We start from the raw sequence: 57,671 nt of genomic DNA on the forward strand, positions 1-57,671 counted from the left end.
CCATTAGAGTTTATTACGGCTGTTATTAACAATTTTGGTGGTTTTTACCGAACCGAGTTTTATATACATGAAGCCAAACGTTGCGGAGCAACTATTGAAGTGCCGGATATTAATGAAAGCAATATGCTTACGGGCATTAAGGGCAAAACCATCTGGCTGGGTTGGATTCATATCAAAAGCCTTGAAGTAAAAATTGTTAAAAACATACTCGACGAAAGGAACCAGAAAGGTCGTTTCATGTCTTTTGCTGATTTTGCCCATCGCGTTCCGATTGGCCTTGAACAACTGATTGTGTTAATAAGAGTGGGGGCATTCAGGAATTTCGGCATGACCAAGAAAGAACTGCTGTGGGAAGCCCACCTGCTGTTGCATAATAATTTCAAGCCGTCGGCATATAAAGAGGCACTGTTTGAGTACCTGGAGCCAGAATCCCATCTGCCGGCTTTGTCTTATGACCCCCTGGAAGATATGTATGACGAAATAGAATTTCTTGATTTTACCGTAGGCTCCCCCTTCGATTTATGTGCCGAGCCCGTGGCCGATACCTGCACCATAGATAAACTGCACGAAATGCTGGGCCAGCCTGTTAACATATACGGCTACCTGATAACCTGGAAATCAATACGTGCCAAAAACGGCCAGTTGATGGGCTTTGGTTATTTTTATGATTACTCAGGGAAATTTTTTGATACCGTACATTTTCCTAAAACGGTTAAGAAATACCCGTTGCGTGGTTCTGGTATCTATCATCTTTGTGGTAAAGTGGTAGAAGATTTCGGCTTTTATTCAATAGAAGTAGAGTCTATGCGTAAAGTTGAACTAAAGCCAGACCCCAGAAGTGTATCAGAACCTATCTCTGATGCCTCACTGGCTTTTGTAATCAGCGATTAACTAAGCAACAAAGCGCCGCCAGCCTAAATAAATAAGTACAAAGAGAACCACAAAAATACCCAGTAGCACAGTAATAGGCATATAAGAGAAAACAACAATATGAATTTTCTCTAAAAACCACATGAAAGCCATAGTGGCAAAGAGCATAAACCACAGGCCTGCTATTTTACCGAAACCCGGAATCAGAGCCAATCGCACGTTTTTGCTGATAATGAAAATAGTAATCAGCATCACCACTACAGGTAGAATTTGCATGTACACGTCCATTTCCATCACGTTGCCATGCTGAAATACAAAAAAGTAGATATTGAGTGCAACAGCAAAAACACCGGGTATACTTACCAGATATATCAGCACGGCATACAGGTATTTCCAGGGCGACAGGTGCCCTTCATTTTTGCCTAGCAAGCCCGCCAGAATGGCTGCGGCGGGAATCCCCGTAAAATAAAAGAGCAATAAGCCCGGATGTGCGCCAATTTGCTGAAAAAGCTGCTGTAAGGTCATTTTTTTGTTATTGTTTTAGCAAATGTAAATGGTTTTTTTCAGAGAAAAACAAAAGTAAAGGATGGCCGGATAAAAATCCTGACCAGTGTGTCTGTCAACTTTTATTGTTGTATTCCGGGCAATGTGCATACAGGCTATGTGGTATATACATTTGGGTAATGTAAAATTATTGAGTAGTTTGAATAGATTGTTTAACACCTGAAAATATTCTATTTTTATCAGTAAATTAGTCATATTCAACCCTTTAAACAACACTAGTATGATCAGATGTATATTTTTACTGGCTTTTTTGCTGGTAAGCGCTATGGTATACAGCCAGACCCAAAAACCGCTGAGAATTATTATGATTGGCGCCCACCCCGATGACTGTGATTTGAAATCGGGCGGAACAGGTATTTTATTCTCAAAAATGGGCCATGCCGTTAAATTTGTATCTGTAACCAATGGCGATGCCGGGCATCAGAGCGAGGGTGGGGGCATGCTGGCCAAAAGAAGGCTGGCCGAAGCTAAAGAAGCCGGCAAACGCTTTGGTGTAGAATACGATGTGCTAGACAACCACGATGGTGAACTATTACCCAGCCTCAATGTAAGGCTGCAGATTATCCGTAAAATAAGAGAATGGGAGGCCGATGTGGTAATTGCACCAAGGCCGAATGATTACCACCCCGACCACCGCTATACTGGTGTATTGGTGCAGGATGCCGCCTATATGGTAGGTGTGCCTAATGTGGCGCCTGATGTGCCGCCATTGAAGAAGAATCCGGTATTTTTGTATTTTCAGGATGGTTTCCAGCGCCCAAACCCTTTCAGGCCTGATGTAGCCATTGATATATCTGGCGTGTATGACCAGAAGATTCATGCCCTGGATGCGCACGTGTCGCAGTTTTATGAGTGGCTGCCCTGGATAGGCGGTTTCCTGGATCAGGTTCCACAGGGTAAGGCAGAAAGAAAAGCCTGGCTTACAAAGACCCGTGCCGTAACCATAACCCCCGAAGCCAGAACATCGCTGGAAAAATGGTATGGAAAAGCGCACGCAGCCAATGTAAAACACGCCGAAACTTTTGAGGTATGCGAATATGGCTCCAGACCTACTGATGAAGATTTAAAGAGGCTGTTCCCGATGCTGAAGAATAATTAAAAAAAAGCGGGCTATTCATTTGAGTAGCCCGCTGCATTTATAAAGTCAATGTTAATTTTCAGGTGTTAAGTTCTTTGGTTGCTGTCCTTTGCTGGCGGCTGTGGTACGGTAGCTGGTATTCATAATCTGTACGGCATATTCTTTACGTTTCACCTGGCCGTTCAGGTACTTCTCTATCAGCAACGAGGCTATCGGTGCAGCCGCGCGTGCTCCCCAGATACCATTCTCAACCACTACGGCAATAGCAATTTTAGGATTTACCCTTGGGGCAAATGCAATAAAAAGAGAGTGGTCGCCTCCCTTTTTGTTTTGTGACGTACCTGTTTTGCCGCAAACCTCAATGCCTTCTATGCGCGCCACACGGCCTGTGCCGCTTTCAACCACGGCATACATGCCATTTACCACAGGCTCAAAGTATCGGGCGTCTACACCTGTCTGATGTACTTTTACCAGGTCAGGTTTTACACCTCCTTTGGGTTGCCCCACACCTTTTATCAGGTGAGGTGTTACCCAATATCCCCGATTCGCCAATGCTGCGCACAGGTTAGCCAGTTTCAGTACGTTTACTCCCAGTTCTCCTTCGCCGATACTCAATGAATAAATATTTGAGAATTTCCATTCGTTTTTGCCATACACTTTATCGTAACGCTCAACACTTGGCAAAAGCCCGGCTTTTTCGCCCGGCAGGTCTATACCCAGTTTAATACCGAAACCAAATTTCTCCATCATGGTATGCCATACAGCAAGGCCTTCACGCGCCGATATAAACGGGTTAGATTCGTTATTATTACCAATTATTTTCTTGAAAACATTAAAGAAATAAGGGTTACATGAGCTTTGAATGGCATTATGCAGGTTGGCGGTATGCAATGCAGAGTGCCCATGACAGGCCATTGGAGACGGGTAACCCGTAAATGACGTAGTAGGTGTAATGACGCCCTCCTGCAATGCAACGGCTGCCTGCACCAGCTTGAACGTTGAACCCGGGCGATAGAACGAGTTAGTTACCCGGTTGATTAGCGGCTTATCGGGGTTTTTTGACAGCTCTCTGAATTTTGTAGAAAAAAGTTTACCCGACAGCTCGTTGGGGTCATAGGTAGGGTAAGAGCCCAGCGTCAGAATTTCGCCGGTATTGGGTTCAATAGCCACCACACCCCCCACCTTGTTCTGGAAAAGGCTGTCGGCAAACTGTTGTAAGCCCATGTCAACCGTTGAGTGCAAGTCTTTACCAATTACTGCCAGTGTATCAAAGCTGCCACCGCCATACGCCCCTTTCTCTTCTCCTTTTACGTTAACAAGCGTAAAGCGCGTGCCTTTCTGGCCGCGTAAGTCAAGCTCATATTCTTTCTCCAGCCCTGTAAGGCCTATGTAATCTCCTTTGCGGTAGTATTTATTATCTCCCTGGGCTTCGTATTGCGTTTTTGATAACTCACCTATATACCCAAGTGCATTGGCCATAGTAGCCGCCGGATAAGTGCGGAAAAACGACTGCTCAAAATTAAAGCCAGAGAAATTCACCATGGCGTCGGCCACTTTTGCGTAGTCTTCTTTTGATAATTGTCTGATAAAGATTGAGGCTTTGTTGACCGAATATTCTTTGGCCACACGCATGGTGCTGTCAAAGAATTTTCGGGTAATGCCAAACAGGTTGCAAAAGGTAAGCGTATCCATGGGCTTCACCTTGCGTGGTGTTACATACATATCATATACCTCTACATTGGCTACCAGTAGTTTTCCGTTGCGGTCATATATTTGCCCGCGTAACGGTATCTGTATGTTTTTTCTGATGGCATTGCTAGAACCCAGCGAACGGTAGCGGTCGTCAATAACCTGTAAATAAAGTAATCTTGAGATGTAAATCAGAAGAACTGTAAAAAATATAAAAAGTATGGTTGTTTTACGATTTTCGAGCATTCGTATTGTAATTGTTTAAAGCACAATACGAAATTAGCTAAGTTTTGGTTAATATTCTTGCCTGGATGCAGAATATTTTTCTGGCTTGCAGAAAGCCTGAACCGCCACTATTGTAGTTGGGGTATGCTATTTACCCGGCTGTGTGTGCAAATTTAAGTTATATGTTGAAGTGCACAAGTTATAAAGTATAAAAGCAGAGAGAAGCAGCCCGTTTCAGTTAAAGGACATTAATTACCGGGTTTTTTGTGTGGATACCCTGCTTCTCTGCTAATGCTTTTTTATGGATGGGATGGGATTCAATCATATTAATTATTTGGTGTCTGACAGGGCTATTAAGTTGAGGTATGTGGGTTTCTGATAGCCCATTTTGGCAATAGTTACTTTCACTTTTTTAATGGCTTGTTTTTTATTGGAAGCCGGCAGAAAATCGTGCATCTTGAAGTCGATACCTTCAGCCATAAATTCATAAATTTTCATACTCAAATCTAATTTAGCGGTTTGCATTTTTCTGGATATTTTAGAATTAATAGATATTTTAAAAATGATTTTAATAATCAGCCAGCCTTAACGAGGTCCTTACTATCGATATAATCACAACTTCATGTTTAACTTAATGGTATTTACATCGCTCTGAATGCTCTGTAAAACCGAGAAAAGTAAATCTGAAGGTTGTGTGTCGGCAGGGTTTATGCTGCAGACAAACTCCCATATTTCGAAAACTTCTTTAAATGGTAATTTATATGGTGCGTAATACGTATTATCAGAGTGTAACATTAAGTACCCGTCGGCTTTGTTAAACCGGTGAATTCTTTTATAAACCAGGCCATCGTTTTGTGTAAGTATCACATAGGTTTTACCGTCTTTTATATCGGCGAGGTTTTCCAGGTATTTACCTATCACAAAAGCACCTTTTTCAAGCGGGGGCATAGAGTCTCCTACAATCGGGAAACCCCTGTATTTACCGTTGGCAATGTAAGGCAGAGATATGCGGGGCAGATTCTGTATAAAGCCGGGGTCGTTATAGCCGCTCAGGTAACCTGCCGAGGCTTTTACCGGTACCAGCTCAATCATATCATTGCCTTGTTCATCAACCATAATCGGAAACAACACCCGTTTGCCGCCTATTTCCATCAGGCTTTGAGGGTCGGTTACAGTAGTCAGGTCAATTGTTATCAATGCATCTATTGACACGCCAAAAAACTTTGCTATATTTGTCAGACCATCAATGGTTGGAGAAGATTTGCCCTCTTCCCATGACCCCAGCGTGGTTCTGGGTACATTGAGCGTTTCTGCCAATGCACCCTGGCTTAATTCTTTCAGCTTACGTAAATGAGCTATATTGAGTGAAAGCAAAGTTTTGTTTGTACCTGTCTTCATGTTCTGCCGATATTTTCGGATTATTGTGCCGAAATCTTCGGCAATAATAAATACTATTTTTTTATCTTCCAAATAGTATTGGAAAAAATTTTATTTTTATTGGAAATTTTTCTGATAATGTCCTTAGATGATTCTATGGCTTTAAAATAGCATCGTATATATATAGCGTTGCGGCTTTATAGTCGTCAGGGCAGAAGTAGGCTCTGATGCCTTTAGATGTTGATTCAACCCAGAAGGGGTTTTGGGTCATGGGGGCGCCTGTGGGCGACCATAATCTGACTGGTACCTGATGCACCGGGCGATGGTCTTTCAGGCTAATAAGGTCAAAACCGCCTAAACGGATTGTGTGCCCATTATGGCTGTAACGCTGCAAGCCTGAGCAAATAGTCAGGTTCTGGCCCACATAGTGGCAGTCCTGGTAGTCGATATAAAATGACGGGTTAGCTATGCGTAGTTTTTCCGGCGATTCGCCTGTGTTTTTTACTTTGCCTCTACGTGTGAGTTTCCATTCATAGAAATTTCTTGAGCCCCAGCTAATGCCAGACAGCGTGTGGCTGCCGGTGTTATGCACAATGCCCCCGATATGGTCTTTAAAGCGCATTACTTCGGTTGCCTTCAGGGTAGCCGGGTTAACCTTATAGATGATAGACTGGCTGTTCGGGCGGTATTCGGCCACGGGTACCCAGATATACTCGCCGTCATAATCGATACCACCGGGATGATACATGGTGCCTTCGCCCAAAGTGATGCCGTCAATTAATTTACCGGTGGAGTCTATCTTGAACAAGTGGCCTGTTACATTGCCAGTACTTCCGTTTACAGGTGATGCTTTTACTTCAACTGAACTCAGATAAAAGAACTCGCCGACTTTGACCATCCCCTGTGGGTGATAGGCAGAAAACTGCAAAGGTATAGCCACCACCTGTTGCCATTGGGTGTCGTTTTTTAATTTTTTTATATCGGTAATGAGGTTTTGCGCCAGCGAGCAAGCAGGGCATAACAGCGCAATGGCAATCAGTATGTAACGCATAGCAATAAATGATAGTTGAATGCTAATTGGGCAGAAATATAAAAGGGGAAACCGAAATTTCCCCCAATTGTATCATTAAATTATAGTTACCTGTGGTTAAAATAATGCCAGTTGCCCGTCACTATCATCAGTATTTTCAGTGGCGTCGGCCTCTGTTTGTGCATTGGTTTCTTCGGCCACTTCCTGCTTCACTTCCACCTCTTCTGGTTTTGGCTCAAGCATTTGTACATCCAGTATTTCAAATACGTTCAGTTTCTGACCAATGGCTTTCCAGCCTCTTACTTCAACAAACTCATCTACCAGAATGGTCTGGCTCTCGGCAGGCGATTTTTTATCTGCCTTGGTTTTAACCTGTATCCTCGGGTGCTTGTCGACACTTACCGCCAGCATACTCGAGTTTTTGGTGTCTGTAATAAACAAGAATTTCTTATCTATGGTTGTGGTTTCAATCTTGAAGCGCTTAATGTAATAGGTTTTATGCTCGCCATCAAAATACAGACAAGAGATGATGCGCTCTGGCGAGAATTTTACCACTTCGGCAATTTCTTTTGGTTCGTACCGATTAGTCAATTCAAAGTTGGTCAATTCATACTGTCCGTCTTTATAAAGTACAAGTATGCGGTCTTCCGAACCAAAATTGCCCAGATATAATCCGTGCTCGTCGCGATTCAGCTTGCCTATTACGGCATCAAACCAGATGTCTACACCACCAAGGGTTGATTTTCCGGCCGATTTCATGATAATTTTTCTGACCGGAAACTTGGTAAGCACATTGCCCATCGAATTCCGGTTCTTGATGGCCAGAGCCGAGAAATCCCACTCAAATTGTTTCTTTTTAGCAGTTGAGTTGGCCGTCAGGTTTACGGTTACAATTTCTGCTTCGCCGTTGTCATTGGCTGTAAAGTATAGAATTTTCGATTTCGGATTCCCCATCGTCAGGTCATATTCCTTGTCGCGCGTAATGCCCGACACAAAGAAACGCTTGGCATAAGAGGTGCCCGACTTGGCATCTACATAAACTACATTGTAGATTTTTCGTTCATCATTTTTGCGGAACACCGAGCAATAGATGATGTCTTTACCTACAAAGACTTTATCCTGAATTTTGGTGATAATATACTTGCCGTCTCGTTTGAAAGCAATGATGTCGTCAATATCTGAGCAGTCCATTACATACTCATCTTTTTTGAGTCCATAACCTATAAAGCCGCCTTCGCGGTCTATATATAGTTTCTGATTATTGGCGGCTACTACTGTGGCCTGTACGGCATCAAATTGTCTGATTTCAGTTTTACGCTCACGACCTTTTCCGTATTTACGAAGAATTTCTTTGTAGAAATCAATGGTATAGCGCACCAGATTCTGCAGGTTGTCTTCTACTTCTGCCAATTCCTGCTCCAGGCGACGCATCAGTTCATCGGCCTTGAATGAGTCATATTTAGAGATACGCTTGATTTTGATTTCACACAAACGCAGGATGTCTTCCTCTACAATTTCGCGATAAAAATCTTTCTTAAACGGTTCAAGTCCTCTATCAATTGTTTCTATAACGGCTTCAAAGGTTTCGCACTCTTCAATGTCGCGGTATATTCGGTTTTCAATGAATATTTTCTCTAACGAGCTGTATAATAATTTCTCTTTCAGTTCATGCTTCCTTATTTCTAACTCGCGTTTCAGCAGGTGCATGGTTTGCTGTGTAGCCAGACGCAGAATCTCACTAACGGTTACAAAATGAGGTTTTTCCTCAATAATAACGCAGGCATTGGGCGAAATGGAAACCTCGCACTCTGTAAAGGCATACAGGGCGTCAATCGTAATGTCCGGCGATGTATTCGGTGCCAGATGCACAATGATTGATACTTCTTTGGCGGTGTTATCCTCTACCTTCTTTATTTTTATTTTGCCGGTATCGTTGGCTTTGATGATAGAGTCAATGAGCGACGTAGTAGTTGTACCATAAGGTATTTCATTAATAATTAAGGTCTTTTTATCGGCCTCTGAAATCTTGGCTCTTACTTTTACCTTACCACCGCGCAAACCGTCATTGTAGTTGGTTATGTCTATCATACCACCCGTCAGAAAATCAGGGTATATCTGAAACGGCTCTTTTCTGAGAAACGCCATGGCGGCCTCGCACACTTCTACAAAATTATGTGGCAGTATTTTGGTAGAAAGACCTACCGCAATACCTTCTACGCCCTGCACCAGTAGCAAAGGGAATTTAGATGGCAGGTTGATTGGCTCACGTTTCCGGCCGTCATAAGACATCTGCCATTCGGTGGTATCTTCATTGAAGAGTACATCGTTGGCAAATTTAGATAGCCTTACCTCAATATAACGCGGAGCAGCAGCGCCGTCGCCGGTGCGGATATCACCCCAGTTACCCTGGGTGTCTAGCAGAAGGTTTTTTTGGCCTAAAGAAACAATGGCATCACCGATGGAGGCGTCTCCATGAGGGTGAAACTGCATGGTAGAGCCAATTACGTTTGCCACTTTGTTGAAGCGGCCATCGTCCATTTCTTTCAGGGCGTGCATTACGCGGCGTTGGACGGGCTTAAGCCCGTCTTCAATGGCCGGTACGGCTCGCTCCAGAATTACATAAGAAGCATAGTCGAGAAACCAGCTCTCGAACATGTCATCGATAACTTCTTTTTGGTGAAGCGGATCATATTCCGGATTTTCGTCATTCATGGGAATCAATTCAGAAAGCATTATTTTAATGCAAATATAGCAAAATATTGCCTATCAATAAGCAAAAAAGGACTTACGGTGCGTAAATCCTTTTTTGGGTAATGGTACGAAATGTCTTTTTATCAGGCTGCTTCAAAATTTTCGCTTACCTTTTTCCAGTTCACTACATTCCAGAAAGCGTTAATATAATCGGCACGCTTATTCTGGTATTTAAGATAATAGGCATGCTCCCAAACATCAATGGCCAATACAGGTGTGCCCTTGTCTGGAGCTACGTCCATCAGCGGATTATCCTGATTAGGCGTTGAGGTAATCTTTAGTTTTTTATTGGCATCTACAATTAACCAGGCCCAGCCCGAACCAAAACGGGTGGTAGCTGCTTTGGCAAATTCTTCTTTGAATTTGTCGAAACTGCCAAAAGAGCTGTTAATAGCAGCCGCTAGTTTACCGGTAGGAGCGCCACCAGCATTCGGGCCGAGAATCTGCCAGAAAAAGGTATGGTTCCAGTGTCCGCCACCATTGTTTCTTACAGCTACCGGATGCTTGCTTATATCTTTCAATATATCAGTAAGGGCTGTTTTTTCAAGCGGGGTGCCTGCAATAGCCTTATTCAGGTTGTCTACATAAGCCTTATGGTGGCGGTCATGGTGAATCTCCATGGTTAGCTTATCTATATGGGGTTCAAGCTCATCGTTGGCATAAGGAAGCGGCGCCAGGGTGTACATGCCTTCAAAGCTGACAGGTTTTGCAAAAACATCACCCATTTTTAATAAAAAGGAGCTTCCGACGATTGCTTTGATGAAATCTTTTCTGTTCATGGTTTATGCAGGGATTTATGGTAAAAGAATCTTTTTTGAATTTCGGTTCGTAAATATAAAAACTTAAATCTTATTAACTTCATTAAAAAATGTTTCCAGTTTAAACAAATCTAGACTACCGTTTGTTCTCACGCCACTGCACAAATCTAAACCATAAGGCTGCACACGGTCAATGGCTGCTCTTACGTTGGTGGCGTTCAGCCCACCTGCCAGAAATACCGGTACCCGCGACTGCTCTACGATTTTCCGGCTCAAATCCCAGTTGTGTACACGGCCGGTGCCACCTAATTCTTTTACTGACAGGTTCGGATTGCCGGAGTCTAACAGAAGCGCATCTACGCTTTCGGCAATAGCCAGTGCCTCATCAATCGTGCTTTCATCAATTACATGTATTACCTGCACAATTTTTACTGCAGGTATCTCAACCCTGAAGTCTTCATAAGTGCCATCTTCAAGGGCATCTACTATCTGTACTACATTACTATTGACGGCTCTCTGGTGTTCAATAATGGCTTTACTGCCGGTGCGGCTGGTTAATAAAAACGAGGCTATCGGTGGCGGGATTGTGGACACAATTTCCCGGATTAAGTCGTCCGGAATAGGGCCGGGGCCGCTGGGCATTTTAGCCACAAGGCCTAGTGCCGACGCTCCGAAACTGATGGCCTCCTGTGCCTCCTGAACAGAACTGATGCAGCATATTTTAACACGAGGTATCAGGCTGGTCTTAGGCAGGGCTAATGGGGTTCCGGGGGTTGTCATGCTTGTAATTACATTAATGTGAAACTCGGGCATTCATTTTATTCATAAGCTATGCGGCTCAGAATACTTCTGCCCAGGGTTACTTCGTCGGTATATTCCAGGTCACCGCCAATGGGTATGCCCCGCGCAATGGTGCTGATTTTAATCGGAAATGCCCTTAGTTTTTTCTGCAGATAAAAAGCGGTAGTATCGCCCTCCATAGTCGGGCTTAGAGCCAGAATCACCTCTTGCACCTTTTCTGTTTCATCTGTCTGTTCTAATCTTTTCAAGAGAGAGTCTATGTGCAGGTCGTTGGGTCCTATGCCCATCATGGGCGATATAATGCCCCCCAGCACATGATACAAACCTCTGTATTGGGCTGTGTTTTCAACAGCCAGCACGTCGCGGGTGTCTTCCACCACGCAAATTATCTGGCGGTCGCGGCGTGTTGAGCTGCAAATCTGGCAAAGTTCCTGGTCTGATATGTTGTGGCACTGGCGGCAATAGGTTGTTTGCGTACGCATGGCAACCAGTGCGTCGGCCAGTAACTGTGTTTGCGCTTCTTCTCTTTTCAGTAAATGCAAAACCAGTCTCAAGGCAGATTTTTTTCCAATACCGGGAAGCTTTGAGATTTCAACGACAGCGTCTTCTATTAATTTTGAGGGGAAATTCAATGCAATAAAGCCTTTTGTTGTAACGAATAAGATTGTACCGGATTTAATGTTGGGTAAAATACTTTATTTCAGCATTACTTCGGCCGAAATCTCTCTTCTGCAAATTTCATTTCTCATAGCAACCAACTCTTCAAAATCACCGGATTTTACGGCACATTGCCCTTTATAGTGTATAATAAGTGTGCATTGCTCGGCCTGCTCGGGCGAATGATGACATACATCAATTAAAGTTTCTATCACGTGGTCGAAGGTATTAAAATCGTCATTAAACACAACCAGCTCCCATAGTTTAATACTTGCAATATCCTCTACAACTTCCTCAATGATTTCAACCTCCGGATTCGGTAATGGTGTCATTTCTAAAAACTTTACTAAATTTAATGAAACACTTTGAATATTGATGAACAATCAACAGCTAAACAAATATATCTGCCGGAAATGCTCAGATTCCGGCTATTTTTATGCTAATATAATTCATTCTTTGAAAAGAGCAGTTTTGTTATGGCAAAAAAAGTTTTGATATTTGAAGCAAATTGACACAAACAGAAAACCCCAGTACAATGAGTTCTACGCTTGCCCTGACCATTCTTGTTATTTATTTTCTGGTTCTGATAATCATTTCTGTCTACACAGCCAAGGGGGCCGACACCAATACTTTTTTTACCGCCAACCGGCAATCGCCATGGTACTTAGTTGCCTTTGGTATGATAGGAACATCAATTTCGGGCGTAACGTTCGTTTCTGTACCCGGTGCGGTAGGTAAAATCCAGTTTTCTTACTTTCAGGTTGTGCTGGGTTATGCGGTGGGTTATTGGGTAATTGCCACCATACTGATGCCCATGTATTATAAGCTAAACCTGATTTCTATCTACGGCTATCTCGAAAAACGCTTTGGGTTCTGGTCATACAAAACCGGCTCTGCATTCTTTCTGCTTTCGCGCACCGTTGGTTCAGCAGTGCGCATGTATGTGGCCGTGCAGGTATTGCAACTGGCTATTTTTGAAGACCTGGGCGTGCCTTTTGAACTGACAGTGGTAATAGCCATGAGCCTTATTTTTGTATATACATTTAAGGGTGGCGTAAAAACCATTATTATAACCGATACTTTGCAGACTTTCTTTCTGTTGGCTGCTCTGGTAATGACTATCTATCTGATAGCCAAACAACTGAACCTGAGCGGAAGTGAATTGCTGACAACCATTACCGATAGCCCTTATTCTAAAATATTTGAATGGGACTGGGCCAATAAACACCACTTTGTAAAAGATTTTTTATCTGGTGCGTTTATTGCCATGACCATGACAGGCCTGGACCAGGATCTGATGCAGAAAAACCTTACCTGCAAAAGCATTGGCGAGGCTCAAAAGAATATGTTCTGGTTTTATGTGGTGCTGGTGTTTGTTAATCTTTTGTTCCTGAGCCTGGGGGTACTATTGTATTTCTACTCAGAGAAAATGGGCTTGCCTATACCTGCCAAAACCGACGATCTGTATCCTTCATTGGCTCTGGGTAACCACTTCGGTACTTTTGCTGCTGTAACCTTTCTGCTGGGTATTACGGCTGCCACCTATGCCAGTTCAGACTCTGCACTTACTGCCCTTACCACTTCTTTTTGTGTTGATTTTCTAAAATTTGAAACCCGAACAGAAAAAGAAAGACAAAGGTTAAAACACTGGGTGCACATTGGGTTCACGGTTGTGTTTATTATTGTGATAGTGGTGTTCAAGGCTTTGAACAGTCAGGAGGTTATTTCGGCTGTGTTTAATATTGCAGGCTATACTTATGGGCCGCTGCTAGGGCTATTTGCTTTCGGCTTGTATATGAAGCGCCCCGTGATAGATAAAATTGTGCCGTTTGTATGTGTGGCATCTCCGGTTCTGACTTACGTTTTTGAAGAAATCAGCATGAATGTATTTTCGTTTGAGTTCGGCTTCTCAAAGCTGATGCTGAATGGATTGATAACCTTTGTGGGCCTTTTTATATTTTCGCGGAAATAACGACTTGGATAGATATAAAACGAAGAAAGCTGCAAATGTCTGCAGCTTTCTTCGTTTTGGCTTAGTGATTAATCTTTACATCTGCCGCATTTTTTTCGTGCTTGTGTTTAAACAATACCGCAAACAGAAGGGCAACTATTAACGAATAGATAGCAAAGGTAAGCCATATACCGGGCCAGGTTTTGGTGCCATCGGCCAGTGTGAAATACTTCTGAATAATAAACCCACTAATTAAACTGCCGGAAATTGCGCCAAAGCCATTTACCATCATCATAAATAAACCTTGTGCGCTGGCGCGTATTTTGGGGCTTGTGTAGGTTTCAATAAATAAAGACCCCGAGATATTGAAGAAGTCGAAGGCCATACCGTATACAATACAAGACAGAATAATCATCCACAGGCCATTGCCCGGATTCCCATAAGCCAGCAAACCAAAGCGCAATACCCAGGCAAACATACTGAAGAGCATTACCTGCTTAATACCGAATCTTTTAAGAAAGAACGGAATAGCCAGAATGAATAATGTCTCTGAAATCTGCGAGATTGACATAATAATAGCCGGGTACTTAACGGCTATGGCGTCTTTATATTCGGTAACCCCTGCAAAGTCATGCAGGAAGGTGTCGCCATAAGCGTTAGTTAATTGCAAGGAGGCTCCCAGAAACATAGAGAATATAAAGAACATGGCAATTTTTACGTCTTTAAATAAAAAGAAGGCGTTAAGACCCAATGTTTCGGCAAATGTTTTTTTATCTGATTCTGCTGCCAGCGGGGGGCAATTGGGTAGGGTAAAAGAATAAACTGCCAGCAATAAGGCTGCCCCGGCAGCTATGTAAAACTGATTGTGCGATGTTTCGTTACCTGTTAAGCTGATAACCCACAAAGCCACTACAAAGCCAACTGTGCCCCAAACACGAATAGGGGGGAAGTCGTTTACGATATCGTTTTGTTTATTGTTCAGAATAGTATAAGCAATAGAGTTGGCCAGTGCAATGGTGGGCATATAAAAAATAACCACCAGCAAAATAGCCCAGAAGAAATCGCCGGGGTTGTTTACTTCAGGTATATAAACCAGCGCAGCAGCCCCTAATAAATGCAGGATACCATATAGTTTTTCGGCGCTAACCCACTTGTCGGCAATGATGCCCGTAAGTGTAGGCATAAAGAGCGAGGCAATACCCATTGTTGAAAAAATGGCTCCGAATTCTGCACCTGACCAGTGTTTATTATTAAACCAGTAGCTCCCGATTGTAATGAGCCAGCAAGCCCATATAAAAAACTGGAGGAAATTCATAATGATTAATCTGAACCTGATACTCATTGTAAACGGGGATAGAATGTTGATTAAAATTAATTTGAAAGTATCTTAATAAAATACAGTAAACCTGCTATTGGCACACAGTTTTTAAAATTTTGATTTATCCTGATGATTCTGCTAAGTAGTAACATATAGTGTTTAGGTGTATTGATTGTCTTAAATACAAAGTTTAGTTATTATTTAACCTGTAAATTTTGTATTAGTAATACTTTTTTACAGTCAGGGTGTGAATTAAACAAATTTTATTGAAATGAACACATTTTAAGAAGAATTTCCATAAAAAAGGGGGCTAATCATTAGCCCCCTGGTAAATTTTAAGCGCCTTCTGATTTTTCGGCAGCTTTGGTGTTGTCTTCTGCGTGCCGGTCTATCAGCTTGTTAATGGGGTCAACGCCGGCTTTTACAGGTTCTTCTTTTACAATGATGGTAAAAGTGTTTTTCTTCTGCGTTATTTTATGTTTTTTCAGGTAAAGCAGCTTTTCTTTTCCGTCTTTGCCTTTACCGTACACACCTACATCAATCCAGTCGTTAATGGCAACCGGCGTTTCGTTACCTGAGCTGTCTGCCCTGAATTTCTCATTGGTTGATATAATTTTTACCTCAAATGTCTTGTTTTTCAGAGGCTTGTACTCTACCTGCTCAACTTTGTTTTCAAACAAAGTGATAGTTTCAAACATATCATGAATAATATTCTTTAACGAATCAGGCGTTTGGTCTTTAAAGTATTTCAATAAATCGTTGCTGGTAGGGTATCTTTTATTCTTAGAGTCAGGGCCCGGATACTGCCATTCGGCAAGGAAGTTTCGTAAAGCCGCATTTACCTTTTCTTCGCCAATGTAATCCTGCAAGGCAAACATCACAACCGACCCTTTCCGGTAATGAATGTATCCCTGGCTTTCTACCATATTAAGTGGTTGTTCTTTTTTGCGTTCGGTTGCCCGGCCTCTCAGGTAGCTGTTTAATTCATATTTCAAAAATTTCTGCATAATTTCTGGCGTTACAGCATGTTTCATTACCATCAATGCCGAGTACTGTGCCTGTGTTTCTGATAACATGGCATTGCCTTTTACGTTGGCTTCAGCTACCTGATGCCCCCACCACTGGTGGCCCAGCTCATGCGCCGTTACGTAAAAAGGCATATCCAGGTCTTCTTCGGGTTTGTCTACTTTCTGAATAAAGCCGATACCCTCAGAGAACGGAACGGTATTGGCAAAAGACTGAGCAAATTCTGAATAACGCGGAAACTCCATAATGCGCATCTGGCGGTACTGATAAGGGCTGAAATGCTTGCTGAAATAATCAAATGATGCCTTCATAGATGCCATCATCTTGTTCAGGTTATATTCATGGCCCTTGTTGTAATATATTTCAAGGTCAACATTCTTCCATTTGTCTTTTTTAAGTTCATATCGGGCCGACACAATAGAATAAAAGTTGCACATAGGCACATCCATTTTGTAATGGAAATACTTACGGTCGTTTTCGTTCCAGGTTTTTTGCAGATACCCAGGTGCAATGGCAGTCTGGTCTTTTTCGGTTCCAATTACCATTTCAAAGCGAATATAGTCGGCATCATCACCAAAAAGGCTCTGCGATAAACCCACCGGATTACTCTGCTCCATCATGCGTTCTTTCTCCGGTAGTTTGTGCTTCCGTCTTGTGTCATCGTCACCTAGTTCGTACTCGCCCGAATACCCGATGGTCGGGAAATAAAGGTTATTAAAAAACGTACCATTATAAACAATATCGGTGTTGCCACCGGTGGCCTCAAAACCTTTGGTTTCATATCTGGTTTTAAACGACATCCTTACTGAATCGCCGGGTGCCAGTGGCTTGTTGAGCGTATAAATAGTATAGCCATACTTGCCATAGGTTTTGTTTTCTTTAGCGCCGCCGTCAAATCGCAGGTAATCGAGCTTCATTTTGTGCGCTTCATCATTTTGTATGTGTACATCGGCCATTGTCTTTGATGTCTTGTTTTTCAACCAGAAATAACCCTCGGCCGTAAAATTCCTCTCCTGCGGGTATATCTCCACCTTCAGGTTTACATCTATTATTTTGGGCTGTGGCAAATGCTCAAATTTCTTTAGTGCTTTTTCGTAAGCTACCCTTTTTTCTTCTCCTTCCTCGCGGGTTTCGTAGGTGTTCAGCTGGTTTGTATTATAAAAAATATAGATACCAGCTGCAACAAATGAAGCCAGTGCAAAAAGCCCGAGCGTAACAACTGAACGGGTTAAGCGCAATCGGCCTACGCGCAACCGGGTTTTCATTACGGCCTCTGACCCACGCACCGAAAACACAACGGCCACTATGAAAAGAAAAGCAACAAAAGCAAACCAGTAAAATTTTAACCATGAAAAACGGGTAATGAAGTGCCCGTATTTGTTCATGTCGGAGTAATCTCGTAAGCTACCGCTACCGAATGAAAACAATGGATGCTGAATACCAGATGCCGCCAGGAAGAACGTAACCAGAAAGAACACGAACATCATGGCAAAGCCCACAAATTTGTTGTGTGCCATAACCTGCACAAAGAACGAGAGCAGCGTATAAAGCACCAGGAAGATCATGGTATTGGTAAAAAGCGATTTGAAATACAGTGAGATTTCGAAATTGAAATATCCATGACTGGCCTGTATGACAATACCTGAAAGAATGAGAATGAGTAGCAGGCCGGTATAAATTATAAGCAAGCCAACAAACTTTGAAAAGAGATTTACCCAGTCGGGTACCGGAGTGGCATCTATAATAAGGTGCATATTGGTTACCCGCTCTTTCCATATAAGCTCGCCTGAATAAAACACCACAATGATAAGGAAGTAAAGGTCAAAATTATTCAGGAGACCAATTACATTGGCTGTTATGGGGTAAGAGCTGGTACCATACATTTCTTCAAAATAGAACGAGCTGATAATCAAATCGGCAAGGCCTATCATAATAATGGCAATGAACGGAATCTCGCGCACAACCATTCGGGTATAAAACAGGGATTCTTTCCAGAGTTGCTTCAAATGAGTTGAAAAGCCACTGAATTGCTGAACAACAGGGATAACCACCGCCTCGGGCCGGATACCTGATTTCTCTTCTTTAACCGCTTTTTTTCTGAACCAGCTGCTACGAACTACATTGTAGCTGAAAGAAAAGTATGTAACAACCAGAATGCATAGGGCTATACCTACCCAAATAAGCCTGTTCCATAATAGAACCCCTTCTAATGGTGCAATAAGGGTGTTTTTTTGAGCGGGTGTCCAATATTCGGTATAAATATTGAATGCCCTGAAACAGAATGGGTCTAGTAAAGCTGCCAGATTTTTGTTCTCAATGTCTCCGAGTAAAGTGTCGGTAATCTGGTAGAGTACAAATAAAACGATGCCCTGCGTATAAATTACTACTGTAGAGCGGCTCAATGCCCCGGCAGCAAAAAAGATAGCGCCCTGTATGAAAATATTAGTAATGCCCCAATAAATAAAAGGTTGTAAATAAGACCAGGCGTTGAAAGGTAACATTGATTTGCCTTTCCAGGAAGGCTCCCAGGGCAAATACTCACCTATGCTGAAACCCAGCATCAGTGCCATCCAGATGGCTGAATAAACAAGTACCATAACCAGAAAAGACCCGAGAAAACGCCCAAAGAGATAATCAAACTTTGACACCGTGGTGCTGAACATCAAAGACTCCATCTTGTGTTCAAAATCCCTTAGCACTGCCACACCCATAATAGCCGAGGCAATGAAGGTCATGAAGAAGGTCATGATGATGGTCATGGTGGCCAGAAAAAACGGAGAGTTCTCTTTGATTTGCCCTCCGGCTACCCCTTCAAAACTAACATATTTAGAGGTGGCGGCAGCAAAGCAGAGTAGAAACAGAATACCAAAATAGATATAAGTGGCAGGCCGGTTTTTTCTGTAAGAAAACTCAAACCTTAGTATTTCGTTAAGCATAAAAATAATCTATGTAAGGTTTAAGCAAATATTTTAGAGAAGTAAACGTCTTCAAGGTCGCCTTCAATGGCTTCAAAATTGCCATCGGGGTTGGTGTCAGCAAAAACATGGATAACAGGATTACCCGCTATGAGTTTTTCTGAAATCACCCTGAAATTGCTTTTGTATTCAGCCAGTTCATTTTTACTGATGCGTTTTTCCCATATTTTGGCTGCAATAGATTTCAGGGCTTCGTCGGGGCTGCCTTTAAAGAGCACTTCACCTTTATTAAATACGGCCATGTCTGAGCAAAGCTCTTTTACATCGTCTACTATATGGGTAGATAATATCACCACCGTGTTTTCGCCCAGTTCTGATAACAGGTTCAGAAAACGGTTTCTCTCTGCCGGATCCAGCCCTGCAGTTGGTTCATCTACAATAATCAGTTTTGGGTTGGCTAATAGTGCCTGCGCAATACCAAAGCGTTGTTTCATACCGCCAGAATACCCACCCAGGTTCTTTTTGCGGGCGTCCCAGAGGTTGGTTTTTTGTAAGAGCGCTTCTACAACTGCTTTGCGCTCGGCTGAATTGGTGATGCCTTTCAACACTGCCAGATGGTTAAGCAGCGTAAGCGCATCCACTTTTGGGTACACGCCAAATTCCTGCGGTAAATACCCCAGTGTTTTACGCACTTCTTCTTTCTGGGTCAGAACATTGATGTTTCCAAGACTTATTTCTCCGCTGTCTGGTTCCTGTAAGGTGGCGATGGTTCGCATGAGTGATGATTTACCTGCGCCATTAGGGCCAAGCAGACCAAACATACCCTGATTGATGGTGAGGTTTACATCTTTCAGGGCATGCACGCCGTTGGAATACGTTTTGTTGAGATTAGAAATAACCAGTTGCATAATGAAGGTGTTATTTAGGTAGAAATTGAACCTAATATTAGGGATAAATAAAGGAGAGAGAAAAAAAATATGACAAAAGGACGATTTTATATATAGGGCTAATCTTTGCCTGTGTACTGGTATTCGTTTTTACTTCCGCTTGTTTACTACTTCTGCGGCAAATTTTAAATATTGTTCCCAGTCATAGGCTGTCATGTGGTGCTTCCCAGACCTGTAATGGTATCTGATATCGCTTCCTACCGGATTGTCAACTTTTGGCTGGGCATCTACCCCCAACCCGTTTTTACCGTAGAGGGCAAAAACAGGTTCGGCATTTTTTAATGCCAGAAATTCGCCATTTGGGTCAGCCCACTGGTCACCTTCTGCGCTTGATACATACACCGCCCGAGGTGCTATAAGGCCAAACAACTGGTGTTGGTCAAACGGAAGCGCATCTATACTGCCAGCATACGTTTTGTATTTACCTGCAAACCAGTGCGGAAAGTTTTTGTTGATTATTTCATGTGTTTCGCCGTACCACCTTCTTTTCAAAGCAGCGCCGCCTTCGCCTGATTCGTTAGAAATAAAGGCAGCAAATCGCTGGTCTTGTGCTGCTGCCCAGAAAGCGGCCTTGCCCAATCTTGAATGGCCAATAACTATGGCTTTTTTGCTGTTTACGTCGTTATCGGTTTCCAGATAGTCAAGCATTCTGCTCAGTTGCCATGCCCAGGCGCCCATCGCGCTCCATTCGGTTTCCTCTGTCATATTCAGGCAGCCTCTCAATCCTGCTTTCCAGCCTTCTGCATGGTCTGGCTCTATGTCTCCATAATAGGCTGTTGCCATAGCAAAACCTTTACTGATAATGGTTTCGGCAGGCCAGGTTTCTACAACTGCTTTGCCTCTCGATGCCAGCGTCGCCCGGTTTTTAAAAACATGCTCTGGGTTTTTCTGAAAATCAACCATCCAGTTCTGAGTAATCAGTACATCCGGGTCATTACCCAATGAGTGGTTTCCTTCAAAATTCAGGCCTATAAAAACAGATGGTTTTCTGATATGCTTCGGGATATAAAGCAATAAATTGATTCCGTTTAATTGAGGGAAATCCTCAAACGTAATCAGTACCTACTTTCTGATGGCTTTGCCTCCAAGTGCATTATTATTTGTTTCAATAATTTTATACTTTACCCTGCTTTTTATTTCTGGCGTAATGCCATACACATTTTCTGCAAACAGCCGAACCAAAGCCGGCCTGTTGGCCTCCCATTGTGCAGCAGAGGTAATTTTTTTGTTATCAATACCTGTCAGAATATCAGGTAGCGTATAGGCAGGTATTCTGGCTTCGTCGTAGTTGACATTCTGGGCAGCTAGCATTTGCGGAATGAAATATAAAATGCAGATAATTTTTTTCATAGCTCATAAAAAATTGAGGCACACTTCTTGTTGAAATGTGCCTCAATTTAAACTAATTTTTCAAATTCTCTACCTCTTCAACCGTTTTTGGTATGGGTTTGCCTAAAACTTTGTAGCCGGTGTCGGTTATCAGGCAGTTGTCTTCTATGCGTACTCCGCCAAAGTCTTTATAGGCTTCCAGTCGGTCGTAATTCACAAAACCGGTAAATTGGTTTTCGGCTTTCCATTTTTCAATCAGCTCGGGTATAAAGTACAGCCCGGGTTCAACGGTAACCACAAAGCCGGCTTCCAGTTCTTTGGCTAGTCTGAGCGATTTCAAGCCCAATTGTGTGCTACGCTCCAGGCCCTCTCTGTAGCCAACAAAGTTTTCGCCAAGGTCTTCCATATCATGTACATCCAGGCCAATGGCGTGGCCCAGGCCATGTGGCATAAAGAGGCCTTGCACGCCAAGCGCGAGCATTTCTTTTGTATCACCTTTTACAATGCCCAGGGCGCTCAGCCCTTCTAAAAGCACTTGGTTGGCAAGCAAATGTACGTCTCTGAAAAGCACACCGGGTTTCAGGGCTTCAATTGCCTTTAATTGCATTTGCAATACCACATTGTATATCTCTTTTTGTTGTTCTGTAAATTTCTTACTTACAGGAATCGTGCGCGTAATGTCTCCGGCATAAAACATACTGTTTTCAGCTCCAGAATCATTCAGGGCCAGTTTACCCTCGGTCATGGTATTGCCATGATAGTGATTATGCAATGTTTGCCCGTTGATACTGAAAATGATTGGGTAGGCCAGGTCTCCGCCGCCCTCCAGTGCTTTCTGGTGTAGTAAGGCTGCTATTTCAAATTCCTTCCGGCCTGCCCGGGTTTCGCGCATGGCGGTTAGGTGCATTTCGCGGGTAATGTTTACGGCCTCTTCCATCTGCACAATTTCTTCAGCAGATTTGTGTGAACGCTGCCCGACAATGGCTTTTATCAGGTCTGTTGATGCCCGCTCTTTGAGTTGCGCCACAGGAATATTCAGCCAGCTGTTTAGTTTGAATTTATTCTCGTATCTGTAAGGCGGGGTGAAGTGTACCTTGCCAGCCTTGCTTAGTTTTTCAGCCAGTTTTGCATAAGCGTCTGTTCTGTAAACACCAACCCTGCGGGCTTGGTCTGCCAGTGTAGGCTGGGGGCCAACCCAGATGATGTCGTCCATGCTGAATTCATCTCCGTAGATGATTTCTTCGCCTGAATCTACATCAATAATTGCTGCCAGATTGGGCAGACTTATGCCAAAATAATAGAGAAAATTACTGTCTTGCCGGTAACGGTACGTATTATCATGGTAGTTCATAGGGGCTTCTTCATTGCCCATAATTAAAATCAGACCGCTTCCAACACTGCGTTTCAGGGTATTGCGTCTTTCTATATATGTTTGCGTAGAGAACATGTGCTTTTGATATTTTAAGGCACGAAATAAGCGAAAATGACTTAAAAAATATAGGTTTCAGTTGATTAATTTGTGCGCAAAAGGCGCATTGTACCAGTGATTAGGTTACGTTTTTCAATGCTGAGTTGATGGACTGGCTTTCAGCCGGGCGTATGTGAGCATTGTTGAGTATTCAAGTGTTGTGTAAACAATTGTGAATCAATGTATTAGGTGATGGGAGTTTTTGTTTTAATTTTTCAAAATATTTTCAGAAAATTTTGAAAATTCAAAATTGTTATTTTACTTTGAGGCAATTAGACTTACGTGCAAAAAAGTTTTACCAAAAAGGATGGCTACAATGGAGTTAAAAGAAGCAAAAGACAAGTTTATCCATACTTGGGGTACTCTTGCCACGCAGTGGGGTATTAACCGCACCATGGCACAGATACACTCTTTGCTTTTACTTGCGCCCAAATCAATGAATGCGGACGAAATAATGTCAGAACTGCAGATTTCAAGAGGAAACGTAAATATGAACTTACGCGACCTGATGGATTGGGGATTGATTTACAAACAGCTGCTGCCCGGAGAAAGAAAAGAGTATTTTATTGCAGAAAAAGATATCTGGAAAGTTGCCAAGCAGATTGCCAAAGAGCGACGCAGGCGGGAAATTACACCGCTGATTGAGGCCATGGAAGAGTTGAAAGAGGGTATAAAACCAGACAGTACTGAAAAAGAAGAGTTTCTTAAGATTGTTAACGATATCAGCACTGTTACGGTTTTTGCAGATAACACGATGAGTTCATTATTAAAAGCTGATGAGAACTGGTTGGTCAGTAATTTCGTCAAAGTTTTTAACAAATAAGATTTTGGCTCAACTGAGCTGTATTTTTTTGGAGTTTTGGGGTTAAGCAGTAATCATCTCTTTGATAGACGATTACTGCTTTTTTTATGTTTTTACTCTACCGTTACCGATTTAGCCAGATTCCTTGGCTGGTCAACATTACGGCCTCTCATTACGGCAATGTAATAAGAAATTAACTGCAGCGGAATAGAGGTTATTAATGGCAGCAGCAGGTCGTTGGTTCTGGGTACTTCTATTACAAAGTCTACCATTTTTGGTATCTGGGTTTCGCCTTCGGTTACGATGGCAATTACACGTCCTTTACGGGCCTTTACTTCCTGAATGTTTGATACTATTTTTTCGTAAGAATTATCTTTGGTGGCAATAAATACCACGGGCATATCTTCATCAATCAAAGCAATAGGGCCATGTTTCATTTCGGCGGCGGGGTATCCTTCTGCATGAATGTAAGAAATCTCTTTCAGTTTCAATGCGCCTTCCAAAGCCACCGGGAAGTTCAGACCTCTGCCCAGGAATATGAAATTAGAGGCAAAGGTAAATAGCTTCGATATGTCTTTTATCTGCTCGGCATTTTTAAGAATCTTCTCTACTTTTGATGGTATGGCATCAAGCCCCAGAAGCAACTCGCGGTATAAATTCTGGCTGATGGTTCCTTTTTTATGGGCTGTTGCTAGGGCTATCAGGCTCAGAACAGTAACCTGCGCCGTAAAAGCCTTGGTGCTGGCTACCCCAATTTCAGGGCCGGCATGGGTATAAACCCCCGCGTGAGTTATACGGGCTATAGACGACCCCACCACATTGCAAACACCAAGAATAATGGCACCTTTTGATTTGGCCAGTTCAAGGGCGGCCAGGGTATCGGCTGTTTCTCCTGATTGAGAAATAGCTATTACAATGTCTCCTTCTTTGATGATTGGGTTGCGGTATCGGAACTCCGATGCGTATTCAACTTCAACGTTTATGCGCGCCAGCTCTTCAAAAAGGTATTCTCCTACCAGGCCTGCATGCCAGGAGGTGCCACAGGCCACTATTACAATGCGGTTGGCACCCGCAATTTTATCCAGATAATCTCTTAAGCCACCTAATTGAAGCGTGGCATTTTCCAGATTGATACGGCCACGCATCGAATCAGCTATTGAGCGCGGCTGCTCAAATATCTCTTTAAGCATGAAGTGGTCATACCCACCTTTTTCAATGGCTTCCAGCTCCAGCTCAACGGTTTCTATATACGGAGATACATCTTCATTGGCGAGGTTTTTAATTATCAGCTCATTATTTTTTACAATAGCTATTTCAAGGTCTTCCAGATAAACCACTTCTTTGGTGTATTCAATAATAGGGGTGGCATCAGATGCAAAGAAGAATTCGTCTTCACCAACACCAATAACCAGTGGGCTACCTTTACGGGCAGCTATCAGTTGGGTTGGGTTTTCTTTATCAATAATTACAATAGCATAGGCACCAACTACCTCACGAAGTGCGATACGTACGGCCTCTTCAAGTGAGCATCCCATATTGGCCTGAATATCTTCAATAAATTTTATCAGCACCTCGGTATCGGTGGCGCTATCAAAACTATAGCCCTTGTTGATAAGGCTTTGCTTAATGGCAGAGTAGTTTTCTATAATACCATTATGTATAATAGCCAGTTTTTTGCTGGTTGAATAATGCGGGTGAGCGTTTACGTCGTTGGGTTCGCCATGTGTAGCCCAACGGGTGTGGCCTATTCCTATGGCGGCATGCAGGTCTTTGCCTTTCAGCTCGTTTTCAAGGTCTGATACCTTACCTTTTTTCTTGTATATATTAAGTTCGTGTCCGTTTAATAAGGCTATGCCGGCGCTGTCATACCCACGGTATTCTAATCTTTTCAGGCCTTTAATAATAATAGGTGCAGCTTCCCGGTGCCCTACATAAGCAACAATTCCACACATGGTTTATTGAAGTTTTAGTTTTCTATAAATAAAGAAGTTTTAAATAGAAAAAGTCCAATATCTGGCTATATATCTAATCAAATTTATGAAAAAAATACAATATAAAAACAAAAAGAGAGGAGATTTTGGTCTCCTCTCTTTTGTCTGAAATAACCTGATGTTACTTCTTGCCTGAATAGTAAACATTCAGTTTTATATTTTTTATAACTACGCGAGACACGTTATTATTGTAGATTCCGATGGTTGAACCAGACGATGTGGTACTTACAAAACTAGGTACCAGAGCAATGCCGTCGGTTGTCTTTTTCTTATTGAGCAGGTCTTGCAGATAAGAGGTAAAGTTAAACTGATAGTTGTTATTGGTAGTGTTGAAGTCTGCAATGTATTGTGTACCAGTGGCAACATCCAGCGCTACGAAGTCTTCAACATTATTCGTCTTTTTCAGACGATTATCTTTGCCAATTTCAACCAGTACAAACTGCGGTGGCACCCTTAAATTTCCGGCAACCTTGTCCATGTCAGGTTCAATAATCAGTTCAGCTTTATTAATAGCCACATTGTTGTTTCCGGCTTTTAGAAGGTTGTTCAGCGTGGGGAACAAAATTTTGGTGGTTATACCAGCGCCAGACTGCATATAAGTAATATTACCTGTTAATTGGGCAGGTACTGAATCAAATTCCTTTATATTTTGCAATACCTTGCCCTGCCTGTTGGTTTTAATTTCGCTGAAACGTTCTCCCAGAAAAGTCAGCGACATGGCCTTGCCAACGGTATCGCCTTGCGCATGGTAATATAGAACCGGTGCACTGCTACCCAGTGCCATAGAAATGCCGTAAACTGTTTGGGCGTTATTGTTGAGCGTAAGAGCAAAACCTTTAATGGCAGCAGTAAATTTGTCAATGTCTGACGACTGGTCTTTCCCGATAATAGAAAAGATTTCGTTACCTATAGAAGCAGGGAGTTTGAAGGAAATCAAACTGTCTTTAGCCGTTGAAGCCGCCGAACGTTTAAATTCTTTGTAAGTTAAGTTTTTGCTGGCAATAGGGGTGGCGTTATAACCCAGTTTATCTTTATTAAGGTATTTTTTACCTTTTACAAAGTCTTCTGTCAGTCGGTGAAGATTAAGTGTAACTGGTTTGGTAGAGTCTCCGTAAGCAAAACCATTGTGCGCAAAATAGACATACATAGAGTCGTATACGGCTTTGTCTTTATCTGCATCCGGGAAAGTCAGTGCGGCATATCCACCTGTATTTCCATCAATCGGAAGAGTTATCTGAGTAAATAAAGTAGCAGAAACGTCTCCAAAAACGGGGTCAGTATAATGGCCCAGCACCGCACCTGATTGTGCAGATGTAACTATTGAGTCAATCATTACGGTGGCTCTGCTTACCGTAAGGGTATCAGTAAAAGTAGTACCAAACTGTCCACCGCCCGATGGGGCGTCTACTGCAATATTAATAGGGTCTTCGCACGACAAAAAGAATGCGGAAAGTAGTAATATGGCTACATTCCGCATTCTAAGTGTGAAATTTCCGCTATTTTTAAGGAACGAGTTCTGTGTAAAGATTAAAGTACGTTTCCGTAACGTCGTCGTCTTCAATGCCTGCTTCAATTTTGTTAGCTGTAATTTCATTCAATAATTTACTTAAATTTTCGTTCATGCCCTCGTTAGCTTTCACTATTGAGTCGGCATATTGACAACCAATTTTAATGAATCCTTCAAAGTCTGCCGAGCGCAGATTGGCTAAAGCCTCATCTGAAACATCCATGGCTTTGGCTTTCTCAAGGATGTCCTCGTCAAACTTGTGCTCAAATGCGTTATTATAAATTGTAAATACTGACTTTGTGTCTTTGAAAACAGGGTCGTTTTTGTAAGTTGTTTTCAGATACAAAGGAATCAGAGCTGTCATCCAGTCGGTGCAATGTACAATGTCAGGAGCCCATCCTAATTTCTTCACAGTTTCCAGAACACCTTTACAGAAAAAGATTGTTCTTTCGTCATTATCATCATAGAAACTTCCCTCTTTATCTAAGAAAACGTATTTCCTGTTGAAATAGTCTTCGTTATCTAAAAAATATACTTGCAATTTTGCACTTGGTATAGAAGCCACTTTAATAATAAGCGGTTTTTCGTCTTCACCCACAGTAATATTGATTCCTGATAACCTTACCACTTCGTGGAGACGGTTTTTACGTTCATTGATTGAACCAAAACGAGGAATCAGGATTCTGATTTCCATGCCTCTTTCTTGCATGGCTTGCGGAAGTTTACGAAGAAATTCTGCTACTTCTGAAATTTGCAGGAAGGGATTTATTTCACTGGCAACGTACAGAATACGAAGTTTACGCATATCGATAAAAAATAATTTATTTGGGAGTGTCTTCCAAAAAAGTATGCAAAGATACGAAAAAAACTAACAATTTGTTATAAAATCTTTTTAAAACAAATCATCGGGCCCTGTAAACTATTAAAAATCTTCTGTTTGCAACCTTGCATTGCCACCTTTCTGCAGGCAATGGCGCCCGGCTTCGGGCAGCCTTTGCTACTAATATTATTAATGCTTGAAATCTATCTGATACACCCTTGGCCACATTTTGCCGGTTACATAAACTTTGTTAACGGTTGAGTCATAGGCAATACCGTTTGTTTCCATTGATTTTGGGTATCGTGTGCGGGCATCAGATGCCAGCGAACCTAAATCCAGTTTTGCTACCACGTTTCCGGTGGCAGGGTCTATCTTTACAATTTCGTTCGTCTGCCATATATTGGCATAAATAAAACCTTTAATATATTCCAGTTCGTTGAGTTGCTCTTTTGCAAATCCGTTTTCTTTTACTGATAAGGTTTTAACAACTGCAAGGCTTTCAGGGTCCAGATAGGTAAGGGTGTAAGTGCCATCGCTCATGATGAGCCACTTACCGTCGGTGGTTAGCCCCCAGCCCTCAGCATTATTGAAACTGAATTCCTTTATTTTTTTAAATGTCTTTAAGTCGTAAACAAAGCCGGTTTTTGACTTGTAGGTAAGCTGATACACCTTGTTGTTCAGAATAGCCATGCCCTCACCAAAGTATTTAGACTTATCCAGGCTTACTTTTTTATCCAGTCGGCCCGTAGTTAAATCAACAATACCAATAACAGAAGAAGTTTCTGGCAGCTCATCAGGTGAACCCGTACTCTCGTAAAGCAGATTATCATGCACCAGCAGCCCTTCTGTGAAAGCTGTGGTGTCGTGCGGAAACGAATTTACTAATTGAAATGGTATGTTAGGTATGGCTGATGTTTCTTCAGAGCTTGATTTACTGGAATCATTGCACGAAAAAAGGATAACAGCAAGAACACAAATACCGGTTAATGTCTTTTTCATGATTTATTGACGGAAACTTTTCCGCAAATCTAAAAAAAGTATTTCAACCCGATACTATGCCCGGCTATTATCCTTTGCTTTTAACTTCTTTTAACTAAAGTGCTTTTTGTACCATTCTGCCGAAAGCAGAATATCATTTCTGGTAAGCTGATGCCCCGTTGGCAGGTTATGATTGCTTACCTCAAATGCTGCATTTTTAAGAATTTCCACGTACTTTAAAGTATCAGCCTGATTAACCGTGGGGTCATTGGTACCATTACTTAAAAAAACCGGGGTGTTCAGGGTGTTTTTAAGGTCTGAACCAATACTCTTAAATGGCTGCATGGGGCGGTAAAGAATAGCACCGGCCAGAAAGTCAGGATATAGCACCAAAGTGCTTCCGGCTATATTAGCGCCGTTAGAATAGCCCAGTGCTACCATCTTATTTACATCAAAACCTTCTTTTTCTGCCAGTTCTTTTAAAAAACTCACCATTTCATGCGTACGGAATGTTAAATCTTTTTCGTCAAATATGCCCATACCCAGTCTTTTGAAGAATCTTGGCATACCGTTTTCAGACACATTGCCTCTTAAACTGAGTATATTAAAACCACTGCCTATTTCTTTGGCAATGGGTAGCAGGTCATGCTCGTTGCCGCCAGTGCCGTGCAGGAGCAACAAAGTGGTTGCTCCTGGTTGTTCTACTGGCACATATATGTACTTTAAAGCCTGAAAATCCATTGTTTTAAACAATTATGTGGTTAATCTAATTTTACCAGATGGGCTTCAATCTCTTTTCTGCGAGGCTCGTATTGTGCAGGCAGTTTAAGATTAGTACCCAATTCTTCCAAAGGTTCGTCTACCGTGAACCCTGGATTATCAGTTGCTATCTCAAATAAAACGCCACCCGGTTCTCTGAAATACAAAGAGTGGAAATAGTTACGGTCTATCTGTGGCGTAATATGGAACCCCAGCTCCTGAATTTTTTTATGATAAGCCATCTGCGTTGCATCATCTTTAACTCTGAACGCAATGTGGTGTATAGTACCACCGGCGCCTAAACCTCTGGCTTCGTTGGGTAATTCAACCAGATCAATGATATTGGCCGTATCAATGGCATCGGTAGCGTAACGATACCGGTTGGCTTCCTGGGCAATTAACTTATAGCCAAACACCTCGGTTAATACGGTTGCTGTAGGCTTAATATCATTAAGTGTAATGGTTGTATTATAAAAGCCCCTTGTTGCCACGTCTGCCTTTACTTCTTCTGTTTCATAGGGTTTTCTGGGGTCGGCATTTTTGGGTACAATCAGTTCAAGTTTCAATCCGTCAGGGTCAAGAAAAGTAAGGTATTTTTCCCCGAATCTTTCAGACGGTTTGTTATAAATTACATTGTATTTTTTAAAACGCTCTACCCAGAAATCAAGGCTGCCTTCTGGTACGGCATAGCCAATTTCGGTTGCCATACCGGCACCTCTTTTCCCCTGCCTTACGGCGTTTCCCCAGGGGAAGAAAGTTAGCACCGTGCCCGGAGTACCCTCTCCATCTGCAAAGTAAAAATGGTAAGTGCCGGGGTCGTCAAAGTTTACGGTTCTTTTAATGAAACGCAGGCCTAGTACTTTAGTGTAAAAATCAAAATTGCGTTTGGCATCTCCAGCTATCGCTGTTATATGGTGTATGCCTAAGATTTTATTTTCCATTGTCTTTTTTATTTTAGAAATCAAGAATGTTGTTTCTCAAATCTAAACATCTCTGTTGTTGATTTGATGATACAAAGTTGCAGTCTTGAAATTTCAAAAACATTGAACTAGGACAAGAAACAATACAGGCATAAAAAAAGCAGAAGGTTGTCAGGCTTTGGTCTTTGCCAGTTTGGTTCTTACTTTACTAAGAAACTCAGGCGAAAAGCCCAGATACGAGGCGATGTAATGTTGGGCAACTCTTTGGGGTATAGTTGGGTACCTTTCCAGGAAATCAAGGTATTTTTCAACAGCGGTAGTAGCAATGGTCTGAAACAACCGCTCCTGCATGCGTGTGAGGTTTCTCTGAACCATCAGCCTGAACATACGTTCAAACTTAGGCACTTCGGCCAGTAATTTCTCTTTGGTTTCAGGGGTTAAAACAAAAAATTCGCAGTCTTCCAGGGTTTCTATAAACATTCGGCTGGGTTTCTGCTCATGAAAACTGGCTATGTCGCTCACCCACCAGTTTTCTATGGCAAACTGAAGGGTTACCTCAGCGCCGCTGGGGTCAAGATAATAGGTTCTTACACATCCCTTCTTTATAAATGCTTCAAATTTGCACACTTCACCTTCTTGTAGCAAAAAGGCCTTTTTGGCTATACTTTTTGCCTGCAATGATGCATTAAAGATGGCAACTTCCTGATCGGTGAAATCAGCGTACCGTGCAATGTAAGCGTTTATCTCTTCAAACATAATCTGATACTCTTCGGTAGGTTAATTCCAACGTCATTCTATTATTTTATATAATTCTTTGGCTTTGGCTCTCGAAATGGCATTGAAATGCCACCACTCGCTGTCTATGCGCATATACCCGGCCTTTTGCATGGCATTGCGTAAAACCAGACGGTTATCAATCTGCTTTTGAGTCAGTTTGCCTTCTACCAGCATCTCGTCTTCGTAAATAGGGTAGGCTAAATCGCCAAAATAATCATATTTGGTGCCCATGTCTAAGGGTTTACCAGACCTGGTATCAAACACAGTTAAATCAACTGCCGAGCCAAAGTTATGAATGGAGCCTTCTGCCGGATTCGCCACGAAATCGGCTCTTTTGGCAGGGGGTATGGTGTCTAGCATTGCCCACAATTTATGTTGTACTGATAACGGCCTTGCGCTGTCATAGACAAGTAGTCTGTATTCAGGATGCCGGCTTTGCAGATATTTACTGGCTTTGGCCAGCATCTCTGCCGGTTTTTTCTGCATGTAGGCGCGGGTCAGGTCTCCGTAAACATCCGAGCGCACAAAATTATCAGTTGTTGTGTACTTCAGTTCAACCATTATTGTAGTGTCCAGGGTTTGTACATTCACCAATCCCTGGGTAATCATCCGTTGCTCTAATTCAGGAATCTTCACCGTTTCTACAACAGAAACAGTATCTTTCTTTATTTGTATGGTATCAGTCTTTAATGTGTCTTTTTTTTCGGTCTGTGTCTGAGAAGTACAAGCTCCCATCAACAGGGTTACTATTGATATTCCTGAAATTAGCTTTAGTTTTGCCATAAAATTGGTTCATTATTCCGGCAGTTCCGGTTTTTTGTAGAAAATGAAAGGCAAGCAATTATAAATCTTAGTTTATTTATATCTTGCCGGCAAATCTAACCCTAAAATCTCAATTTTATGGCATTAAACTACATTTGGGTAGCATTTTTTCTTATCGCATTTGTTGTTGCACTTATTAAAGTCATATTTACCGGGGATACCGAGATATTCAAGCTGGTTGTTGATGGCATGTTCGATTCCGCCAAGCTGGCCGTGATGGATATTGCCCTGCCTTTGGCCGGAGTTATGACATTCTTTTTAGGGATATTGAAAGTGGGCGAGGAGGCAGGGGTTATCAGACGCATGGCCAGAATCATAGGCCCGTTTTTCAGCAAGCTGTTTCCGGAAGTGCCAAAAGACCATCCGGCAAATGGGCAGATGATTATGAATTTTTCGGCCAATATGTTGGGGTTAGATAACGCCGCTACGCCGTTCGGGCTTAAAGCCATGCAGAGTCTTCAGGAGTTAAACCCTAATAAAGAATCGGCAAGTAATGCCCAGATTATGTTTATGGTACTGCATAGCGCCGGGCCAGTGTTGATACCTTTAAGTATTATGGCTCAAAGAGCTATTTATAATGCAGCCGACCCTTCAGATATTTTTATTCCGGCATTGATATCGGTATATGTGGCTACGCTGACCGGAATGCTTTTTGTTGGAATTAAGCAGCGCATCAATTTTTTTGATAAAACATTGTTTAGCTGGCTGGCCGGGGTAACGGCGTTTATTGGTTTTGTAATCTGGTATTTTGCGCGCCTTTCTAAAGAAGAAATAGAGACCACATCGAAAGTTGTAAGTAATATGTTGCTGATGGTTTTTATTGTGGGGTTTATAGGAGGGGCTGTTTACAAAAAAGTTGATGTTTTCTCGGCTTTTATTGATGGCGCAAAAAACGGATTCGAAACCTCAGTAAAAGTAATTCCGTATCTGGTTGGTATGTTAGTGGCCATTAGTGTTTTTCGGAATTGCGGAGCCTTAACTTATATAGTAGATGGTATGAAATGGGTGATAGGTCTTACCGGCATTAATACAGATTTTACCGAGGCGCTTCCAACTGCTCTGATGCACCCATTAAGCGGCAGTGGCTCAAGAGCCATGATGATAGACGCCATGAAAACCCACGGGGCTGACTCTTTCGTCGGGCGTTTGTCTTGTGTTTTTCAGGCTTGTTCAGACACCATCCTCTATATTTTAGCGCTTTACTTTGGCTCGGTAGGCATTAAGCATACCCGTTATACATTGTTAGCCGGTTTGCTGGCCGACTTTGCAGGTGTAGTTACTGCCATTGTTGTGTCTTATATATTTTTTTATTAGTACATGATACGGCCAGCCATTTACATAAAACCCGGAAGCTTAAGAATATTCGGCAGGATTTTATTTCTGCTATTTTTGAGCCTTGCCTCTCTGGGTGTTAATGGCAAAGACTCAACAGGGGTTATTCTGTTGAACTACGACGGTAACTGGCAAATGAAAAATATGCCCCCCGGTTTGAGTTATTATCAGGATAAAAGCCGGCAGCTCACACTTAAAGAATTACTAACCAGACCCGAAGCCTATCATTTTAAACAAACCAAAGGCAATGCGCCTACTTTCTGGGCAAGAGGTAACCCCTTCTGGTTTAAGTTCAGGCTAAAAAACTCTACAGGTATTGACCAGAGCTTCATAATAGACCTGCCTACGCCTCTTTATGACGAAGCCAGATTTTACACCACCGAAAATGGCGTTATATTGTCAGACCACTTTCTTTCCTGGCAAACTCCGCAGCTTGCACGGGTAATTAAACACCGTAATTTTTTCTTTCCTGTTGTTTTAAAGGCAAACCAGGAGGTTGTATGTTATCTTAAACTTCAGACAGAGGTAGGGTCTATCTGGGCGCCGGTCAATATCTGGGAGCGGAACATTTTCGACTACTACTATTATTCAACAGACTACCACACTTGGGGCTTTGTAATTGGCATTTTGCTGTTTGTGGTTTTTATGTCTTTTCTGCTTCTTTTTGCTTTTAAAGACATGCTCTATTTTTTTTATGCCTTGTATGTACTTATGGCGCTTGCTTTTGTTGCTACCTCGCAGGGGTATTTCATAAGGTATTATGTAGATGGCTCCTTTGGTGTGCAGGGCAACCGCCTCCGATACGTCGCCTCGCTTTTATTGCTTATAGCCGGGCTTTTTTTTATCAGAAAGTACCTTCGCTGGGACCTCCTCAAAAACAAATATATCAACTACCTGCATATTGGTCTGATAACCATACTTACAGGCATGATTATGTTTTTATATGCCGACAGCCTGCTGGTACATGGCGAGTGGTTTAAGCGTTACATTAAAGTTGTAAATAAGGTACTTGGGCTGGTGTTCTGGATACCCACCACCTATGTTATGCTCAGCTCATTTTATTGTATCAGGATAGGCCATTACAGAAAAGAGGCCATTTATTTTCTTATTGCTAATTTACCCGTTGCGTTTATAATATTTTATTCTGCTTTAAGTAATTATGAAATAGTAAGAGGAAGCCGACTGGTTGAAATAGATTATTTTGCTTATGCTTATATTATTGAAATTGTATTTCTGATGGTTTTGCTGGCCTACCGGCTAAAGGCCATGCAAGATACCGCCGAGCAGCTTTTTCTTGAAAAAACCATAGCCCAGCAGCAGAGAACTGAAGCCATATTGCAGGCAGAAGAGAGAGAGCGGGTAAGAATTGCGCGCGACCTGCACGATGGCATAGGGCAGATGCTGGCCGCAGCCAGAATGGCTCTTGGTAACTTTATGGCAAAGAAAAAGGAAGAAAATGAACACATTCAAAGCTCGCTTGATTTGCTGGAAGAGAGCATCAAGGAGATACGGGAGATTTCTCATAACATGATGCCCGGTGCTCTGACAAAACTTGGCTTGTCTACCGCCCTCAAGCAGTTTGTTAATAAAATAAATTCGCTCGGAGAACTACAAATTGAATTGCAGATAATAGAATTAAAAGAAAGACTCAACGAAAAAATTGAAACCACCCTCTACCGTGTTGTACAAGAGGCTTTGAGTAATATTTTTCGTCATGCAGAGGCCACAAAAGTAAGCATAGAACTGGTAATACACGAAAAAGAACTGGTATTGATTATAGAAGATAACGGCAAGGGTTTTGATAACCAGAGAGTAGGGAAAGAAGGTATTGGAATTAAAAATGTGACCACAAGAGTAGAATATTTGAATGGAAGTGTTAATTTTGATTCAGCAATCGGAAGAGGAACCAGCGTAATTGTTGAAATTCCCCTCATTTGATTCGTTTGTAATGATAGCCGCCAAACTCAAAATTTTAATAGTTGACGATCATCAGATTCTGATTGATGGCATAGAAGCTATGCTCCAGGGTGTAGATAACTTTGAAGTTGTGGGTAAACTGCTCGATGGAAAACTTGCCTTGACTTATCTCTCTGATCACCCTGTTGATATCCTCCTCACAGACCTTTACATGCCTAAAATGACAGGCATTGAGCTTACTCAAAAGGTTAAGAAAGCATTTCCTGATTTAAAAGTCCTTGCATTGTCGGTTTCTTATGATGTTTCTATTGTTCATGACCTGATGGACGCGGGCATATCGGGCTTTATTCTTAAAACAATCGGCAGGAACGAACTGATTGATGCAATCAATGAGGTATCGAAGGGTAATGTTTATTTCAGCCGCGAGGTGTCTAATGAAATTCTCAGAAGCCTGGCCAACAGAAATGACCCCGAAGAAGAAATTTATCGTTTGTCAGATAGAGAAATTGAGATTCTGAAGTTAATATCCAGAGAGTTTTCTAATGCAGATATTGCCAAACAATTGTATATTTCTGAAAGAACTGTAGAAACCCACCGCAAGAATATTTACCGTAAAACCAATACCAAAACCATAGTGGGGCTCATAAAGTATGCCGTAGAACGCAAATTAATTTAATCAATACGTACTGGTACGGATGCGCGAGTTAAAAAATACCCTGAAATGGGTATTGGCCTGCAAAATAGTCTTTCCGATATTTGCACTATGAACACGAAGGTGTTATAGCCATGAAGACGACCTTCTGCATATTTAGTAAATCTGCTTAATAAAAATTTGATACATAGGTTCCAACCTTTCACCTGAAACTGGAATCATCGTATAATAAATTTTAATTTTAAGTAGTATATGAAGAAGTTTTTTTACGAGTATTTTGACGAAATTGTTGTTGTAATGTTTTTTATAACGATAGTAGCCATTAACGCCTGCAAGGCATAAACAGAGCTTTATCATAAAATCACCGGCCCGTTCGCAGGAGCCAACGGCTCGATGATTTTAATAATCAACAGCAGTTTGACGAGAGCAAAAGCAAGAGTCATCTGATTCTTGCTTTTCTTATTTTAGCACAGCTGATAGCCTTACAGCCTCTTTCCCGCTATCCACTTATAACTCATTTATTTTTTTAACGCCTGGTAGACTCGTACGTAGTCTACCTCCATGCGTTGCGGAAAAGTACTGTCATCAATGCCTTGCTGGCCTCCCCAACTGCCTCCTACGGCTATGTTCAACAGTAAATGAAACTTCTTGTCGAACGGCCATTCCGCCCAGCCGTAATTAGCTTCTCTGGTAAAGGTAAAATACTTGTTGCCGTCTATCTCTATACTTATTTTATCGGGTGTCCATTCGCAGGCATAAACATGAAAATCGTCTGAAACCCCGGGTACCACAACATTATTACCTTTATTGGTTTTTATAGTATGGTTAAAAGCCTTGGTATGGATATTCCCGTGTATCCGGTTCTGGTCGTATCCAACGTGTTCAATGATATCAATCTCACCATTATCGGGCCAGTAATTGGCGCCGTACGATTTCTCAGTGGCCAGCATCCAGGCTGCAGGCCAGGTGCCTCTTCCTTTGGGTAATTTGGCTTTTATTTCAAATCGCCCATACAAAAAATCAGCTTTGTTTTTAGTTACCAGCCTCGCAGATGTATAGTTATTGTTTTCAAATTTTTCTTTTCTGGCCTCAATAATTAGCACCCCGTTTTCAACACGCGCATTTTTTGCGTCTTTGGTATAAAATTGCTTTTCGTCATTTCCCCAGCCATTACCGCCCATGTCGTAACTCCATTTGCCGGTATCCGGCAACCCTGAATAGTTAAATTCATCTGCCCACACTGGTGCCGACTTATCTATTTCGTATTTTAATGTTCCTTCGGCATTTACCTCATTTCGGCCGGTTTTTTGGCAGGCAACATAAAGCAAAAGAACAGACAAACCTAAACTGAAAACAAGAGTTTTTTTCATGAGTAATAGATTTAAGAGCAATTTTAAACATTAAAAATCAGGCCACCCATTTAGGGGTTTTATTATTTACACCAAACGGAATAATTATGGGTTATAACGCCATTTTTTGAGCATGAAATCAAATTTGGTTAATGAAGCCCGTTTTTCAATTTCTTTTTGTTCATTTGTACGTTTTCAACCCTAAAGATAATTACAATTTCTATGAAACGCTTCATAATAATAATTTTTGCCATTGTGCTCATAATCACAGCATTTGTACTGAAAACCTTATGGAACGCAGGAACTTTTACAAAAATTGAGCCACATTTTAATGGAACAGTTAAAGAAGTACCAGGTTTTAATGGCGCAGAAGATATAACCATAGATAAAACTACCGGGCTGGCTTTTGTTTCGTCAGGCGGGTTTATTGCAAATGCGCCTAATGGAAACATTTTTTTGATTGATTTTACTCAGGAAGCTCCCAAACCTGTTAACCTTACAGCGCCATTAGCATTAACAGATTTCCATCCGCATGGCATTAGTTTGTTTCAATCGCCGGAGGGTGGAAAACGACTCTTTGTGGTTAATCATAAGAAAAACCGTACAAGTATTGAAATATTCAGTTTTCAAGACAGCACGCTGACACATCTGGAGACTATCAACAGTAATTTATTTGCCAGCCCGAATGATGTGGTGGCGGTAGGTGATAGGCAATTTTATTTTACTAACGACCACGATGAGGAAATTTCAGAATGGCGGTCAAAAAAAGATTTACTTCAGATACCCATGGGCAATGTGGGCTACTTTGATGGCAGCAAGGTAAAGATTATGGCTGATGGCTTTTTGTATGCCAATGGCATAAACGTAAGTAACGACGGGCAAAAGTTATATGTTGCGGCTACTTCGGGCCGAAAAATAGTAGTATTTGACCGGGATATCCTTACAGGAAATATAAAAGAAAGCAGTGAGATTGCCATTAACGGAGCCGACAATATTGAGATAGATGAATCGGGCGACTTGTGGGTGGGCTGTCACCCCAAATTACTGGCTTTTCTGGCTCATGCCAAAGACCACTCTAAATTATCACCGTCTGAAGTTATCAGCGTTTCTTTAAAAACTGGCACTCCGGCCATACAGAGTATTTATTTAAATGACGGAACACAACTTTCAGGCTCAAGTGTGGGTGCAGTTTGGCATAATAAACTGCTTATTGGGAGTGTTTTTGGCAATAAAGTACTTATATGCACACTGAAGCAATAATAATTGTTCAGCCTGTTTCATTCTGTCTATAGGCCTGGCCGGGTCATTTGCTTTTGGTTCAGAGAACAATGACATGGCCATTGATACCATTGCAGGTGTAAACCAAAGCTGTTAAAAAAAGAGCGTCCGTAAAACCGGTTTACGAACGCTCTTTGGACGAATGCCAAACAATTTGTCAGGCAAAAACACTTCTCATCAGATCAACGCTTTTTTTGACGCCTGTTTCCGGGTTTTCATTGCCTTCAAATTCTATAGATACATAACCCTGATAATTTACTTTTTTCAGTATATCTGCTATTCTTTTATAGTCAAGGTCAAGGCTATACCATACACCACCACCATAATAGGTTTTAGCCTGCACAAAGCTGGTTTGCGGGGCAATTTTTTCGAGCTTATCGTAAGGATTTTCCAAAAAATTACCAGTGTCCATCAACAAGCTCAGCCAAGGAGAATCTATTGCATTTTTAATTCTCAACATACCTTCCGGCGTTGAGCCAAGCCCCCAGTGGTTTTCGAGGGCAAGCAACACGCCACATTCTTCGGCTTTTTTCAGGCATTGCTGTATGCTGTCAATGCACCATTTAAAGGCCTCATCTTCGGTGTATCCGGCAATGGCAGGTTCAATGCCTCTTTTGGCCATAAATTCATCAAATGATTTGATGGTTCCCCAACGACCGGTATTTAAGCGCATACACGGAATCCCCATTTTATAGGCCAGTTCAATACAATGATTGGTATGGTCTATATGTTGTTTTAAAACCTCCTTGTCGGGCGATACAAAGCCCTGATGAATAGACAGGCAGGTCATGGCAATGCCATTCACAAACGCATGTTTTTTTAGCTTTTGCAGATACGCATTGTCTTCACCGGCCATCTGGCGATGCAACACATCAATGCCTTCAAGACCCAGCTTTGCGGCTTCATCAATCACTTTTTCAATCGGAAATTTCTCGCCTTTAAAGTGCCAGTAAGAATAGCTGGATACACTCAGCTTGATTTTCCCGGCTGGTTTAACTACCGGTTGTGCCTGAACCAGAGCAGGGGCACAAGCCGCCGCACTGCCAAGCGCTGCTGTTTTTAAAAAGTTTCGTCGGGTTGAATTCATGAGATTAAACAAAAATCAGGTTATGTTAATAGACTACGAATACAGCGTTGGCAAACAATAGTTTTCCTCCATACCAGAAACCCCTGAAAATCGGGTCGTCTGCCATGTACACAATTTTTCCTCTTCCTAATTCCTGCACCCCATGAACAAGGGTATTCTTCATTTTATCTTTGGCTTTCTGGCCTACAAATCCGGTTATATAGTTGTTGTCTTTCAGATAACCTACGTTCCATCCTTCTTTCAGATACTCAAAATTGTAGGGGTCACGGGCCAGCAGATAATAACTGCCATCAGTGCCATAGCCCAAAGGGTGGGTTTTATCGATCTCAACTTTATAAATGGCGCCAACCACCTGTTCAGATATACTCTCACGTTCTCTGGTGCCATAGGTTTTCAGTTCGGGTTTATCTTTGGCTTCGCCATCTTTTTTGCGTTTCAGACCAAACCCGTCTTTATCAGCAAAATAACTGGTGGCCGACTCCAATGCGATTACTTTTCCACCGCCCTGAATCCACTTTTTAAGAGCATCACCATTACCGAAAATTCTGTCGTAATTTCCATCTGCAAGTATTAAAACATCCAGTTGGTCTAATGGCACTCTTGAGAAGGTAGAACCCTCAATTACAGTTATAGGATAATTGATTTGTTGTTCAAAGAAATGCCACACCTCGCCAAAAGCCGTAGGAGAAATGCCATCACCTGATATAACCGCTACTCTTGGGTTTTTAAGTATATTAACAGAGCCTGAGCCAAAGTCGTTGCCCGTTGTAACCATTCCGGAGTTGGTAGCCAATAAGTTAATGCCAAATGCTTTAGCTGCCGACTGCACGGCTTTGTCGAACTCATCGCCCATGCGCAGGTTATTGGTTCTGGTTATGATAATAGACCCAATATCAAATTTTCGCCCGCCGGTTTCAAAAGCATTTTCATTAAAGCGAACCTTAATGCCTTTTGATAATATCTGCGTCAGAAACTTCACGTCTTCAAAAGAATTATACGTTGCCACATAGGCATAGGGTTTTCCGCCAACTGCTAATTCGGGTATGCTGTAATTAGGCTGAGAATTACCCGCAGATAGTTTTTCTTTTGAGGCAAATGCCTTTAAACCATAGGCATAAGGCATACCCCAGGCAGTGATGTCGTAAGTTAGTGAGTCTTCCAGCATGGTTTTAGGCTCAAAAAGAATCTTTACAAAAGTGCCTTTGGGCTGGTAGGTACTCACAATTAAATCGTTCGCTTCTACTTTAAAACTCTCTTCTTTCAGGTTCTGATAGTTAACACCAGTGGCAGACGTTTCTTTGCCTGCATACCCGTATGTAATATTCAGTTTATCAAGCAGGCCTGTTAAGGCTTTTACTTTTGCCTCGCTGCCTTTGCTTTTCATTACAAACGACTTATAAGTGCCAACAGGGTTATTTTTGTTGCGTTCAAAGAATTTTACAAATTCATCTACTGTTTTATCAGACCTTGATGAAATGGCTTCGAGAGTCGCCAGGCTGGCAGAAAAATGATGAGCAATACGGTAAGATAGTGTTAGGGTGTCGCCGTCTTCTTTAGCTATCGCAATGCCGGCTCTGCCACCACCGCCTTGCTCGTAGGTCATACCTATGGCGCCGTTATAAGAAGGGTAGGTGTCGCCGTAGCTTGGGTAAAGCAGGTCATAATTTTCTTTTGAAAAATAGAGCCAGTAGTTTTTGTCGAAATATTTTTTGTTGTATTCGCCTATGGTTTGCTGAAACTCTCTTTGCCAGGCTGTCAGATCTTCGTGATAAGGTTTGGCTGATGGCGGAAAGTAATAAGGGCTGCTGACACCCATTTCATGGAAGTCGGCATGCAGATGCGGCATCCACTGGTTATAAATTTTCAGGCGCTGAGTCGATATCTCCTGTGTTTGCCAGGCCCAGTCACGGTTTGGGTCAAACAGGTAATGGTTAAAACGCCCTCCGGGCCAGGGTTCATTATGTTCAGCTGCAAACGGGGTAGCATTAAATACTTTGCTGGTTACCCGGTTATACCATTGTGCATAGCGGTCTCTGCCGTCGGGGTTTATACAAGGGTCAATCAGTACAACTGTATTTTTTAATATGTTCTGGGTAACGCTGTTGCTTTTATTAAGCATTTCGTATAATACTTGCATTACGGCCTCAGAGCTTACGGCTTCATTGCCATGAACGTTGTAGCTCAGCCACGCAATAGCTGGCACTTTGGTGGTTGGTTTGCCTTCCAGAAGGCCAATACTTTTAAGATTGGATGTGCGGATGTCTTCCAGCTTTGACAAATTCTCCGGAGTGGCAATGGCTACCAGTATAAGCGGGCGGCCTTCAAAGGTGGTGCCGTAATCGAAAATTTTCACTTGTGTCGGATTCTGTGCAGCTACGTGTCTGGCATAATCTACAATGCGGTGGTGGAAACTGAATTTGGTTCCGAGTTTGTAACCAAGAAATTCGTCGGGTGTTTTAGTGTTCTGGGCCTGTACCCACAATGTGTTAATGAAGAGGAATAGAAACAAAAAGCTTTTTTTCATGTCTTACGTTCAGAGTAGTTTTTTACATGCACCAAATATAATGTTTTTAGCTTTGAAAATGGGGCTGAAAAAAAAAATTGAAAATATTTTACTTTTTTTTTGCCCAACTATTGCATTGTAAAAAAATTGCCGTACTTTTGCACCACAATTTACAAACGCAGACGATAAATGGAACCAGCCGGCCCTATCGTCTAGCGGTTAGGACAAGTCCCTTTCACGGATTAAACAGGGGTTCGATTCCCCTTAGGGTCACAAATCGCTGCGATATTGAAATTGTAAGAGCCTGGTAATGAGACAATTATCAGGCTCTTGTTTTTTAAAATCTTCAAGAGAGAATTTTTCAATATCAAAAATCACAGGATAAATTTTCAGGAGAAGAATTTCAGCCAAACACCTAGCTAATGCAATTTTTTATTTCGGCATGACTTTGATAGTTGATAGATTTTTTTCATAATTAACATTGCGCGATTGTTTTATCTGGTTGTTTAACGCGTCTCTTTCTTTAGTTTTCAGCAATTGTAAGTAAGTGTTTGGGCAGTCAGAAAGTAGCCATAACTTATAGTTCAGATTAAAATTTATTAAATTATCAATAAAGTTTAATTCGGGGCGTTCGTGAAATAGTACTTTTCTGTTGTGTAGTAGTATTAATTGTTAAAAATCAATAACTGAGTTCAGATTTAATTTTTTATTAATTCATAATTGTCCAAATTTGTGAAATTTTTCACCCTAAACACAAAGTAGATTAGTGTATGAAAACCCCTTCTAAGTTTCTATTTTTAATTGCAGCAGGTATTTTTATGTCGTCGTGCGTGGCTAAGAAAAAATTTGTTAGTCTTCAACAACAATACGACAAAGCCCAGGCAGATTTAGTAAAATGTGGCGACACCGTTCAGGATTATAAAGATCGTCTTTCAAAATCTGAGCAAGACAGAGTTAATCTTGGTAACACGTCACAATCTGAAATCAAACAACGTGATGCACAAATCAAAGATTTGAAAGATCAGGTAACAGATTTGAAAGGCCTACGCGACAAACAATTGGAGCAGGTAGGTAACCTTACTGTTCTTTCTAAAGCTGCTAATGATAATATTGATAAAACTTTGGCTCAATTAGAGAAAAAAGACAAGTACATCAACTTGTTGCACGCTGCCAGAACCAAAGCTGACTCAATTAATCTTGCTTTGGCCGTTAACCTTACCCGCGTGCTTAGCTCAGGAATTGAAGATAAAGATATTGACGTGAAAGTTGACAAAACTGTTGTCATGATTAATATCTCAGACAAAATGTTGTTCTCTAGCGGAAGCTTCAAATTGTCGAGCAGAGCAAATGAGGTTCTTGGTAAAATAGCACAGATTATCAAATCTCGTCCTGATCTTGAAGTAATGATTGAAGGTTACACAGATAACGTTTCTATCAATACTGACTGTATCAACGATAACTGGGATTTGAGTGTGAAAAGAGCTACTTCTGTAGTGCGTTCGCTTCAAAATAACTTCAAAATTGATCCGAACAGATTAATCGCTGCCGGTAGAGGTGAATTCAATACCTTAACAAGCAACGATAGCTCTGAAGGTCGTGCGGCTAACCGTCGTACAAGAATCATTCTGATGCCTAAATTGGATCAGTTCTACGACTTGTTGAATCCTGAGAAATAAGATTCAAAGTTAATGATATATACAGAAAAGAGCCGGATGGGGGTACCCGTCCGGCTCTTTTGGTTTGTAATAATTTTACTAAAGTTATTTCATTAGTTTTAAATGTGTGTAAGCAACGCCAATAACTATGGCCGGAACCAGAATTGAAAACAAAGTCCACATTCCTGCGCTAATGAGCACAATCTGGTTTATGAGATGAAAACCTGCATATACATACAAACCCCATTTTCGTAATAGCCATATACCACCGGTACCCAGGTAGCTGGCCGCCACTGAAAAAGCCAGATACGGAGGATACCAGGGGCCAACTGCTTTGGTAGTGCTGTAAAATATAAGAGGCACCGTTAATGTTGCCCAAACAAAGGCAACTGTACAAATAAAAGTAATGGCCGCAGGCCGGTTGGTTTCGGATGATTGATTCATGATTTAAACGATATTATTTCTTGCGCAATGCCTTAAATTCAGAGCCTTCTTTCCATTGTGGCCAGGTGGTTTCAAAGGCCAGTCTTTTACCAATCTGAAACAAAAGGATGGTGTCCTCCAGTCCGCCTTCCAGTTTCCAGGTTGCGGCATCGTATTGGTCGGTAGTCTGATGATAAAATTTTTCTGTGTATAATTCCTGTTGCTTTTGTCCGTATTCTTTTCCTTTTGCAACTTCGTCAATGCCGCTTCCGGTTGTTAAGGCTGGTATACCTGCTTTCGCAAAGCTGAAGTGGTCTGAGCGGAAGTAGTGGCCTGCCTCCGGGTGCGCTTCAGGCGCAATGTATCTGCCTTTGCTTTCTACTTCTTTTTTTAGATAGTCTTCAAGTTCCGACTGGCCCTCGCCGGCAATTGAAATGTCTTTGGTTCGGCCAAAATTATTAATAACATCAATATTCAGATTCCCCACTGTTTCATTAGCCGGAAAAACCGGATGTTGTGCATAGTAAGCTGAGCCCAGCAGGCCTTGTTCTTCGCCGGTAACAAATAAGAAAACAATGCTTCGTTCAGGTTTATTTTTAAGGCTTTTAAAAGCACGGGCAATTTCCAGTACAGCGGCCGTTCCGCTGGCGTTATCAAGCGCACCATTGTAGATTGAATCTCCTTTGGCATCCGGTTTGCCAATACCGAAGTGGTCCCAGTGAGCGCTGTAAATAATGTATTCGTTCGGGCGCTTGCTACCGGTTATTTTACCAATTACGTTTTTAGACTCATTAAATACAGCTTTTACTTTCATTGAGGTTGAAACTTTAGCTGGTAGTGCCACAGGCTTAAAGCCTTTTTGGTTTGCTTTTACGAGAAGCGCTTCACCATTGCTAACGGTGTTCAATAGTTTTTTTGCTGCGGCCTCGGTTATCCACCCTTCAACAGGGCAACGGTATTCTTTGCTTCCGCGTGTGTCTAAATGCTGCTGCGACTTTCCCCATGAGTTCTGAACAACGCTGAACGGATAAGATGCCGCTTTTTCGTTATGAACAATCAGGCAGCCTTTGGCGCCTTGTCTGGCAGCTTCTTCAAACTTATAGGTCCAGCGGCCATAATAAGTCATTTCTTTTCCTTTAAAAAGGGTGGTGTCTCCTGTGCTAAAGCCGGGGTCATTTACCATTACCAGCACAACCTTTCCTTTTACATCAAGGCCTGCGTAGTCGTTCCAGTTATATTCCGGGGCAACTACGCCAAAACCTGCAAACACCACATCACTTTTTTCAACAGAAACAACAGAATCAGTATTTTCTGTCCAGATAACATAGTCTTCCATGTTTTTAAGGCTGAAATTCCCTTTGCCAGTGGTTACTAACATGGCAGGGTCGCAGGTCGGGGTTATTTCAACCATAGGCACCTTCTGAAAATACTCACTACCGTTTCCGGGTTCAATACCCATGTTTCTGAGCGACTGCGTCAGGTATTCTACCGTTCTGGTTTCGCCAATGGTAAACGGGCGACGTCCCTGAAATTCGTCAGAAGAGAGTTTTACAATATGTTTAATCAGGCTATCCTGACTAAAAGCGCTTAAACCATCCTGTTCGTCAACCGAACTCTCAGTTTTACTGCATGACAGCGCTAAAGCAATGATAAAAGCTGTTAGTGTGCTTGAAAATATTTTATTCATAATGGTAAAATGCTGAATACCCAGGCACATTGAATTGTTTCTTGCGGCACCTGTGGTTATTAAATGAGTGTGTCCTCAAATATACAATAAAAATTGTTCTGCTAATGATGCCCGCCTCGCTTAGGCGGCTTGTGCTATTCAGCTGTATGCCATACAGGCGTAAATCAAACGCGTTTAAAGATAGTTTTCTACATATAGCTTAATCAGAGATTCAACCTGAATGGCAGTTGAAATAGCAAAAGAGTTCTAACTTTATAAATTAAGGTAAGTTTCATTGCTCTTTTTACCCAATTTAGGGTCTTATAACCAATCTTATAAATGGCTGGTTAATTAAACCAAAGCACATTTCAGATACCAGCCCGGGTTTTGTTGTACTTTAAAACTGATAGGTACGTTTTAAACCATTGTAGTACTACCATACATTTAATGTATATTTTATATTTACTCAAACCAACGGCAGTACTCTTTGATTATCTTTGCGCTTCTTAAAACAAATTATTTTTTCGGATGAAAAAACTTCTGATAGCTGGTTTTATATATCTAAGCTCAGTTTGCTGCCTGGCGCAAACTGCAAAAAAGGCCGTATTTGTAATTGTAGACGGGATTCCGGCCGATGTGATTGAGAAATTAAACAAACCAAATCTTGACTCAATTGCGAAAGCAGGCGGCTATGCCCGGGCTTATGTAGGAGGTGAAAAAAAGAGTTATTCGCAAACACCTACCATTTCTGCTGTTGGCTATAACAGTCTGCTGACAGGCACCTGGGTAAACAAACATAATGTGTGGGGAAATGATATTAAAGCCCCCAATTATAACTACTGGACTATCTTCCGTTTCCTGAAAGAGCAGTACCCTAAAAAGAAAACGGCTGTGTTTTCTACATGGTTAGATAACCGTACCAAACTAATAGGCGAAGACCTGCCGCAAACAGGTAATATAATGACCAACTACCATCTGGACGGGCTAGAGTTAGACACTGTTAATTACCCACATACCAAAGACAGTAAGCATATTAACCTGATTGATGAAAAAATTACAGATGCTGCCGCACAATCTATCAAAACCGATGCAGCCGATTTAACATGGGTGTATCTGGAGTATACCGACGACATGGGCCATAAATTTGGCGATAGCCCGCAGTTTTATTCTGCCATAGAGCAAATGGATAAACAGGTTGGGCGTTTATGGCAGGCTATTCAGTACAGACAGAAAAATTTTAAGGAAGACTGGGTGATTTACATAACTACTGACCACGGTCGTGATGCCGCAACCGGAAGGGGGCACGGTGGGCAGTCGGACAGAGAAAGAAGCACCTGGGTAGTAACGAATGCCAGAAACCTGAATCCATATTTTAGTCAGTTCAAACCCGGTATTGTTGATATTATGCCGTCTATTGCCTCTTTTCTGAATATAACAATTCCGCGTGAGCGTTTATTTGAGATTGATGGTGTATCGCTTGTGGGTAAGGTATCTGCGGTGCAGCCGACTGCTTCGTTTAATGATGGCAAAATTACCTTAACCTGGAAAGCCATTGACAAAAAAGGACAAGCCAAAATATGGCTTAGTACTACCAATTATTTTGAAAACGGAAAAACGGATAATTATCTGTTAGTTAAAAAAGTGCCGGTAAGCGCGGAAAAAGCCTTGATTGATGTGAGCCAGTATAACTCAGGTTTTTTTAAGGTGGTAATTGAAATGCCTCACAATACCCTTAACCGTTGGGTGGTATTAGAAAAGAAGAACTAACCAGATTTATATCTGTTTATTAAAAACAGTTTTATACCTAAAAAATATGGCCCTGTGGATATTCCGGGGCCATATTTTTTAGGTTGAATTATGAAAAGGCATCCGCTTAATATTGAAGAGAATGCCACACATGCAGCCTACTTTTTACTGATCTTAGCCTCTGCCAACTCTATTTTTTTATCAATCAACAGGTAAGATTTCACCAAGCTTTTATCAAAATCAATTATCTGGCTAACACCAATACCATCGGCCTCGGCCCAGGTAACAAACAGGTTATTACCTTCCATTTCTTTCTGATGAAATCTGTCGGTTTCCTGTCTGCCTTTTTCTTCGCCAAAAACACATTGCCAGTTTAAAGTGCTGTCAGTCAGTATTTTTACTTCATACCGGGCATCACCGTAATCATAAAGATAGGTTTCGCCAACCTCAAACTTGGTGTTTTTTATGAGCGAAATCTCTTCTCCTTTATCAATACAAGAAGCTAAAACTGCTATTAAACCAGCAGCGAAAATCGATTTTCTTACCAATTGCTTAGGCATAGGATAGGGTGTTTTTAAAGCTTGTTCAGGGTTTTATGTTATTATTCTAAAACAGTAAAAAAATACTATCGGAAGAACTTATTTTTTTGGGATAATGGCTGTGGCTTCAATTTCAATCAGTACATCTTCCCTATACAAATGGCTTACCTCCACCAGTGTGCTGGCCGGAGGATTCTGAACGTTAATAAATTTATCACGGATATCTCTGACAGTCTGAATTTTGCTTACGTCTCTTAAAAAATAAGACAACTTGGCCAGATGACTCATGTTTCCGCCCGATTCTTCAATTATATTCTTTATGTTTTGGAAGGTCTGCTCCGTTTGTGTGGCAAAGTCGTCTTTGCCTACAAGATTCCCCTGCTTATCTAAAGGAACCTGCCCACTGATCAGCAGCATGGTAGCATTGCCCAGGTCTATTTTGGCAACTTGTGAATAACCCCGGGGGGTAGCAACAGAAGAGGGATTAACTAATTTGAAGGTTTCCTGCGAGAATGAGGAAAAACTGATAACTAGAATGGGTAGAAAGAAAAATGGTTTCATTTATGCGAAATTTAAAACCTAAAATTAACATAAATGAAACCAAAATCAATTACATATACGTGTAAGTACCTTGCGCTGCCTGGTGTTTGAATCGCTCGAAGGCTTCTCTTTCCAGTTGTTCACGGTGGTCGGGGTGTGCCACCTTTATCAGTTCTTTGGCACGTTCAACCAGATTTTTACCATAAATATAGGCTATGCCATATTCTGTTACTACATAATGCACATGCCCGCGTGTAGTTACTACGCCCGCTCCTTCTTTCAGGTGCGTTACAATTTTTGTTTCGCCGTTTTTGGTTGCCGACTGCAAAGCAATAATTGGTTTTCCGCCTTCAGACAAGGCGGCTCCTCTGATAAAATCCATTTGCCCGCCAACGCCAGAATACATCTGGTAACCGATACTATCGGCACAAATCTGACCTGTAATGTCAATTTCTATAGCGCTGTTGATGGCCGTTACTTTCGGATTCTGACGAATGATAGATGTATCATTTACATAATCAACGGGTAGCATACTTATCAACGGATTGTCGTCAACAAATTTATAGAGGTGTTCTGACCCGTAAAGAAAAGTAGTAACTACTTTGCCCGGGTGTTTTTTCTTAAACCTGCCTGTAACTACGCCTTTTTCAATAAGGGGAATCAGGCCATCTGAAAACATTTCGGTGTGAATACCTAAGTCTTTATGGTTACCCAAGGCCGCCAGTACTGCATTCGGAATGTTGCCAATGCCCATCTGCAAAGTGGCGCCGTCTTCTACGAGTGAGGCAACATTATTGCCGATTTGTTTTTCAATTTCTGTAGGTTCGCTCCAGGTTACTGTAGGTAGCGGCTCATCAAAAGGAACAAGGTATTTAATTTTACTCAGGTGAATCTGCCCGTTTCCCCAGGTTCGGGGTACAAATTTATTGGCTTGCGCAATTACTACATCTGCCGATTCCAATGCGGCCAGTGTGGCATCTAATGAGGTACCAAGCGAACAAAATCCGTTTTTGTCAGGCAATGATACCGATATAAGGGCTACATTGAGCTTGATGATATTCTGCCTGAAAAGGCGGGGGATTTCTGACAAAAATACCGGAATGTAGCTACCACGCCCTTCGGCTATGGCTTTTCTTATATTTTTACCTATAAAAAACGCATTGGTATGAAAAATACCTTCGTATTCCGGCCGGGTATAAGGTGCATCGCCTTCTGTATGCAAATGGTACAGCTCAACATTCTGTAAATCGCCCGAACGCTTAACTAGTTGTTGCAGCAAATGCTGCGGCGCAGCTGCTACACTATGAACATATATTTTGTCGCCCGATTGGATAACTTTCAGGGCCTCGTCTGCTGATATAATGGTTGCCATTGTAGGATTATGAACTTTTACGGGTGCAAAATTCAGGCATAAAACTTTTAGTGAATATGATAATGGTCAGTAATTAGCCTGCTTTATCTCCTAATTCATAATCCTACAACTGGTTTTACAGCAGTTTGTTTAAAGTATAACAAATCAGATTGTTGAACAAGTATCGGTCATCATCAGTTTTTATATCTCCGGTTCTCAATTCATATACATATCCGGGTTTTAATTCTGTCAGCTCAATTGATACCTTTTTGCGGTCTGGCGAAAGTGTAATTGATTTTACCGATACTTCCTGCACATCAAACTGCTTAGAGCCATAAGCCTGGTGGTATTCGTAATAGAAGCGTCTGAATTTGTAGTTAGCTATGTTGCGTGCTGCCTCTTCATTCAAAGGAAGCGTGAATGTTAAATCAAATCCGGTTTTGGTAAGGTGCATAGACATTACATCCAAATGGGTTTTGCCTTTCCAACTGATACGCTGAATGCCTCTTGAACCAGCCCAGCCGTGGTCGTTCTGGCCTACCCAAAGGCTACCGTCAGGCGCAAACACCAACCGGTTGTTGCCAATGCGCATTTTTGAGCCGAAGTTCATCGGTATGCAGGCACCTTGTAAATCTCCGCCTACCTCTTCCAGCAAAGTACGCATTACATACTTGTGGTCCATATCACCTACCATCATTTGTCCGGCAAAAGGTCCGAATTTCCCCTTGGTATTGTCCCAAACAGGCTGGGTAGGAGAGTTGGCAAAATAGCCATGCGGAAACTGGATTGATTCTTTGGTACGCATGCTGTCAAGCTGAGCCACCGGCAGTTTAATAGGCACTACCCTGGGAAAATCTTCTTTCCAGATTAATCCTGCCGGATGCCCATAGAATTTACCTTCTTCTACATGAAACAACTTGCTGGTGCCTAGCCAGTCTCCCTGGTTGTCGGTTACAAACAGCCTTCCCTGAGCATCAAATCCCAATGTATTGGGCGAGCGGAAACCCACAGCATACGGATGCAGCTTGCCGTCTTTGGTAAGCTTCATTATCCAGCCCCGGTAAGGTACGCAGGAATACATACGGCCTGGCCTTGACAGCGAGTCGTATTTTCCTCTTATTTCAGGGCGGATACCCGCACCATTTGAGGCAAGATTAAGCGCAATGTATAAATTGCCCTGTTTGTCTGCAACGGGGCCAAAGGCAAATTCATGGTAATTGCCAGACATCCCGAAGTCGTCTGTTACCGTCTGGTATTCATCGGCTACACCATCGCCATTCGTGTCTTTTATTCTGGTTAACTCCGGGCGTTGCATAATCAGAATCTCATGGTTGTTTACAACCAGAATCCCCAATGGGTCGTGCAGGCCTTCAGCAAACAACTTCCATTTTTGAGTCCTGGGGTTGTAGGTCATGATTTCTCCGCGGTGAAAACCAGCAATAAAACGACCATCTGGCATAAAGCCGATAGCGCCGGTTTCGGCAATGAGCCCTTCCGGAAGTGGTATATTTTCAACGGTATAATAATTGGCTGCCGAGTCTTTAGGAGCATTGGTTTGTCCCTCAGAAACGCCCGAATAAAGCAACAAGGCAAGCAAGGCTGTTATATATTTTACAATTTTCATTTTACTTCTGCATGGTTATGGTTACGCGTTGTGTACCTGCCGGAATTTTCAAAATTCCATCTTTAAATTCACCAGCCGAACTACGGTAGGTAATACCGTCATCAGTTTTAACTACAAAGAAAACGGGCTTGGTGTTATTTCTGAAAGCAAGGGTTCTGCTTAAACCTTCATTATCCGGTAGCAATTTCAGTGTTTCTTTTACTTCAATATCATTAATGAGGTATCTGAAAGTAGGTATTCTATTCGAGAACGAATATCCTTTAAAATCTACCTGTGGCAGGGCATCAGGGGTATTAATACGTAAGGGAAAACCAGTTTTGTCTCGCCAGTAAACTTCTCCTACTATTTTGGTCAGCTTACTGCCATTACCTTTCCAATGGTCGGTATTGTCGACAAATCCTCCAGACCATGCGTATCGCAAATAGCATTTTCCGGCATCAAAACAATAAGATTCGGTTTCACTCAGGGCAACAGCTATGGCAGCGGGGCTGCAGTCTGGCATAAAAGTACGATAATACATAGGATACCTGAGCGGGTAGGGGTGCGGCGACGGTACTGACGCCATCTGGTGGCCTGCGTGGCCAGCTGGCATGGCTGTTTTTAATCTTTGCGCCTCTGGTACATTCAAATCTTTTTCAAGTGGTGGCAGTGGTTTTGTTGTAACATACATGGCCCCGTACATTATATATCCATGCCCGGGGTATGTACAAACATAGGGGTACACGCCTTCTTTACCAACCATAAAAGTGATACTTTCCATTTTGCCGGGTTCAAGTATTCTGGTATTGGCAATAACCAGTGGCGTAGTGGGTACATAATCCATTTTGGCTCCCTTATCGGCCAGTTTCAGAGCCAGGTCTACCACTTTCAGGCGTGAGTCTGGCTGGGTAACCACAAGGTTATGGGCCATGTCGTCATGATTATCAAGCGTAATGGTTACCCTTGTGTTGGGGCGAACAGAAAAACGAGGCAGGTCAAACTGCAGGCCACCTAAAACTTTGATAACAATGGTGGTATCTTGCTGGGCAGAAACGGTGCCGGCCATGAAACATAGCCAAATAAATAAGCCTGGAAACCCAAGCTTAGCTGCTAAAGCGGTTTTTATCATATAAATTCAGTAGGGGGTGAATAAGTACTCAAAAATAGACAGTAAACATTATTTTTTCTATATTTACTATACTTAAATTTAATTGTACCACCCTGTTTATATGAAAATCAGATACAAGGTTCTGCTGGCATTATTTTTACTTTCTATCATTACCTATCTCGACAGGGTTTGTATGAATGTGGTGAGTAAGTATGTAAAATCAGACCTGGGGCTGGATAACGAATCTTTCGGATATGTGCTGGGCGCTTTCTCGCTTTCTTATGCCTTGTTTGAACTACCGACAGGTATATTAGGCGACAGGATCGGGCCACGAAAGGTGTTAACCCGGGTTGTTTTGTGGTGGTCTGGCTTTACAGCGTTAACGGGTACAGCCTTTCATTTTGTGTATCTGCTCTTGGTTAGATTTTTATTCGGCGTGGGTGAGGCAGGGGCATTCCCGAATGCTTCTATTGTTATTTCCAGGTGGTTTCCTTCTGTAGAAGTTGGCAGGGCTCAATCTGTAATATGGGCAGCCGGAAGGCTGGGCGGTGCCTTAACACCATTGTTAGTAATACCGCTGGTACATGCGGCCGGATGGCGCATGGCATTTTTTGTATTAGGGGCTGTTGGCGGGTTATGGGCAATAGTCTGGTATTTCTGGTTTCGTGATACCCCGTCTGAAATGCCTGGAGTTAGTGCTAACGAAATTGAAGAAATTGAATCAGACAGAAAAAAGACTATCACTCATCATAAAGTTGATTGGAAGATAGTTATCAAAAACCCCAATGTTTGGGGGCTGATGCTGATGTGCCACTTGTTTTTTTATGCGTCTTATTTCTTTACTAACTGGTCGTCAACCTATTTTCAGGAAGGCAGGCACATGAGCGAAGAGCAGGCTAAAAACTTTGTTTCTTTATCTTATTTTCTTGGGGCTATCGGGTGCCTGGCCGGTGGTTTTGCCAGTGATATAATAAGCGGAAAATACGGTTTAAAAATGGGGCGCAGAGTAGTAGGGGTGCTGGGTTTAGGTAGCTCAGGTATTTGCTTTTTAGCCTCAGGCCTTACGGCAGATAATGAAACAGCCGGGTACTTATTAGCCCTTTGTGTTTTGTTAAAAGACCTAACGCTGCCCGTGGCATTTGCGGTGTGCGTAGACATCGGTAAACAATACGCAGGCACAGTTGCAGGGGCCATGAATTTTGCCGGCCAGCTAGGTGGCTTTTTCATTACCATTATTTTTGGCATTATCGTTCAGCACACATCTGACTTTAATTACCCGCTATTTTTAATAGCGGGTTGTCTGATTGTGGCGTCTATGCTCTGGTTTTTGATTGACCCAACCAAAAATCTGGTTGTTGAAAAAGAAAACTAAATATTGCTGTAGTCTCGCTCAAGAATTGCCTGAATTGCAGCAATGTCGCTCTTACTGGTAAGGTCGGGCAGTACTTCAGAAATCGGAATGGTATAAATACTTTTGGGCGCTTCATTCGCCCACAGCCTTACCGTAACCGGAATTTCCTTTTCGTTACGAACCGGATGCAGTGGTGTTTTTTGCATAAACGGCAGCAAATCTTTGGCTGTAAATGCAAAGATATTCCAGCTGATGCCTATGCGCGGCATGGTGCTTACTATTTCTTCCCATTCTTCATCATTAGGTTTCTCTAATAAATCAGTCAGAAAACCATCTTCATCTTTTTTGATAATGGCACAATTGCGGGTTCTTTCAACTGTGTTCCCTGTGGAGTCCCAGTCAAGCATGGCATTAGGGAAATCGCTTTCTGCCAGCATCTGAAAGGCCGAAACCGGATACAGGTTATCTCCGTTACAGGCAATGAAACGGCTATCTGCCCAGTCGGGGTGCTGTGCCAGTGCCTGCTCTATTGCATCGGTTGTACCCAGGGGTTTTTCTCTGCCTTCAGGTATGTGCTGACGTGCAAATCTGATATTTAGCCCCCAGTTATTGCCTGACCCAACTAATGTTTCGTAATGCGGTTGTGTTACGGTATCTTTTGGGTTAAGTAGCAGAATTACATCTTTTATACCCGCTCTGGCGGCATTATATAGAACGTAGTCAAGAAAGGGACGGCCATTTTTACCCAGGCCGATCATGCATTTGGGTAAGGTATTGGCTTGTTCAATGAGCTTGCTATCCAGAGAAGTGTCTTCAGCTAATGCCTTTTTCATTCGGGACGACATGCCCCCTGCCAGTATCAGAAGTTTCATTTATTGTGTATTGCTATTCAATTGTTGGCAAGATAATGATAATTGTTGAACCATGCCCAACTTCTGATTCAATAGATATCTTTCCGCGATGAATTTCGATAATTCTCTTCGTAAGTGGCAGGCCAATGCCGTGCCCGGAAACATCATGTGTATTAACAGAGCGATAAAATGGCTTAAAGATATGCTCCAGATCTTCTTCTGAAATGCCAGTGCCCTGGTCAATAAAACGTACCTCCACTTCTTTCCGTCGGGTATGTATGAGGGTCTGGCACGATGGGTCAAGGCTATATTTGCAGGCATTTTCCATAATATTCATAAATGCCATTTTCAATAGTGCAGCATTACCCATTACGGTTATATCTTCCGACTCCGGCACTTCTTCAAAATCTATATTAATATCGTAATGTGGTTTTTTCTGAATCAACTGGCCTCTTGCCTGCCATAGCAGGTCATCAACCCGTACTTCGCGCAAATCAACCAGATGCGCATCTGCATTGACCCTTACCAGTTCCAGCAATTCATTCACCAGTTTTATCATATCCTGTACCTCTGCTTTTGCAGAGTCAAGCACCTGGCGGTACTCATTGTTGGTTCGTTCTTTCATTAATGCCACCTCGGCCTGGCCCTGCATAATGGTAAGCGGTGTGCGAAGCTCATGCGTTACATAAGATACAAAGTTTCGTTGCTGGGTGTAGGCAAATTCGAGCCTGTCGAGCAAATCATTGAAAGTACGCGCCATCTGGCCTACCTCATCATTCAGATTGGCCTCTGGTAGCCTTTGGTTAGAGTCGTGTGCTGTAATCAGTTCCATCCGGTCGGCAATCCGGCCAATTGGTTTTACGTCTCGCTTCACAAAAAAACGCATCATCAGCACAATTACAATAATGGCAACTATGGTACCTACAATCAGCAGGTCTCTGAGTCTTTCCTGTTTGGCATAGCCGAAGTCGTCAATTGCAGATGCAGAAAGTATGACCTTCTGGCTTGTTTCCGGAATTTCATAAATGAAAAGAATCCGGTCTTTATCGAGGCTATCGATAGAGACTTCTTTTTTCTTCAGTACCTTTCTTAAGAGGTCGGGGCTTATGGGTTGCTCGGTAGGGGAGGCATAAATGGTTTTTCCACTGAGTGTATATATGCCATTGGCCTCTTCGGTCATCCTGAACTCAGAGTTTATTTCAATTCTTTCCAGAATCTGCGGGGTAAGTGAAGAACTGTCAGCAAGTAATCGCTCGCGGGAAATAGCATTTTGTTTCAGAATTTTCAAAAACTCTTTCTGGCGGAAATCAGCATAAAAATTATAGATGACGATAGAGAACGCACCAAACAATATTGACACAATTAATGAAGCACGAAGGGGCTGTCTGTCTACAATTTTCATTACTGGCTGTTAATCTTCTTTCAGGATGTACCCCATACCAACTACGGTGTGGATTAATTTTACCGGATAATCTTTATCTATTTTTTTTCTTAGGAAATTGATATACACATCAATTGTATTGGTGCCTGTATCAAAATGAATATCCCATACTTTTTCAGCTATGTCTACTCTTGACACCACCCTTCCTCTGTTTCTGATGAGATACTCAAGCAGGGCAAATTCGCGGGCTGTCAGGTCAATTGTATGGTTATTTCTGCGAGCCACTTTTTCGTTCAGGTCCAGCTCTAGGTCGGCCACTTTAAGGATATTCTGTTGAGGCATCATATCGCTGGACCTCCGCTGCAAAGCCCTGAGCCTGACCAGTAACTCTCTGAACTCAAATGGTTTTACAAGGTAATCGTCGGCGCCTGCTCCGAAACCAACCAGCTTATCATTAATGCTGCCCATGGCAGTAAGCATCAGAATAGGGGTCGATAGCTGCTCCTGGCGCAATTGCTGGGCCAGGTCAAAGCCGTTTATTTTGGGTAGGTTTACGTCAAGAACCAGTACATCATACGGGTTACTAAGCGCCATATTTCTTCCTATCTGGCCATCATAGGCAATATCTACATTGCAGGCATTTTCTTCAAGGCCTTTTTTTACAAATTCGGCTAATTTGGGCTCGTCTTCAACTACTAAAACTCTCATATCGTTTGGCATAATCGTATTAAATTTTAAGTTAGTTAATTAATTAGATAAAATAAAACCTCTTAAAATTTTATTTGTACCTTCTTTGATGCCGGGCAACAAAAAAGGCTTTTTGATTTACGTTGGCAAAGTTGAATGAAACACATGAATATAGTTTTAATACAAGATTAAAAAGCCATTAAAAGGCGTGGCGAAGCAGTTGGTTAACTTGTTTCAGGCAAAAAAAAAGCTGGGTCAAATTGCCCAGCCTTTGTCCTATTGAATCCACACAACTTTTATGAAAAAACTATATTACGTATTTAATTTCTGATACAAAATTATGGGCAGGCATTAAAATTGATATTAAGAGCGGGTTAAAAAGCGATTAAAATGGGGGGTATGGGCAAAAAAAAAGGACTGGAGTAAATGACTCCAGCCTTTCCCGCTACTAAATCCACACAACTTTTATCTTTAATATTTTTATTACTACCCTTTCGGGTTTTGGTATCAATGTAAAGATTC

At 42.0% G+C, this 57,671-nt stretch carries 48 protein-coding genes and 1 tRNA gene (1 of these 49 only partly in view); 12 read left to right on the forward strand and 37 right to left on the reverse strand.

Annotation, left to right across the window (positions count from 1 at the left end):
• On the forward strand, nt 1–891 hold the end of the coding sequence (locus tag NZ848_RS15690) for a DNA polymerase III subunit alpha (protein ID WP_259016310.1). It extends 2,097 nt beyond the left edge of the window; only the last 891 of its 2,988 coding nucleotides appear in the window; its start codon lies beyond the left edge, outside the window; it ends in the stop codon at nt 889–891.
• Here the strand turns inward: NZ848_RS15690 and NZ848_RS15695 are convergent, their stop codons facing one another.
• Complete coding sequence (locus tag NZ848_RS15695) at nt 892–1,395, reverse strand: hypothetical protein (protein ID WP_259016312.1); 504 nt, start codon at nt 1,393–1,395, stop codon at nt 892–894.
• 259 nt (nt 1,396–1,654) lie between these two features.
• Between NZ848_RS15695 and NZ848_RS15700 the strand changes: the two genes are divergently transcribed.
• Nucleotides 1,655–2,533 carry a PIG-L deacetylase family protein gene (locus NZ848_RS15700; RefSeq protein ID WP_259016313.1) on the forward strand — a complete coding sequence of 293 codons (879 nt, stop codon included), beginning with the start codon at nt 1,655–1,657 and terminating at the stop codon, nt 2,531–2,533.
• Between the two features lie 51 nt (nt 2,534–2,584).
• Here the strand turns inward: NZ848_RS15700 and NZ848_RS15705 are convergent, their stop codons facing one another.
• From NZ848_RS15705 to NZ848_RS15745, 9 genes are all read right to left on the reverse strand, one after another.
• Nucleotides 2,585–4,447: a penicillin-binding transpeptidase domain-containing protein gene (locus NZ848_RS15705; protein ID WP_253534249.1), complete on the reverse strand. Its 1,863-nt coding sequence runs from the start codon at nt 4,445–4,447 to the stop codon at nt 2,585–2,587.
• 309 nt (nt 4,448–4,756) lie between these two features.
• A complete protein-coding gene (locus tag NZ848_RS15710; protein WP_101725131.1) occupies nt 4,757–4,951 on the reverse strand; it encodes a hypothetical protein in 195 nt (64 codons plus the stop codon).
• A gap of 87 nt (nt 4,952–5,038) precedes the next feature.
• Nucleotides 5,039–5,824 (reverse strand): LexA family transcriptional regulator, encoded by a 786-nt coding sequence (locus NZ848_RS15715; protein WP_253534251.1) that lies wholly within the window; start codon nt 5,822–5,824, stop codon nt 5,039–5,041.
• A gap of 133 nt (nt 5,825–5,957) precedes the next feature.
• Nucleotides 5,958–6,854 (reverse strand): DUF6454 family protein, encoded by an 897-nt coding sequence (locus NZ848_RS15720; protein ID WP_259016315.1) that lies wholly within the window; start codon nt 6,852–6,854, stop codon nt 5,958–5,960.
• 96 nt (nt 6,855–6,950) lie between these two features.
• On the reverse strand, nt 6,951–9,566 hold the full coding sequence (locus NZ848_RS15725; RefSeq protein WP_390890889.1) for a DNA gyrase/topoisomerase IV subunit A: 2,616 nt from the start codon (nt 9,564–9,566) through the stop codon (nt 6,951–6,953).
• A 101-nt stretch (nt 9,567–9,667) separates the two neighbouring features.
• Nucleotides 9,668–10,363, reverse strand: a complete 696-nt coding sequence (locus NZ848_RS15730) for a superoxide dismutase (RefSeq protein WP_309600839.1) — start codon at nt 10,361–10,363, stop codon at nt 9,668–9,670.
• A gap of 63 nt (nt 10,364–10,426) precedes the next feature.
• Nucleotides 10,427–11,155: a phosphoribosylanthranilate isomerase gene (locus NZ848_RS15735; protein ID WP_449240107.1), complete on the reverse strand. Its 729-nt coding sequence runs from the start codon at nt 11,153–11,155 to the stop codon at nt 10,427–10,429.
• 5 nt (nt 11,156–11,160) lie between these two features.
• On the reverse strand, nt 11,161–11,775 hold the full coding sequence (gene recR / locus NZ848_RS15740) for a recombination mediator RecR (protein ID WP_259016316.1): 615 nt from the start codon (nt 11,773–11,775) through the stop codon (nt 11,161–11,163).
• A 63-nt stretch (nt 11,776–11,838) separates the two neighbouring features.
• The gene (locus NZ848_RS15745; protein ID WP_253534257.1) at nt 11,839–12,132 is read right to left on the reverse strand and encodes an ATP-dependent Clp protease adaptor ClpS; all 294 of its coding nucleotides are present in this window, start codon (nt 12,130–12,132) and stop codon (nt 11,839–11,841) included.
• A 203-nt stretch (nt 12,133–12,335) separates the two neighbouring features.
• On the opposite strand from NZ848_RS15745, the gene NZ848_RS15750 reads away from it, so the two are divergent.
• The gene (locus tag NZ848_RS15750; RefSeq protein WP_259016317.1) at nt 12,336–13,772 is read left to right on the forward strand and encodes a sodium:solute symporter; all 1,437 of its coding nucleotides are present in this window, start codon (nt 12,336–12,338) and stop codon (nt 13,770–13,772) included.
• Between the two features lie 61 nt (nt 13,773–13,833).
• Here the strand turns inward: NZ848_RS15750 and NZ848_RS15755 are convergent, their stop codons facing one another.
• The 6 genes from NZ848_RS15755 to NZ848_RS15780 all read right to left on the reverse strand — a co-directional run bounded on the left by NZ848_RS15755 (nt 13,834) and on the right by NZ848_RS15780 (nt 22,733).
• Complete coding sequence (locus NZ848_RS15755) at nt 13,834–15,093, reverse strand: nucleoside permease (protein WP_259016318.1); 1,260 nt, start codon at nt 15,091–15,093, stop codon at nt 13,834–13,836.
• A 311-nt stretch (nt 15,094–15,404) separates the two neighbouring features.
• Complete coding sequence (locus NZ848_RS15760) at nt 15,405–19,031, reverse strand: M1 family aminopeptidase (protein WP_259016319.1); 3,627 nt, start codon at nt 19,029–19,031, stop codon at nt 15,405–15,407.
• Nucleotides 19,032–19,051: 20 nt separating this feature from the next.
• Nucleotides 19,052–19,918: an ABC transporter ATP-binding protein gene (locus NZ848_RS15765; protein ID WP_253534265.1), complete on the reverse strand. Its 867-nt coding sequence runs from the start codon at nt 19,916–19,918 to the stop codon at nt 19,052–19,054.
• A 129-nt stretch (nt 19,919–20,047) separates the two neighbouring features.
• The gene (locus NZ848_RS15770; RefSeq protein WP_259016320.1) at nt 20,048–20,971 is read right to left on the reverse strand and encodes a glucuronyl esterase domain-containing protein; all 924 of its coding nucleotides are present in this window, start codon (nt 20,969–20,971) and stop codon (nt 20,048–20,050) included.
• A gap of 48 nt (nt 20,972–21,019) precedes the next feature.
• A complete protein-coding gene (locus NZ848_RS15775; RefSeq protein WP_259016321.1) occupies nt 21,020–21,307 on the reverse strand; it encodes a hypothetical protein in 288 nt (95 codons plus the stop codon).
• A 52-nt stretch (nt 21,308–21,359) separates the two neighbouring features.
• Nucleotides 21,360–22,733 carry an aminopeptidase P family protein gene (locus NZ848_RS15780; RefSeq protein WP_259016322.1) on the reverse strand — a complete coding sequence of 458 codons (1,374 nt, stop codon included), beginning with the start codon at nt 22,731–22,733 and terminating at the stop codon, nt 21,360–21,362.
• Nucleotides 22,734–23,070: 337 nt separating this feature from the next.
• Here NZ848_RS15780 and NZ848_RS15785 point away from each other — a divergent pair, with 337 nt between their 5' ends.
• Nucleotides 23,071–23,577, forward strand: a complete 507-nt coding sequence (locus tag NZ848_RS15785; protein ID WP_259016323.1) for a GbsR/MarR family transcriptional regulator — start codon at nt 23,071–23,073, stop codon at nt 23,575–23,577.
• Nucleotides 23,578–23,669: 92 nt separating this feature from the next.
• Here NZ848_RS15785 and glmS read toward each other — a convergent pair whose 3' ends face one another.
• From glmS to NZ848_RS15825, 8 genes are all read right to left on the reverse strand, one after another.
• On the reverse strand, nt 23,670–25,508 hold the full coding sequence (gene glmS / locus NZ848_RS15790; RefSeq protein WP_259016324.1) for a glutamine--fructose-6-phosphate transaminase (isomerizing): 1,839 nt from the start codon (nt 25,506–25,508) through the stop codon (nt 23,670–23,672).
• Nucleotides 25,509–25,668: 160 nt separating this feature from the next.
• Nucleotides 25,669–27,141, reverse strand: coding sequence for a DUF4270 domain-containing protein (locus NZ848_RS15795; RefSeq protein WP_259016325.1), 1,473 nt, complete (start codon nt 27,139–27,141; stop codon nt 25,669–25,671).
• A complete protein-coding gene (locus NZ848_RS15800; protein WP_253534274.1) occupies nt 27,050–27,859 on the reverse strand; it encodes a glycogen/starch synthase in 810 nt (269 codons plus the stop codon). Before NZ848_RS15800 ends, NZ848_RS15795 begins: the two co-directional genes overlap by 92 nt.
• Before the next feature lie 204 nt (nt 27,860–28,063).
• Nucleotides 28,064–28,873, reverse strand: a complete 810-nt coding sequence (locus NZ848_RS15805; protein ID WP_253534275.1) for a glutaminyl-peptide cyclotransferase — start codon at nt 28,871–28,873, stop codon at nt 28,064–28,066.
• Between the two features lie 90 nt (nt 28,874–28,963).
• Nucleotides 28,964–29,593 carry an alpha/beta hydrolase gene (locus tag NZ848_RS15810; protein WP_259016326.1) on the reverse strand — a complete coding sequence of 210 codons (630 nt, stop codon included), beginning with the start codon at nt 29,591–29,593 and terminating at the stop codon, nt 28,964–28,966.
• 20 nt (nt 29,594–29,613) lie between these two features.
• Nucleotides 29,614–30,552, reverse strand: a complete 939-nt coding sequence (locus NZ848_RS15815; RefSeq protein ID WP_259016327.1) for a ring-cleaving dioxygenase — start codon at nt 30,550–30,552, stop codon at nt 29,614–29,616.
• Nucleotides 30,553–30,702: 150 nt separating this feature from the next.
• Nucleotides 30,703–31,287 (reverse strand): Crp/Fnr family transcriptional regulator, encoded by a 585-nt coding sequence (locus NZ848_RS15820; protein WP_259016329.1) that lies wholly within the window; start codon nt 31,285–31,287, stop codon nt 30,703–30,705.
• Nucleotides 31,288–31,320: 33 nt separating this feature from the next.
• Nucleotides 31,321–32,091, reverse strand: a complete 771-nt coding sequence (locus NZ848_RS15825; protein WP_259016330.1) for a M15 family metallopeptidase — start codon at nt 32,089–32,091, stop codon at nt 31,321–31,323.
• A 117-nt stretch (nt 32,092–32,208) separates the two neighbouring features.
• On the opposite strand from NZ848_RS15825, the gene NZ848_RS15830 reads away from it, so the two are divergent.
• The 3 genes from NZ848_RS15830 (at nt 32,209) to NZ848_RS15840 (ending at nt 36,055) form a co-directional block, all read left to right on the forward strand.
• Complete coding sequence (locus NZ848_RS15830) at nt 32,209–33,444, forward strand: nucleoside recognition domain-containing protein (RefSeq protein WP_259016331.1); 1,236 nt, start codon at nt 32,209–32,211, stop codon at nt 33,442–33,444.
• A 75-nt stretch (nt 33,445–33,519) separates the two neighbouring features.
• Nucleotides 33,520–35,400: a sensor histidine kinase gene (locus tag NZ848_RS15835; RefSeq protein ID WP_259016332.1), complete on the forward strand. Its 1,881-nt coding sequence runs from the start codon at nt 33,520–33,522 to the stop codon at nt 35,398–35,400.
• Complete coding sequence (locus tag NZ848_RS15840) at nt 35,381–36,055, forward strand: response regulator (RefSeq protein ID WP_253534297.1); 675 nt, start codon at nt 35,381–35,383, stop codon at nt 36,053–36,055. The genes NZ848_RS15835 and NZ848_RS15840 overlap by 20 nt, the downstream gene beginning before the upstream one ends.
• A 494-nt stretch (nt 36,056–36,549) precedes the next feature.
• Here NZ848_RS15840 and NZ848_RS15845 read toward each other — a convergent pair whose 3' ends face one another.
• Nucleotides 36,550–37,401 carry a glycoside hydrolase family 16 protein gene (locus tag NZ848_RS15845; protein ID WP_259016333.1) on the reverse strand — a complete coding sequence of 284 codons (852 nt, stop codon included), beginning with the start codon at nt 37,399–37,401 and terminating at the stop codon, nt 36,550–36,552.
• 201 nt (nt 37,402–37,602) lie between these two features.
• Here NZ848_RS15845 and NZ848_RS15850 point away from each other — a divergent pair, with 201 nt between their 5' ends.
• Nucleotides 37,603–38,640 carry an SMP-30/gluconolactonase/LRE family protein gene (locus NZ848_RS15850; RefSeq protein WP_259016334.1) on the forward strand — a complete coding sequence of 346 codons (1,038 nt, stop codon included), beginning with the start codon at nt 37,603–37,605 and terminating at the stop codon, nt 38,638–38,640.
• A gap of 175 nt (nt 38,641–38,815) precedes the next feature.
• Here NZ848_RS15850 and NZ848_RS15855 read toward each other — a convergent pair whose 3' ends face one another.
• Entirely contained in the window at nt 38,816–39,745 is a 930-nt protein-coding gene (locus NZ848_RS15855) for a sugar phosphate isomerase/epimerase family protein (protein ID WP_259016335.1), read from the reverse strand.
• 25 nt (nt 39,746–39,770) lie between these two features.
• Complete coding sequence (locus NZ848_RS15860) at nt 39,771–42,269, reverse strand: M14 metallopeptidase family protein (protein ID WP_259016336.1); 2,499 nt, start codon at nt 42,267–42,269, stop codon at nt 39,771–39,773.
• 180 nt (nt 42,270–42,449) lie between these two features.
• Here NZ848_RS15860 and NZ848_RS15865 point away from each other — a divergent pair.
• Together NZ848_RS15865 and NZ848_RS15870 are read left to right on the forward strand one after the other, a co-directional pair.
• Nucleotides 42,450–42,521: transfer RNA gene (locus NZ848_RS15865), tRNA-Glu, on the forward strand.
• Nucleotides 42,522–43,018: 497 nt separating this feature from the next.
• Complete coding sequence (locus NZ848_RS15870) at nt 43,019–43,924, forward strand: OmpA/MotB family protein (RefSeq protein WP_253534307.1); 906 nt, start codon at nt 43,019–43,021, stop codon at nt 43,922–43,924.
• An 84-nt stretch (nt 43,925–44,008) separates the two neighbouring features.
• Here the strand turns inward: NZ848_RS15870 and NZ848_RS15875 are convergent, their stop codons facing one another.
• Both NZ848_RS15875 and NZ848_RS15880 read right to left on the reverse strand, forming a co-directional pair.
• The gene (locus tag NZ848_RS15875) at nt 44,009–44,347 is read right to left on the reverse strand and encodes a hypothetical protein (protein WP_253534308.1); all 339 of its coding nucleotides are present in this window, start codon (nt 44,345–44,347) and stop codon (nt 44,009–44,011) included.
• 13 nt (nt 44,348–44,360) lie between these two features.
• On the reverse strand, nt 44,361–46,013 hold the full coding sequence (locus NZ848_RS15880) for a M28 family metallopeptidase (RefSeq protein WP_259016337.1): 1,653 nt from the start codon (nt 46,011–46,013) through the stop codon (nt 44,361–44,363).
• 507 nt (nt 46,014–46,520) lie between these two features.
• On the opposite strand from NZ848_RS15880, the gene NZ848_RS15885 reads away from it, so the two are divergent.
• Nucleotides 46,521–47,759, forward strand: coding sequence for an alkaline phosphatase family protein (locus tag NZ848_RS15885; protein ID WP_259016338.1), 1,239 nt, complete (start codon nt 46,521–46,523; stop codon nt 47,757–47,759).
• Between the two features lie 137 nt (nt 47,760–47,896).
• Here the strand turns inward: NZ848_RS15885 and NZ848_RS15890 are convergent, their stop codons facing one another.
• From NZ848_RS15890 to NZ848_RS15910, 5 genes are all read right to left on the reverse strand, one after another.
• The gene (locus NZ848_RS15890) at nt 47,897–48,298 is read right to left on the reverse strand and encodes a MoaF-related domain-containing protein (protein ID WP_259016339.1); all 402 of its coding nucleotides are present in this window, start codon (nt 48,296–48,298) and stop codon (nt 47,897–47,899) included.
• Nucleotides 48,299–48,376: 78 nt separating this feature from the next.
• On the reverse strand, nt 48,377–48,838 hold the full coding sequence (locus NZ848_RS15895) for a RidA family protein (RefSeq protein WP_259016340.1): 462 nt from the start codon (nt 48,836–48,838) through the stop codon (nt 48,377–48,379).
• Between the two features lie 49 nt (nt 48,839–48,887).
• Nucleotides 48,888–50,189: an acetyl-CoA hydrolase/transferase family protein gene (locus tag NZ848_RS15900; protein ID WP_259016341.1), complete on the reverse strand. Its 1,302-nt coding sequence runs from the start codon at nt 50,187–50,189 to the stop codon at nt 48,888–48,890.
• A gap of 115 nt (nt 50,190–50,304) precedes the next feature.
• The gene (locus NZ848_RS15905; protein WP_259016342.1) at nt 50,305–51,792 is read right to left on the reverse strand and encodes a DUF7133 domain-containing protein; all 1,488 of its coding nucleotides are present in this window, start codon (nt 51,790–51,792) and stop codon (nt 50,305–50,307) included.
• A gap of 1 nt (nt 51,793) precedes the next feature.
• Nucleotides 51,794–52,837 carry a plastocyanin/azurin family copper-binding protein gene (locus NZ848_RS15910; protein WP_259016343.1) on the reverse strand — a complete coding sequence of 348 codons (1,044 nt, stop codon included), beginning with the start codon at nt 52,835–52,837 and terminating at the stop codon, nt 51,794–51,796.
• Nucleotides 52,838–53,000: 163 nt separating this feature from the next.
• Between NZ848_RS15910 and NZ848_RS15915 the strand changes: the two genes are divergently transcribed.
• Nucleotides 53,001–54,251: an MFS transporter gene (locus tag NZ848_RS15915; protein ID WP_259016344.1), complete on the forward strand. Its 1,251-nt coding sequence runs from the start codon at nt 53,001–53,003 to the stop codon at nt 54,249–54,251.
• Here NZ848_RS15915 and NZ848_RS15920 read toward each other — a convergent pair.
• The 3 genes from NZ848_RS15920 to NZ848_RS15930 are packed head-to-tail and all read right to left on the reverse strand — an operon-like array spanning nt 54,248 to nt 57,170.
• On the reverse strand, nt 54,248–55,102 hold the full coding sequence (locus NZ848_RS15920; RefSeq protein ID WP_259016345.1) for a sugar phosphate nucleotidyltransferase: 855 nt from the start codon (nt 55,100–55,102) through the stop codon (nt 54,248–54,250). The genes NZ848_RS15915 and NZ848_RS15920 overlap by 4 nt on opposite strands.
• A gap of 13 nt (nt 55,103–55,115) precedes the next feature.
• Nucleotides 55,116–56,483, reverse strand: a complete 1,368-nt coding sequence (locus tag NZ848_RS15925) for a sensor histidine kinase (RefSeq protein WP_101725092.1) — start codon at nt 56,481–56,483, stop codon at nt 55,116–55,118.
• A gap of 9 nt (nt 56,484–56,492) precedes the next feature.
• A complete protein-coding gene (locus tag NZ848_RS15930) occupies nt 56,493–57,170 on the reverse strand; it encodes a response regulator transcription factor (protein WP_173830519.1) in 678 nt (225 codons plus the stop codon).
• Nucleotides 57,171–57,671 lie beyond the last annotated feature (501 nt).

Origin of the sequence: Emticicia fluvialis, from assembly GCF_024793945.1 — a bacterium.
Lineage (GTDB): Bacteria > Bacteroidota > Bacteroidia > Cytophagales > Spirosomataceae > Emticicia > Emticicia fluvialis.

Coding starts and splice junctions, on each gene's coding strand:
- NZ848_RS15695 (WP_259016312.1), bottom strand. CDS start 1,395: ATGACCTTACAGCAGCTTTTTCAGCAAATTGGCGCACATCCGGGCTTA.
- NZ848_RS15700 (WP_259016313.1), top strand. CDS start 1,655: ATGATCAGATGTATATTTTTACTGGCTTTTTTGCTGGTAAGCGCTATG.
- NZ848_RS15705 (WP_253534249.1), bottom strand. CDS start 4,447: ATGCTCGAAAATCGTAAAACAACCATACTTTTTATATTTTTTACAGTT.
- NZ848_RS15710 (WP_101725131.1), bottom strand. CDS start 4,951: ATGCAAACCGCTAAATTAGATTTGAGTATGAAAATTTATGAATTTATG.
- NZ848_RS15715 (WP_253534251.1), bottom strand. CDS start 5,824: ATGAAGACAGGTACAAACAAAACTTTGCTTTCACTCAATATAGCTCAT.
- NZ848_RS15720 (WP_259016315.1), bottom strand. CDS start 6,854: ATGCGTTACATACTGATTGCCATTGCGCTGTTATGCCCTGCTTGCTCG.
- NZ848_RS15725 (WP_390890889.1), bottom strand. CDS start 9,566: ATGCTTTCTGAATTGATTCCCATGAATGACGAAAATCCGGAATATGAT.
- NZ848_RS15730 (WP_309600839.1), bottom strand. CDS start 10,363: ATGAACAGAAAAGATTTCATCAAAGCAATCGTCGGAAGCTCCTTTTTA.
- NZ848_RS15735 (WP_449240107.1), bottom strand. CDS start 11,155: ATGCCCGAGTTTCACATTAATGTAATTACAAGCATGACAACCCCCGGA.
- NZ848_RS15745 (WP_253534257.1), bottom strand. CDS start 12,132: ATGACACCATTACCGAATCCGGAGGTTGAAATCATTGAGGAAGTTGTA.
- NZ848_RS15750 (WP_259016317.1), top strand. CDS start 12,336: ATGAGTTCTACGCTTGCCCTGACCATTCTTGTTATTTATTTTCTGGTT.
- NZ848_RS15755 (WP_259016318.1), bottom strand. CDS start 15,093: ATGAGTATCAGGTTCAGATTAATCATTATGAATTTCCTCCAGTTTTTT.
- NZ848_RS15760 (WP_259016319.1), bottom strand. CDS start 19,031: ATGCTTAACGAAATACTAAGGTTTGAGTTTTCTTACAGAAAAAACCGG.
- NZ848_RS15765 (WP_253534265.1), bottom strand. CDS start 19,918: ATGCAACTGGTTATTTCTAATCTCAACAAAACGTATTCCAACGGCGTG.
- NZ848_RS15775 (WP_259016321.1), bottom strand. CDS start 21,307: ATGAAAAAAATTATCTGCATTTTATATTTCATTCCGCAAATGCTAGCT.
- NZ848_RS15780 (WP_259016322.1), bottom strand. CDS start 22,733: ATGTTCTCTACGCAAACATATATAGAAAGACGCAATACCCTGAAACGC.
- NZ848_RS15785 (WP_259016323.1), top strand. CDS start 23,071: ATGGAGTTAAAAGAAGCAAAAGACAAGTTTATCCATACTTGGGGTACT.
- glmS (WP_259016324.1), bottom strand. CDS start 25,508: ATGTGTGGAATTGTTGCTTATGTAGGGCACCGGGAAGCTGCACCTATT.
- NZ848_RS15795 (WP_259016325.1), bottom strand. CDS start 27,141: ATGAAATTACAGCTAACAAAATTGAAGCAGGCATTGAAGACGACGACG.
- NZ848_RS15800 (WP_253534274.1), bottom strand. CDS start 27,859: ATGCGTAAACTTCGTATTCTGTACGTTGCCAGTGAAATAAATCCCTTC.
- NZ848_RS15805 (WP_253534275.1), bottom strand. CDS start 28,873: ATGAAAAAGACATTAACCGGTATTTGTGTTCTTGCTGTTATCCTTTTT.
- NZ848_RS15810 (WP_259016326.1), bottom strand. CDS start 29,593: ATGGATTTTCAGGCTTTAAAGTACATATATGTGCCAGTAGAACAACCA.
- NZ848_RS15815 (WP_259016327.1), bottom strand. CDS start 30,552: ATGGAAAATAAAATCTTAGGCATACACCATATAACAGCGATAGCTGGA.
- NZ848_RS15820 (WP_259016329.1), bottom strand. CDS start 31,287: ATGTTTGAAGAGATAAACGCTTACATTGCACGGTACGCTGATTTCACC.
- NZ848_RS15825 (WP_259016330.1), bottom strand. CDS start 32,091: ATGGCAAAACTAAAGCTAATTTCAGGAATATCAATAGTAACCCTGTTG.
- NZ848_RS15830 (WP_259016331.1), top strand. CDS start 32,209: ATGGCATTAAACTACATTTGGGTAGCATTTTTTCTTATCGCATTTGTT.
- NZ848_RS15845 (WP_259016333.1), bottom strand. CDS start 37,401: ATGAAAAAAACTCTTGTTTTCAGTTTAGGTTTGTCTGTTCTTTTGCTT.
- NZ848_RS15850 (WP_259016334.1), top strand. CDS start 37,603: ATGAAACGCTTCATAATAATAATTTTTGCCATTGTGCTCATAATCACA.
- NZ848_RS15855 (WP_259016335.1), bottom strand. CDS start 39,745: ATGAATTCAACCCGACGAAACTTTTTAAAAACAGCAGCGCTTGGCAGT.
- NZ848_RS15860 (WP_259016336.1), bottom strand. CDS start 42,269: ATGAAAAAAAGCTTTTTGTTTCTATTCCTCTTCATTAACACATTGTGG.
- NZ848_RS15870 (WP_253534307.1), top strand. CDS start 43,019: ATGAAAACCCCTTCTAAGTTTCTATTTTTAATTGCAGCAGGTATTTTT.
- NZ848_RS15875 (WP_253534308.1), bottom strand. CDS start 44,347: ATGAATCAATCATCCGAAACCAACCGGCCTGCGGCCATTACTTTTATT.
- NZ848_RS15880 (WP_259016337.1), bottom strand. CDS start 46,013: ATGAATAAAATATTTTCAAGCACACTAACAGCTTTTATCATTGCTTTA.
- NZ848_RS15885 (WP_259016338.1), top strand. CDS start 46,521: ATGAAAAAACTTCTGATAGCTGGTTTTATATATCTAAGCTCAGTTTGC.
- NZ848_RS15890 (WP_259016339.1), bottom strand. CDS start 48,298: ATGCCTAAGCAATTGGTAAGAAAATCGATTTTCGCTGCTGGTTTAATA.
- NZ848_RS15895 (WP_259016340.1), bottom strand. CDS start 48,838: ATGAAACCATTTTTCTTTCTACCCATTCTAGTTATCAGTTTTTCCTCA.
- NZ848_RS15900 (WP_259016341.1), bottom strand. CDS start 50,189: ATGGCAACCATTATATCAGCAGACGAGGCCCTGAAAGTTATCCAATCG.
- NZ848_RS15905 (WP_259016342.1), bottom strand. CDS start 51,792: ATGAAAATTGTAAAATATATAACAGCCTTGCTTGCCTTGTTGCTTTAT.
- NZ848_RS15910 (WP_259016343.1), bottom strand. CDS start 52,837: ATGGCCGGCACCGTTTCTGCCCAGCAAGATACCACCATTGTTATCAAA.
- NZ848_RS15915 (WP_259016344.1), top strand. CDS start 53,001: ATGAAAATCAGATACAAGGTTCTGCTGGCATTATTTTTACTTTCTATC.
- NZ848_RS15920 (WP_259016345.1), bottom strand. CDS start 55,102: ATGAAACTTCTGATACTGGCAGGGGGCATGTCGTCCCGAATGAAAAAG.
- NZ848_RS15925 (WP_101725092.1), bottom strand. CDS start 56,483: ATGAAAATTGTAGACAGACAGCCCCTTCGTGCTTCATTAATTGTGTCA.
- NZ848_RS15930 (WP_173830519.1), bottom strand. CDS start 57,170: ATGAGAGTTTTAGTAGTTGAAGACGAGCCCAAATTAGCCGAATTTGTA.